56 protein-coding genes and 3 pseudogenes are annotated in these 54,596 nt (G+C 62.7%); 35 read left to right on the plus strand and 24 right to left on the minus strand.

The genetic code is table 11. The annotated features are described in order from the left end of the window. A partial coding sequence (gene ftsH, locus ACK59Z_RS18250) for an ATP-dependent zinc metalloprotease FtsH (protein ID WP_409293534.1) occupies window positions 1-1,391 on the plus strand: 1,391 nt, incomplete at its 5' end. A gap of 27 nt (window positions 1,392-1,418) precedes the next feature. Further along, window positions 1,419-1,844, plus strand: a complete 426-nt coding sequence (locus tag ACK59Z_RS18255; protein WP_004374587.1) for a potassium channel family protein — start codon at window positions 1,419-1,421, stop codon at window positions 1,842-1,844. A gap of 7 nt (window positions 1,845-1,851) precedes the next feature. Here ACK59Z_RS18255 and ACK59Z_RS18260 read toward each other — a convergent pair. Both ACK59Z_RS18260 and ACK59Z_RS18265 read right to left on the minus strand, forming a co-directional pair. Then, window positions 1,852-3,809: pseudogene (locus ACK59Z_RS18260) on the minus strand (hypothetical protein). A 329-nt stretch (window positions 3,810-4,138) separates the two neighbouring features. Then, complete coding sequence (locus ACK59Z_RS18265; protein ID WP_070095422.1) at window positions 4,139-4,699, minus strand: Hsp20/alpha crystallin family protein; 561 nt, start codon at window positions 4,697-4,699, stop codon at window positions 4,139-4,141. Window positions 4,700-4,889: 190 nt separating this feature from the next. Here ACK59Z_RS18265 and ACK59Z_RS18270 point away from each other — a divergent pair, with 190 nt between their 5' ends. After that, window positions 4,890-5,624 (plus strand): hypothetical protein, encoded by a 735-nt coding sequence (locus ACK59Z_RS18270; protein WP_004374578.1) that lies wholly within the window; start codon window positions 4,890-4,892, stop codon window positions 5,622-5,624. On the opposite strand, the gene ACK59Z_RS18275 is transcribed toward ACK59Z_RS18270, so the two are convergent. Continuing rightward, complete coding sequence (locus ACK59Z_RS18275; protein ID WP_004374575.1) at window positions 5,593-6,324, minus strand: transcriptional regulator FNR; 732 nt, start codon at window positions 6,322-6,324, stop codon at window positions 5,593-5,595. The two genes, ACK59Z_RS18270 and ACK59Z_RS18275, sit on opposite strands and share 32 nt — an antisense overlap. 224 nt (window positions 6,325-6,548) lie before the next feature. Here ACK59Z_RS18275 and ACK59Z_RS18280 point away from each other — a divergent pair, with 224 nt between their 5' ends. Then, on the plus strand, window positions 6,549-7,118 hold the full coding sequence (locus tag ACK59Z_RS18280) for a GNAT family N-acetyltransferase (RefSeq protein WP_004374572.1): 570 nt from the start codon (window positions 6,549-6,551) through the stop codon (window positions 7,116-7,118). Between the two features lie 59 nt (window positions 7,119-7,177). Beyond that, entirely contained in the window at window positions 7,178-8,545 is a 1,368-nt protein-coding gene (locus tag ACK59Z_RS18285) for an erythromycin esterase family protein (protein WP_012052287.1), read from the plus strand. Between the two features lie 149 nt (window positions 8,546-8,694). Here ACK59Z_RS18285 and ACK59Z_RS18290 read toward each other — a convergent pair whose 3' ends face one another. From ACK59Z_RS18290 to ACK59Z_RS18305, 4 genes are all read right to left on the minus strand, one after another. After that, the gene (locus ACK59Z_RS18290) at window positions 8,695-9,387 is read right to left on the minus strand and encodes a phosphoribosyltransferase (protein WP_409293535.1); all 693 of its coding nucleotides are present in this window, start codon (window positions 9,385-9,387) and stop codon (window positions 8,695-8,697) included. 64 nt (window positions 9,388-9,451) lie between these two features. Then, complete coding sequence (locus ACK59Z_RS18295) at window positions 9,452-10,096, minus strand: hypothetical protein (RefSeq protein WP_232732546.1); 645 nt, start codon at window positions 10,094-10,096, stop codon at window positions 9,452-9,454. 20 nt (window positions 10,097-10,116) lie between these two features. Further along, window positions 10,117-11,484: an MBL fold metallo-hydrolase RNA specificity domain-containing protein gene (locus tag ACK59Z_RS18300; RefSeq protein ID WP_004374564.1), complete on the minus strand. Its 1,368-nt coding sequence runs from the start codon at window positions 11,482-11,484 to the stop codon at window positions 10,117-10,119. After that, entirely contained in the window at window positions 11,475-12,401 is a 927-nt protein-coding gene (locus tag ACK59Z_RS18305) for a universal stress protein (protein WP_409293536.1), read from the minus strand. The genes ACK59Z_RS18300 and ACK59Z_RS18305 overlap by 10 nt, the downstream gene beginning before the upstream one ends. Window positions 12,402-12,583: 182 nt before the next feature. Between ACK59Z_RS18305 and ACK59Z_RS18310 the strand changes: the two genes are divergently transcribed. Further along, window positions 12,584-13,132: a GNAT family N-acetyltransferase gene (locus tag ACK59Z_RS18310; protein WP_004374560.1), complete on the plus strand. Its 549-nt coding sequence runs from the start codon at window positions 12,584-12,586 to the stop codon at window positions 13,130-13,132. A gap of 29 nt (window positions 13,133-13,161) precedes the next feature. On the opposite strand, the gene ACK59Z_RS18315 is transcribed toward ACK59Z_RS18310, so the two are convergent. Further along, a complete protein-coding gene (locus tag ACK59Z_RS18315) occupies window positions 13,162-14,088 on the minus strand; it encodes a universal stress protein (RefSeq protein ID WP_143494217.1) in 927 nt (308 codons plus the stop codon). Window positions 14,089-14,627: 539 nt separating this feature from the next. Here ACK59Z_RS18315 and fnrC point away from each other — a divergent pair. Then, complete coding sequence (fnrC, locus tag ACK59Z_RS18320; RefSeq protein ID WP_108190818.1) at window positions 14,628-15,449, plus strand: Crp/Fnr family transcriptional regulator FnrC; 822 nt, start codon at window positions 14,628-14,630, stop codon at window positions 15,447-15,449. Then, window positions 15,434-16,672: an MgtC/SapB family protein gene (locus ACK59Z_RS18325; RefSeq protein WP_409293537.1), complete on the plus strand. Its 1,239-nt coding sequence runs from the start codon at window positions 15,434-15,436 to the stop codon at window positions 16,670-16,672. The genes fnrC and ACK59Z_RS18325 overlap by 16 nt, the downstream gene beginning before the upstream one ends. 39 nt (window positions 16,673-16,711) lie before the next feature. On the opposite strand, the gene paaX is transcribed toward ACK59Z_RS18325, so the two are convergent. The 3 genes from paaX to ACK59Z_RS18340 form a co-directional block, all read right to left on the minus strand. Continuing rightward, window positions 16,712-17,635 (minus strand): phenylacetic acid degradation operon negative regulatory protein PaaX, encoded by a 924-nt coding sequence (paaX, locus tag ACK59Z_RS18330; RefSeq protein ID WP_004374548.1) that lies wholly within the window; start codon window positions 17,633-17,635, stop codon window positions 16,712-16,714. Window positions 17,636-17,712: 77 nt separating this feature from the next. Further along, window positions 17,713-18,312, minus strand: coding sequence for a phenylacetic acid degradation protein PaaY (gene paaY, locus ACK59Z_RS18335; protein ID WP_004374546.1), 600 nt, complete (start codon window positions 18,310-18,312; stop codon window positions 17,713-17,715). Then, the gene (locus tag ACK59Z_RS18340; protein ID WP_409293538.1) at window positions 18,285-18,521 is read right to left on the minus strand and encodes a hypothetical protein; all 237 of its coding nucleotides are present in this window, start codon (window positions 18,519-18,521) and stop codon (window positions 18,285-18,287) included. Before ACK59Z_RS18340 ends, paaY begins: the two co-directional genes overlap by 28 nt. Before the next feature lie 137 nt (window positions 18,522-18,658). On the opposite strand from ACK59Z_RS18340, the gene paaF reads away from it, so the two are divergent. From paaF to ACK59Z_RS18420, 16 genes and pseudogenes are all read left to right on the plus strand, one after another. Further along, window positions 18,659-19,432: a 2,3-dehydroadipyl-CoA hydratase PaaF gene (gene paaF, locus ACK59Z_RS18345; RefSeq protein WP_004577376.1), complete on the plus strand. Its 774-nt coding sequence runs from the start codon at window positions 18,659-18,661 to the stop codon at window positions 19,430-19,432. Window positions 19,433-19,466: 34 nt separating this feature from the next. Next, complete coding sequence (gene paaG / locus ACK59Z_RS18350) at window positions 19,467-20,258, plus strand: 2-(1,2-epoxy-1,2-dihydrophenyl)acetyl-CoA isomerase PaaG (RefSeq protein ID WP_102885402.1); 792 nt, start codon at window positions 19,467-19,469, stop codon at window positions 20,256-20,258. Window position 20,259: 1 nt separating this feature from the next. Continuing rightward, on the plus strand, window positions 20,260-21,777 hold the full coding sequence (paaH, locus tag ACK59Z_RS18355; RefSeq protein ID WP_409293539.1) for a 3-hydroxyacyl-CoA dehydrogenase PaaH: 1,518 nt from the start codon (window positions 20,260-20,262) through the stop codon (window positions 21,775-21,777). Next, the gene (gene paaI / locus ACK59Z_RS18360) at window positions 21,770-22,210 is read left to right on the plus strand and encodes a hydroxyphenylacetyl-CoA thioesterase PaaI (protein WP_409293540.1); all 441 of its coding nucleotides are present in this window, start codon (window positions 21,770-21,772) and stop codon (window positions 22,208-22,210) included. Before paaH ends, paaI begins: the two co-directional genes overlap by 8 nt. Next, window positions 22,203-23,423: a 3-oxoadipyl-CoA thiolase gene (pcaF, locus tag ACK59Z_RS18365; RefSeq protein WP_102885399.1), complete on the plus strand. Its 1,221-nt coding sequence runs from the start codon at window positions 22,203-22,205 to the stop codon at window positions 23,421-23,423. Before paaI ends, pcaF begins: the two co-directional genes overlap by 8 nt. A gap of 121 nt (window positions 23,424-23,544) precedes the next feature. Further along, window positions 23,545-24,864 (plus strand): phenylacetate--CoA ligase PaaK, encoded by a 1,320-nt coding sequence (paaK, locus tag ACK59Z_RS18370; RefSeq protein WP_108190882.1) that lies wholly within the window; start codon window positions 23,545-23,547, stop codon window positions 24,862-24,864. A gap of 225 nt (window positions 24,865-25,089) precedes the next feature. Beyond that, the gene (paaA, locus tag ACK59Z_RS18375; RefSeq protein ID WP_004374531.1) at window positions 25,090-26,079 is read left to right on the plus strand and encodes a 1,2-phenylacetyl-CoA epoxidase subunit PaaA; all 990 of its coding nucleotides are present in this window, start codon (window positions 25,090-25,092) and stop codon (window positions 26,077-26,079) included. Between the two features lie 25 nt (window positions 26,080-26,104). Continuing rightward, on the plus strand, window positions 26,105-26,386 hold the full coding sequence (gene paaB, locus ACK59Z_RS18380) for a 1,2-phenylacetyl-CoA epoxidase subunit PaaB (protein ID WP_004374528.1): 282 nt from the start codon (window positions 26,105-26,107) through the stop codon (window positions 26,384-26,386). 8 nt (window positions 26,387-26,394) lie between these two features. Then, window positions 26,395-27,153 (plus strand): 1,2-phenylacetyl-CoA epoxidase subunit PaaC, encoded by a 759-nt coding sequence (gene paaC, locus ACK59Z_RS18385; RefSeq protein ID WP_108190823.1) that lies wholly within the window; start codon window positions 26,395-26,397, stop codon window positions 27,151-27,153. Further along, on the plus strand, window positions 27,140-27,673 hold the full coding sequence (gene paaD, locus ACK59Z_RS18390) for a 1,2-phenylacetyl-CoA epoxidase subunit PaaD (RefSeq protein ID WP_004374513.1): 534 nt from the start codon (window positions 27,140-27,142) through the stop codon (window positions 27,671-27,673). The genes paaC and paaD overlap by 14 nt, the downstream gene beginning before the upstream one ends. 15 nt (window positions 27,674-27,688) lie before the next feature. Next, the gene (gene paaE, locus ACK59Z_RS18395; RefSeq protein ID WP_070095430.1) at window positions 27,689-28,765 is read left to right on the plus strand and encodes a 1,2-phenylacetyl-CoA epoxidase subunit PaaE; all 1,077 of its coding nucleotides are present in this window, start codon (window positions 27,689-27,691) and stop codon (window positions 28,763-28,765) included. 141 nt (window positions 28,766-28,906) lie between these two features. Continuing rightward, window positions 28,907-29,215 (plus strand): DUF485 domain-containing protein, encoded by a 309-nt coding sequence (locus ACK59Z_RS18400; RefSeq protein ID WP_004374508.1) that lies wholly within the window; start codon window positions 28,907-28,909, stop codon window positions 29,213-29,215. After that, window positions 29,206-30,774, plus strand: a pseudogene (locus ACK59Z_RS18405) (cation acetate symporter); the annotation flags it as partial. The gene ACK59Z_RS18400 and the pseudogene ACK59Z_RS18405, both read left to right, overlap by 10 nt. 39 nt (window positions 30,775-30,813) lie before the next feature. Then, window positions 30,814-32,046 (plus strand): OprD family porin, encoded by a 1,233-nt coding sequence (locus tag ACK59Z_RS18410; RefSeq protein ID WP_004577384.1) that lies wholly within the window; start codon window positions 30,814-30,816, stop codon window positions 32,044-32,046. 37 nt (window positions 32,047-32,083) lie between these two features. Continuing rightward, window positions 32,084-34,138, plus strand: coding sequence for a phenylacetic acid degradation bifunctional protein PaaZ (gene paaZ / locus ACK59Z_RS18415; RefSeq protein WP_409293541.1), 2,055 nt, complete (start codon window positions 32,084-32,086; stop codon window positions 34,136-34,138). Window positions 34,139-34,383: 245 nt separating this feature from the next. Continuing rightward, window positions 34,384-34,554, plus strand: coding sequence for a hypothetical protein (locus tag ACK59Z_RS18420; RefSeq protein WP_181318761.1), 171 nt, complete (start codon window positions 34,384-34,386; stop codon window positions 34,552-34,554). A gap of 78 nt (window positions 34,555-34,632) precedes the next feature. Here ACK59Z_RS18420 and ACK59Z_RS18425 read toward each other — a convergent pair whose 3' ends face one another. Beyond that, the gene (locus ACK59Z_RS18425; protein WP_004374494.1) at window positions 34,633-34,902 is read right to left on the minus strand and encodes a DUF6555 family protein; all 270 of its coding nucleotides are present in this window, start codon (window positions 34,900-34,902) and stop codon (window positions 34,633-34,635) included. Window positions 34,903-35,068: 166 nt separating this feature from the next. Beyond that, window positions 35,069-35,278 carry a general stress protein gene (locus tag ACK59Z_RS18430; RefSeq protein ID WP_012052306.1) on the minus strand — a complete coding sequence of 70 codons (210 nt, stop codon included), beginning with the start codon at window positions 35,276-35,278 and terminating at the stop codon, window positions 35,069-35,071. A 236-nt stretch (window positions 35,279-35,514) separates the two neighbouring features. On the opposite strand from ACK59Z_RS18430, the gene ACK59Z_RS18435 reads away from it, so the two are divergent. Then, a complete protein-coding gene (locus ACK59Z_RS18435) occupies window positions 35,515-35,913 on the plus strand; it encodes an NUDIX hydrolase (RefSeq protein ID WP_409293542.1) in 399 nt (132 codons plus the stop codon). A gap of 1 nt (window position 35,914) precedes the next feature. On the opposite strand, the gene ACK59Z_RS18440 is transcribed toward ACK59Z_RS18435, so the two are convergent. Then, window positions 35,915-36,466, minus strand: coding sequence for an ATP-dependent Clp protease proteolytic subunit (locus tag ACK59Z_RS18440; protein WP_014862002.1), 552 nt, complete (start codon window positions 36,464-36,466; stop codon window positions 35,915-35,917). A gap of 124 nt (window positions 36,467-36,590) precedes the next feature. On the opposite strand from ACK59Z_RS18440, the gene ACK59Z_RS18445 reads away from it, so the two are divergent. From ACK59Z_RS18445 to ACK59Z_RS18460, 4 genes are read left to right on the plus strand one after another with little or no spacing between them, the layout of a single operon-like run. Next, entirely contained in the window at window positions 36,591-37,643 is a 1,053-nt protein-coding gene (locus ACK59Z_RS18445; RefSeq protein WP_409293545.1) for a DUF72 domain-containing protein, read from the plus strand. Beyond that, window positions 37,640-38,413 carry an endonuclease/exonuclease/phosphatase family protein gene (locus tag ACK59Z_RS18450; RefSeq protein WP_004374485.1) on the plus strand — a complete coding sequence of 258 codons (774 nt, stop codon included), beginning with the start codon at window positions 37,640-37,642 and terminating at the stop codon, window positions 38,411-38,413. The genes ACK59Z_RS18445 and ACK59Z_RS18450 overlap by 4 nt, the downstream gene beginning before the upstream one ends. Next, the gene (clsB, locus tag ACK59Z_RS18455) at window positions 38,410-39,612 is read left to right on the plus strand and encodes a cardiolipin synthase ClsB (protein ID WP_004374483.1); all 1,203 of its coding nucleotides are present in this window, start codon (window positions 38,410-38,412) and stop codon (window positions 39,610-39,612) included. Before ACK59Z_RS18450 ends, clsB begins: the two co-directional genes overlap by 4 nt. After that, on the plus strand, window positions 39,612-40,565 hold the full coding sequence (locus ACK59Z_RS18460) for a lysylphosphatidylglycerol synthase domain-containing protein (RefSeq protein ID WP_409293543.1): 954 nt from the start codon (window positions 39,612-39,614) through the stop codon (window positions 40,563-40,565). Before clsB ends, ACK59Z_RS18460 begins: the two co-directional genes overlap by 1 nt. 214 nt (window positions 40,566-40,779) lie before the next feature. Here the strand turns inward: ACK59Z_RS18460 and ACK59Z_RS18465 are convergent, their stop codons facing one another. Together ACK59Z_RS18465 and ACK59Z_RS18470 are read right to left on the minus strand one after the other, a co-directional pair. Continuing rightward, window positions 40,780-41,004 (minus strand): metallothionein, encoded by a 225-nt coding sequence (locus ACK59Z_RS18465; RefSeq protein ID WP_004576227.1) that lies wholly within the window; start codon window positions 41,002-41,004, stop codon window positions 40,780-40,782. Further along, window positions 41,001-41,465, minus strand: a complete 465-nt coding sequence (locus ACK59Z_RS18470; protein WP_108190830.1) for a phosphotransferase system, HPr-related protein — start codon at window positions 41,463-41,465, stop codon at window positions 41,001-41,003. Before ACK59Z_RS18470 ends, ACK59Z_RS18465 begins: the two co-directional genes overlap by 4 nt. Before the next feature lie 127 nt (window positions 41,466-41,592). On the opposite strand from ACK59Z_RS18470, the gene ligD reads away from it, so the two are divergent. Genes ligD through ACK59Z_RS18495 form a run of 5 tightly spaced genes read left to right on the plus strand, consistent with a single transcriptional unit; the run spans window position 41,593 to window position 47,197 of the window. Then, window positions 41,593-44,094, plus strand: a complete 2,502-nt coding sequence (gene ligD, locus ACK59Z_RS18475) for a DNA ligase D (protein WP_409293544.1) — start codon at window positions 41,593-41,595, stop codon at window positions 44,092-44,094. 40 nt (window positions 44,095-44,134) lie between these two features. Beyond that, window positions 44,135-45,178: an acyl-CoA dehydrogenase family protein gene (locus tag ACK59Z_RS18480; RefSeq protein WP_108190832.1), complete on the plus strand. Its 1,044-nt coding sequence runs from the start codon at window positions 44,135-44,137 to the stop codon at window positions 45,176-45,178. After that, the gene (locus ACK59Z_RS18485; protein WP_108190833.1) at window positions 45,175-45,930 is read left to right on the plus strand and encodes a PIG-L deacetylase family protein; all 756 of its coding nucleotides are present in this window, start codon (window positions 45,175-45,177) and stop codon (window positions 45,928-45,930) included. The genes ACK59Z_RS18480 and ACK59Z_RS18485 overlap by 4 nt, the downstream gene beginning before the upstream one ends. A gap of 11 nt (window positions 45,931-45,941) precedes the next feature. After that, window positions 45,942-46,541 (plus strand): bifunctional 2-polyprenyl-6-hydroxyphenol methylase/3-demethylubiquinol 3-O-methyltransferase UbiG, encoded by a 600-nt coding sequence (locus ACK59Z_RS18490; RefSeq protein ID WP_108190834.1) that lies wholly within the window; start codon window positions 45,942-45,944, stop codon window positions 46,539-46,541. Beyond that, complete coding sequence (locus tag ACK59Z_RS18495; protein WP_029615402.1) at window positions 46,538-47,197, plus strand: glycosyltransferase family 2 protein; 660 nt, start codon at window positions 46,538-46,540, stop codon at window positions 47,195-47,197. The genes ACK59Z_RS18490 and ACK59Z_RS18495 overlap by 4 nt, the downstream gene beginning before the upstream one ends. Window positions 47,198-47,219: 22 nt before the next feature. On the opposite strand, the gene ACK59Z_RS18500 is transcribed toward ACK59Z_RS18495, so the two are convergent. From ACK59Z_RS18500 to ACK59Z_RS18530, 7 genes and pseudogenes are all read right to left on the minus strand, one after another. Further along, window positions 47,220-48,041 (minus strand): Ku protein, encoded by an 822-nt coding sequence (locus ACK59Z_RS18500; protein ID WP_108190835.1) that lies wholly within the window; start codon window positions 48,039-48,041, stop codon window positions 47,220-47,222. Between the two features lie 85 nt (window positions 48,042-48,126). Further along, window positions 48,127-48,714 (minus strand): nucleosidase, encoded by a 588-nt coding sequence (locus ACK59Z_RS18505; RefSeq protein ID WP_108190836.1) that lies wholly within the window; start codon window positions 48,712-48,714, stop codon window positions 48,127-48,129. A gap of 251 nt (window positions 48,715-48,965) precedes the next feature. Continuing rightward, window positions 48,966-49,163 carry a hypothetical protein gene (locus tag ACK59Z_RS18510; RefSeq protein WP_004576237.1) on the minus strand — a complete coding sequence of 66 codons (198 nt, stop codon included), beginning with the start codon at window positions 49,161-49,163 and terminating at the stop codon, window positions 48,966-48,968. A gap of 58 nt (window positions 49,164-49,221) precedes the next feature. Continuing rightward, a pseudogene (locus ACK59Z_RS18515) lies at window positions 49,222-49,347 on the minus strand (general stress protein); the annotation flags it as partial. 204 nt (window positions 49,348-49,551) lie between these two features. Continuing rightward, window positions 49,552-50,835, minus strand: coding sequence for an NTP/NDP exchange transporter (locus ACK59Z_RS18520; RefSeq protein ID WP_409293546.1), 1,284 nt, complete (start codon window positions 50,833-50,835; stop codon window positions 49,552-49,554). Window positions 50,836-50,839: 4 nt separating this feature from the next. Then, a complete protein-coding gene (locus ACK59Z_RS18525) occupies window positions 50,840-51,751 on the minus strand; it encodes an aldo/keto reductase (protein ID WP_033725442.1) in 912 nt (303 codons plus the stop codon). Between the two features lie 89 nt (window positions 51,752-51,840). Then, entirely contained in the window at window positions 51,841-52,704 is an 864-nt protein-coding gene (locus ACK59Z_RS18530; RefSeq protein WP_108190838.1) for a Dyp-type peroxidase, read from the minus strand. A gap of 184 nt (window positions 52,705-52,888) precedes the next feature. On the opposite strand from ACK59Z_RS18530, the gene ACK59Z_RS18535 reads away from it, so the two are divergent. Continuing rightward, window positions 52,889-53,782 (plus strand): bile acid:sodium symporter family protein, encoded by an 894-nt coding sequence (locus ACK59Z_RS18535; protein WP_012052327.1) that lies wholly within the window; start codon window positions 52,889-52,891, stop codon window positions 53,780-53,782. Between the two features lie 43 nt (window positions 53,783-53,825). On the opposite strand, the gene ACK59Z_RS18540 is transcribed toward ACK59Z_RS18535, so the two are convergent. Next, window positions 53,826-54,293: a sterol desaturase family protein gene (locus ACK59Z_RS18540; RefSeq protein ID WP_004374446.1), complete on the minus strand. Its 468-nt coding sequence runs from the start codon at window positions 54,291-54,293 to the stop codon at window positions 53,826-53,828. Between the last annotated feature and the right edge of the window lie 303 nt (window positions 54,294-54,596).

A 54,596-nucleotide genomic window follows, 5' to 3' on the forward strand; every position in this document is an offset into this window, starting at 1 on the left:
CCCAGGTGACTTTCGCCGACGTGGCCGGTATCGACGACGTCAAGGGCGAGCTGACCGAGATCGTGTCCTTCCTGAAAAACAAGGCGTGGTATGCGCGCCTTGGCGCCCATGTGCCCAAGGGCACGCTGCTGGTAGGCCCACCCGGCACCGGCAAGACCCTGGTCGCCAAGGCCATCGCCGGGGAAGCGGCGGTGCCATTTTTCTCGATCTCCGGCTCGGAGTTCGTGGAGATGTTCGTGGGCGTGGGTGCCGCCCGGGTGCGTGACCTGTTCGACCAGGCCCGCCAAGCGGCGCCTTGCATCATCTTCATCGATGAGCTGGATGCCCTGGGCAAGATGCGCGGCGTCGGCAGCTTTGGCGGCAATGACGAGAAAGAGCAAACCCTCAATCAGTTGCTCGCCGAGCTCGACGGCTTCGACCCACGGGAAGGCGTGGTGCTGTTGGCAGCGACCAATCGCCCGGAAGTGCTGGACCCGGCGCTGCTGCGTGCCGGGCGCTTCGACCGGCAAATTCTCATCGACCGGCCCGACCGCAAGGGCCGCCTGGCGATCCTGAAAGTCCACCTGCACAAGATCATCTACAAGAACGACCTGGACTGCGAGCGGATTGCCGAGATCACCCCGGGCCTGACGGGCGCCGACCTGGCCAACCTGGTCAACGAGGCTGCCATCGTTGCCACCCGGCGGTCCAGCCAGTGGGTCGAGTTGCAGGACTTCACCGCTGCGGTCGAGCGACTGGTGGCGGGCATCGAGCGCAAAGGCAGCGTATTGCGCAGCGACGAGCGCCAGGTGGTGGCGTACCACGAAATGGGCCATGCCCTGGCCGCCAGTAGCCTGCCGGCGATGGACCCGGTGCACAAGGTGTCGATCATTCCCCGCGCCGCGGGTTCACTGGGCTACACCCTGCAACGGCCGACCGATGACCGCTACCTGATCAGCACGCAGATGCTGCGTGACCGCCTTGTCGTGCTGATGGCCGGGCGCGCCGCCGAGCACCTTGTGTTCGGCCAGGTCTCCACGGGGGCCGCCGACGACCTCGGGCGCGCCACCGATATCGCCCGCCAGCTGGTCACCCGCTTCGGCATGAGCCCGGTGCTGGGCCAGGCGGTGCTTGAGCGCCAGCAAGCCGGCTATCTGGGTGACTCGCTGTTGCGTCAGGAGCGCAAGGACTACTCGGAGCAAACTGCGCGCGAGATCGACCTCGCTGTCCGCGGCTTGCTCGAAGAAGCCTATGGCCGCGCCCGGGCTTTGCTGGAGCAGCGCCGCGACGACCTGGATGCAGGCGCGCGTCTGTTGCTGGCCAAGGAGACCATCACCCCCGAAGAATTCCCGGCGTTGCAACCGCAAGCCAATGAGTCCGCCACCTATGTGCTGGTCGATGCCACGAAATGAACCGCCGATCCTGGCCAGGGTACTGCGATGCTCTTTGTCACGCTGATCAATATGCTGGTGGTGATCCTGGTGGTAATCATTCATTACGAATGCCTGCTGCGCCTGAATGACTGGCTACCTCGGCTCAAACTCTGGAGCCGCTTTCGCATCGTCGCAGGCGTGTTCGGCGCGCTGCTGGCCCATGCCCTGGAGGTGTGGTGTTTTGCCTTGGCCTATTACCTGATGGCCCATGCCCCAGGCTGGGGCACGCTCAGCGGCAATTTCGACGGCAGTTTCCTGGACTGCGTGTATTTTTCCTTCACCACCTACACCACCATAGGCTTCGGCGATATCGCCCCCACTGGCCACCTCAAGTACCTCACCGGCCTGCAGGCGCTGACGGGCCTGGTGCTGATCACCTGGACCGCCTCGTTCCTGTTCCTGGAAATGCAGAAGTACTGGAAGACCAAGTAAGGCGGGGTCAGGCACGCGACGCTGATGTCCAGCGCCATTGCGCAACTTCAGGCATGTCTTCGCCATGTTCGATGAGGTAGAGCTTGTGCTTCTCCATCGTGGCCCAATAGCGGGCGCGGGCCTGTTCGAGCTGGGGCTGCAAACGTGGCACGCGCTCGAACACATCGAGCAGCAGCTGGTAGCGGTCCAGATTGTTGATGACTGCCATGTCGAATGGCGTGGTCGTTGCGCCCTCTTCGCGAAAGCCCCGGACATGAAACCGTTGCGGATTGGCGCGTTTGTAGATCAGGCGGTGGATGAGCGCCGGATAGCCGTGGAAGGCAAAGATCACCGGTCGATCTTCGGTAGCGACAGTTGCAGCGCCATGAGGTCAACGACATTCACCACCCTCACACGCACGTCTGGAGCCTGCTCTTGCAGCAGTGTAACCGCCGCCAGTACCTCCAGTGTCGGCACATCGCCCGCGCAGGCAAGCACCACCTCGGGCATCTCGTCGTCATGGCAGGCCCAGCCCCAGCGCCCGATACCTGATTGGCAGTGCACGGCGGCCGCTTCGCCATCGAGCCAGCAGATGTGCTCACTGAGGATCTCCATGACTCGCCCCTGTGCCGAAAGGTGTCTATCATCGCTGGCCCGAGCATCCAGCCACACCTTGTCGGTCACCTCAAATACCGCATCCAGACGGTTGGACGCCGTTTCGTCAGGGCCGAACAGGCGGAAATTCTGCGACGCAAGGCTGTTCTTCATGACATCGCGTACATAACCACCCAGCACTCTGGTCGCCTCGGCCCGCACCTGACCAGGGCCCGGCATCGGCACGCAGTAATCGGCGTAGTGCGGCAAATCCAGGGCCCGCAATAAGAGACCGCCGTTGGCATGGGGGTTCGCGCTCATGCGTCGCCGGCCAGTTGGGGTCAGCGCGGCCAGCTCAGGCAACAACGTACCCTGTGCGTCAAAAAGCTCATGGGGACGGTAACTTTCCAGCCATTGTTGCAGCTGCGTCAGGTGCGGCGGTTTGCCAAGGTCCGCCAACGGCAACTGATGGGACCGCCAGGTGCCCTCTACGCGTTGCCCATCCACGTACCTGGGCCCCGTCCACCCTTTGGGGGTACGAAGAATCAGCACCGGCCACAAGGGCCTGTCGACCACCTGCGGGTCTTCGGCATGCCGCGCGAGGCGCTGGATCTGGCTGATCTTCTCGTAGATGACATCCAGCGTCCTGGCCAACGCGCGATGGACCTCCATCGGCTCGTCACCCTCGACGAAATACGGATCATAGCCATAGCCATACATGAGGCTGGTCAGCTCCTCCTCGCTGATCATCGACAGCACGCTGGGGTTGGCGATCTTGTAACCGTTCAGATGCAAGATGGGCAGCACCGCGCCGTCGCGGGCGGGGTTGAGGAACTTGTTGCAGTGCCAGCTGGCAGCCAGTGGCCCGGTTTCGGCCTCACCATCACCAATGACGCACGCCACGATCAGTTGCGGATTGTCCAGGGCGGCACCATAGGCATGGGCCAGCGAATAGCCCAGTTCGCCCCCTTCGTGAATGGAGCCAGGCACATGGGGGCCGACATGGCTGCCAATGCCATAAGGCCAGGAAAACTGCCGAAAGAGCCGGGCCATTCCAAGTGCGTTGCGCTCGACCGATGGGTTGAGCTCGGTGTAGGTACCGTCGAGGTATGCCTGAGCGACCAGGGCAGGACCGCCGTGGCCAGGCCCCGTGACGAACAGCACATTGAGGCTGTACTGGCGAATCAACCGGTTCAGATGGGTATAGACGAGGTTGAGCCCCGGGGACGTCCCCCAGTGGCCCAGCAGCCGCGGTTTGACATCGGCCAAGGTCAAGGGCCTGGTCAACAAGGCATTGCCCTGCAGATAGATCTGGCCAACGGTGAGGTAGTTCGCCGCCCGCCAATAGGCGTCCAGGCTTTCGAGCTCTTCAGTACCGGGGAAATCACTCATGCCAGCCTCCTTTCGTCATCGCGCACGGGGCGCTCAAAGGTCTTCGCCGCGAAGATCTTCCTCCCGCCGGCTCTGTTGACGGATCAGCAGTGACAGTTCTTACAGGTGGTCCGACAGCAGGCCCATCAGGTCGTCCGCCGTGGCGATTCCGACCAGCAGACCGAGATCATCGACGACCGGAATGCGTCGGATAGTGGCGCGCCGCGGCATAGATGGAGATACCGGGTAGTGCGGTGACCACGTCCCGTTTGCAGTATTTGCCAATGGACATCATGTGCTACCTCCACAGGCGGAGCCTCCTTGCTCCTTGATGCAGTGAGGGTGGGTGATCATTTACCGCTCTTGATCGGAATCACCTTTTCCGGATGGATGGCTTCGGCGCGTTTGGGCAGGTGCACCAGCAGCACGCCCTTGTTGAACTGGGCGTTGATCTTCTCGGCGTCGACTTCACGGGGCAGTTGGAAAACCCGTTCGAAGCTGCCGTAATGGCGCTCGGACAGGTGATATGCCTTGCGTTTTTCGTCCACTTCTTCCTGTTTCTCGCCGCGGATCAACAGGTTGCCATTGACGAGCTTGATCTCGATATCCTTGTCGTCCACGCCAGGCAACTCGGCGCTGATGCGGTACTCCTCGGCAAGCTCGCTGATGTCCATGGCCGGCATGCCGTGGGTGAACAGGTCACGCCGCCAGAAAGGTTCGACATCGAACGGTGTTTGGCTGAACGGCATGCGCATCGGCCGCCGTCCAAAATCCTCGAACAGGCTGTCGATCTGACGGCGTAATTGCTGGAAGGGCCGCCACAACTCCGAAGGTTCGACGCTTGGCGGCGAAGCTTTGGTTGGCTGGGTTGCGACGGGGGTAGCAGGCACTTTCTTGGCATCTTCTGACATGGCGCCCTCCTCGAATGAGTAATGCCTCCCAGGGAGACGCTTCGATCATGCGCCGTGGGGCAGCAGCCCATTTGACCTTTATCAACAACGTGAAGTCCCTGCCGCTCGCTGGTTTGATCCTGATCAAAGTGCCGGATTGCCCACGGTCTAGGCTGATTACAGCAAGTCATCCTTACAGTGCGAGGCAGTCATGGACCGCGAGGGTGCCAGCGTTCGCTTGCTCCAGACATTGCCCGGCCTGGGCATCCAGCAATTCGTGCGCCTGGCCCTTTGCAGCCAGCCATGCGGCGAGGCAATGGCTGGCCAGTACTGCGTGCTCAGTGGTCGTACCGAGTGCTGGCCGTGCAGTTACGTGACCCTACCTGGCGTGGCCGGGCAATTTATCGTCAGCACCCAGAGCGCGCAGCCCGTGGGCCGTGCGGGGGAGCTGCTCGACTATTCCGGGCCGCTTGGCAGCGCTTGGCCGTTGCCCCTGCAAAGCACAAGGTTGCTGGCCATCAGTCGCGCCGACGGCCTGCTGCCGTTGTTGGGTGCGCTGGATGAGATTCGCTGCTGGCTGCCCTGGTTACAATTGCAGCTGTCACATGACGGCATTGCGGCCGAACTGTTGCCAGACGATTGTCGAACCTGGCTGTCGGCACTGTCGCCATTGCCGCGTGACTACAGCAGTGGCTGGTGGCAGACCAGGCATTTGCTGACCACTTTCCGCCCGGACACGGTGTACTGTTGCGCGCCGCCACAGGTGGCGCGCCAAGTGGCACGGTTGTGCTGGCAAACTGGCGTAGCCGCGCAGCGTATCTGGATACGCACAGACCATGTGTCACGCCCGATCTGGGTGGGGCACTCCCCCGAAAGCTGGCCTGTGCAACGCTATGACCGGGTGCTTGCCGCGCTCAAGTGGGCTCCTCCAGGCGGGTCAGGTTGACCAGGCCTTGCATGTCGATGAGCCTGACCTCACGCCCGGCGCACAGCATGAAACCTGCATGGACGAAACGGCTGAACAGTCGGCTGACCGTTTCCTGCGTGAGGTCCAGGTAGTTGGCGATATCACCACGGGACATGGGCAGGTTGAACACATCAGCCTGCAAGCCTCGCGCCTGGTAACGCGCGGACATGCCCAGCAGGAAGATCGCCAACCGCTGTTCGGCACGCCCATGGCAGCAGCGCAGGTGCTCGTCCTTGCCCTGGATCCCCAGGCTGAGCATGTGCAGCAACTGATAGCGCAGCCCTGAAATCTGGCCGGACAGGTCCACCAGTTGGTCCAGCCTGATGGCGCAGACCAGCGAGACTTCCAGGGCAACGGCAAAGCTTCGGTAACAACTGGCACCAATAGCGTCCAGCCCGAGCATTTCCCCCGGCAGGAGAAAGCCGGTCACCCGCTCGGTGCCCTCGGCATCGAGCAGAAAATTCTTGATCGCCCCGGAGCGCAAGGCATACACGTGCTCCATGGGTTCATTGGCCTTGAACAGGTACTCACCCCGCTTCAACGGCCGGTTACGGCGGACAATTCGCTCCAGCTTGGCCACTTCGTCGGCACTGAGGCTGGCTGCCAGGCAAAGCCGGCTCAACGAGCACGCAAGGCACTTGACCTGGAGCTTTGCTCCCATTTCCGCAAGGCCTGACATGATGATGCCTCTGCTTTTTTGCAGGCGTGTATCTATTGAAGTTAGCGGTTCCACTAAACGTTAGCGGTCTGTCCGACCAAGGGTCGGACGCAATCCCCGGCTATACCCGCTTTTTTCTATCGGTTTGACAAGTCATGTGGGAAGCAATTGACAACTGTCAAGTCAGCGATGGGCCCGCTGCCGAAACTGAACTTCCTTGTTCATTCGACACAGAGGACATTGCCATGGCGCCCGCCGAGACTTCCCGTGAGCATAAAACGCCTTCGTTCCCAAAACCTTCGGGTGAATACTGGATCGAAGCCCTTGAAAACGGCGTTCACGTATTGATCAGGCCCTTGCAAGCCCAGGACCGAGAACGCGAAAAAGCCTTCATCGAACGGCTGTCGCCCGAATCGCGGCATTTCCGCTTCCTGTGCCAGCTCAGGGAGCCCGGTGAAGCCATGCTCGACCAGCTGATGAAGGTCGACCAGGATCGCCAGGCGGCTTACGTCGCCCTTGCCCACGTGGATGGCGAATTGCAGGAAGTGGGCATTTCCCGCTACGCCACTGCTAGCGGCAAGGACGAGTGCGAGTGTGCCGTTACCGTCATGGACAGCTGGCAGCACCATGGCTTGGGTCGCCTGCTGCTCAAGCACCTGGTCGACCATGCCCGGGCCAAGGGCTTGCGGCAGATGTATTCGGTTGATGCAGCAGCCAACCAAGCGATGCGCGAGCTGGCCAAAGCGGCGGGGTTCACCACCGTCGCTGACCCGGATGATCCCAGCCAGGTCATCCACCGGCTCTCCCTGATCTGAACCCTGGGCCGTCGCACTGACGGGTCAATGCGCGGCGGCCCGATTACGGGAGGCTCTCCATGAGCGGCCCTTCGAAGACATTGATGGAAAAACTCTACGGCAAGCAGTATCAGGTCGACACTGCCGATATTGCCCCGGTGCTTCATCAGTACGCCGAACCTTTGCCGGACCTGGATACGCCGGCATTCGCAGCGCTGTTCGACCGCTATGCTGACGCGCGCGTCATCCTGCTGGGCGAGGCAAGCCACGGCAGCAGTGAGTTCTATCGCGCCCGCGCGGCGATCACCCGGCGCCTGATCGAACAGCATGGTTTCAACATCGTTGCTGTCGAGGCTGACTGGCCGGATGCCGGGCATGTCGATCAGTACGTCCGAGGCTTGGCGCACTCGGCGTGGAAACGCCATATTTTCAGCCGTTTTCCTACCTGGATGTGGCGTAATAGCGAAGTCAAAGCCTTCGCCCAATGGCTTCACGGGCACAACCGCCTGCTGCCCACCGACCACCGCGTGGAATTCCGCGGCCTGGATGTCTACAGCCTGCGCAATTCCATCCATGAAGTCCTGGCCTATCTGGACCGGGTCGATCCGCATCTGGCCCATGAAGCCCGCCGCCGTTACGGTTGCCTGACGCCTTGGCAGGACGACCCCGCGCTGTACGGGCACTTTGTCGAGCGCGGTGGCGTCATGCCTTGTGAGCAACCGGTGATCCAGCAGTTGAATGTCATGCTCGCCGAGCAACTGTCAGGGCTTGTCCGCAATGATGAAGCCTTCTTCAACGCAACGCAGAACGCCCGTGTAATCATCGCTGCGGAACAGTACTACCGCGCCATTTACCGAGGTTCGACGGCTTCCTGGAATCTGCGCGACCGGCACATGTTCGATACCTTGCGCGCACTGCTGGAACACCGTGGTCCCCACGCCAAGGCCGTGGTCTGGGCACACAATTCACACATCGGCAATGCCGGAGCCACGGAAATGGGTTGGAAAGGCCAGTTCACCATCGGCCAGCTTTGCCGCAGCGCTTTCGGGCACGACGCGGTGCTGATCGGCATGGCCACCGACCGCGGCCAGGTGGCCGCCGCCGATGACTGGGACGGCGACATGCAGATCAAGGAAATCCGTCCTTCGCGCAGCGACAGCTGGGAGCACCAGTTCCGCCTCGCAGGCGTGCCAGCCAGCCTGAGCGACTGGCGCGACCCACAGCGCAAGGCGTTGCGCCATGTGTTGTCCACGGCGCTACTCGAACGCGCCATCGGCGTCATCTATCGCCCCGAGAGCGAACGGCTGAGCCACTACTTCGAGGCGGTGCTGGCCGAGCAGTTCGATGCGCTGCTCTGGTTCGAACAGACCCAGCCAGTGACTGCCCTGCCCTTGCCGAAACAACAGCACCTTGAGCCTGAGGACGAAACCTATCCATTTGGTGTATGAGCCTCGGCGAAGCGCTATCAGGCGGATACGCGCTGCAGGGACTTCACAAACCCGTCACCGGCAAGCGCAGTGGCCCCCGTGCCTGCACCGAACAAGCCGATGCGCAACTTGCCAGCTTCATCGTCTGCGTGCGAACTTCACCCCTGCGCTCAGTCATGGGGGGCACTCCGGCAAAGTGCTTGCTGATCAGCTTGCCTCATGAGCGTCATGACTTCCTCGTCCGACGTCTGCGGGAAATCCTGGTACCAATAGCCAACCGAGACCATCCGCTCAGGCACACGCGGGCACACCAGCTCATCCACTTCACCGTACAGCGCTTCGAGCGTTTCTGGCGGTGCGACCGGGACGGCGACGACGATTCGCGCCGGTGACTGGGCTCGTGCAGCCTGTATCGCCGCCCTCATCGTGGCACCGGTCGCCAGGCCGTCATCAACGAGAATCACCACCTGATCCTTGAGTTGCTGGGCTGGCCGCCCTCCCCGGTAAGCCCGCTCGCGCCGCGCCAGTTCCTCGGTTTCCCTGGCAACCACGGCGTCGAACACCGCGCGATCTACCGGATAGGCCCGCAACATGTCGTCATTGAGGAAGGTTACTCCGCCGCTGGCTATCGCCCCCATGGCGAACTCGGGTTGAAACGGCATACCGAGCTTGCGCACCATCAGCAGGTCCAGGCGAACGTTAAGGGCAGTCGCGACTTCATAGGCCACCGGAACACCACCACGCGGCAGTGCAAGCACGATCACGTCGGGCCTGCCGGCATACCGGGCCAGTGGCTCTACCAGGCAACGTCCAGCCTGGGTACGGTCGACAAACACAGTTGGCAAGGCAAGATCATGGGACATGAACACCTCCCGCGCCGCGATGGGCGCCGGTCATTTCAGCTGCCGATGGGAGCCGTTGATGGCTTCAAGGCGTGGCTGCACGCCCCGCCTCGGGCAGCAGGTCGAACTGCGCGAGGCAACGCTGCTCATCAGCGGGAGTCAGCGCCTTCAGGCCGCTCACTTCCTGCATGGGCGTTTCGAACAGGGCCAGGCGCAGCACCCCATTGCGCTCCAGAAAGGTCTGTGCCAGGCACGTGCACACGGGTTTGCCGACCAGCGCAGCGAGCTTGTCATACTCAGGCACCTCCACCTGGGCCTGCAGGTTGGCCGTGCAATTCTCCACGATCTGCGCCACGGAGCGCCCCGCCAGCCAGACGGTACCAGCACCGAGTAGGACCAGGAGCAGCAACACGCTTATCAACGTGTTCGATTCCCGGGTGATTGAACGCAGCAACGCCAGCCTGGCCTGCCAACCCGTCTGCTGGCCATTGAAAATGGCCTTGCCGACCGTGCGCTTGACGCCCCGCTGCACCGCCCACCCCAGCGCGACACTCAACGCCAGCAGGCCAAGGAGTACCGCCGGATCACGCATGGGCATGCGCCAGCTAGCGCTTAAGGCGCGATAGACGGACGCGGCGACGAGTAAAGCGACGATGGTCACGATCCAACCCAGGCTGCCCCTGGGCCTGTGCAACCAGGCCCGCAGTTTCGCCCTTGCTTGTGTACTCATGATTCACCTCCCGCGCCCGGCTAGCGCACAGGGTCGATGGCAACCGTTTCCTGATACTCAGGCACGCACACCTGCCAGCCGAGTTCGAGGCTGATTCGCCGCCGTAAGGTGTCGGCAGCGTGTGGCTCACCATGAATGACATAGGTCTGACGGGGTGGCCGGGTGAACCCGCGCAACCATTCCATGATTTCATCGGCATCGGCGTGCGCAGAAAGATTCTCCATCGCATGCACCTGTGCACGGATGGGCACATCCTCGCCGTGCAACCTCACACTGTGGGCGCCCGCGACGATATCGGCACCCCGCGTCCCCCCGGCTTGAAAGCCCGAGAACAGGATGCTGTTGCGTGGGTTGGGGGCCAGCGCCTTCAGGTGGTGAAGCACCCGTCCGCCGGTCGCCATGCCACTGGCGGCGATGATCACTGCGGGCTCGCGCAGCTGGTCCAGGTGCCTGGACTCATCGACTGTCCGGACGATGTGCGTGCCTCTGCACATGGCGGCGCACTCGGCTGCGGTCAGCCGATGTTCACTGCGGTACTGCTGGTACAAGGCGGTGGCGTCGGTGGCCATCGGGCTGTTCAGGTAGACAGGGACATCAGGGATCAACCGGTCGCGCTTGAGCGTGTACAGGTAATACATGAGCAGTTGGGCACGGCCGACGGCGAACGAGGGTACCAGGGTAATGCCGTGGCGCAGGAGCGTTTCGTTGATGACCTTGGCCAGGTACTGCTCGGTCGATTCGGCGGGATGCTGGCGGTCCCCATAGGTAGACTCGATCAACAGCACGTCCGCCGTCCTGACCAGCTCAGGCGCACGCATGATCGGATCCTGAGGGCGGCCGAGGTCACCCGAAAACAGCACGGTCTGCCCTTCGGCGCTGATCTGGACCGTGGCTGCCCCCAGAATATGTCCGGCGGTACGCAACAGTAACTCCATGCCCTCGGCGATCATGGTCACCTGATGTAACGCCACGGGCCGAAACAGTGCCAGGGCACGTTTGGCATCCTGCTCGGTATAGAGCGGTTGCGCCGGCGCATGCTTGGAGTAACCGTGGCGATTGGCATGTTCGGCCTGCTCTTCCTGCAGCCGTGCACTGTCGAGCAGGAGGATTTCCGCCAAGGCGCACGTCGCCGGCGTGGCGTAGATCGGCCCGCGGTAGCCTTCCCGAACCAGCACCGGTAGATAACCACTGTGGTCAAGGTGGGCGTGGGTCAGCACCACCGCATCAAGCGCCCGCAGCGCCGGGGGCAGTGGCTGCCAGTTGCGCAGGCGCAGTTGCTTGAAACCCTGGAAGAGTCCGCAGTCGACCAATACCCGCGTGCTGTCACGGGTCAACAGGAATTTGCTGCCGGTCACGGTGCCGGTGCCACCAAGAAATGTCAGTTGCATGGCCAAGGCTCCCAACTTTCGGCTATTTGGGGATGAACGGCGAGCACGCTGCACGGTGGGCGGCTGACGATACGCTCGGTGGTGTCTCCCAACAGTTTGTCCAGGCCTTTGGGCTGCACCACGCCCATCACCACCGCGTCGATGTCCAGGGCTGCGACCTGTTCACGGATCACCTGTACCGGGCCGCCTTCCATGAAATGTCGGCGGTCAGGCGCGACGCCTTCGGCATCGGCCAGCGCTTCGAAAGGTTCCTGCAGTGCCTGGCGCATCTCGTCGATCCACGCCTGCGTGACATTCATGTCCGAGGCAAATACCCCTGCCAGGTTGTAGGCCGATAGCAGATGCAGGTGCGCGTCGCACTGCAACGCCAGCGCCTGGGCAGCACGAACCAGACCACGATTGAAGCACGCCTGAACGGCAGGCGTCTCACTGAACGCCGTATCCACTGCGACCAGCACACGCCGCGGCAATGAGATGGCCCCCGCCGGCACGAAATGGCTGACGCCTTTGAAACCTCGCATCAGCGCACAATCCAGTGGGGTGCCGAACACGCGCACCAGGGCCGACGCGGCTTCGCTGTCCTTGATGACCATATCGGGCTGCAGTTCACTGATGTAATCGATCGCCTGGCTGCGGATATCCTCCGCATTCAGGCTGTCGACCGTCAGCGTTATACCGCTGCCGCGATGCCGCTCGACCAATCCCGTCAACTGAGCGCGATAGTGTTCGTACTGGCGCTTGATATCGGCCTCGTTCAGCCGCTCTTCGCGCAGAAGGTGCTCCTCGCTTGGCTCGAACAAGCCCAGTACATGCACGCTGGCGCCGCTGACATGCGCCAAGGCAAGGGCTCTGCGCAAAGCGGCGGAATGCGGTTCTACCTCGGTCAGCAGCACCAGCAATTGTCGATATTGCCCCATGGTGAACCTCCGCGCTTTCGTGAGTGGGTGTGATGCTGACGATATTCCGCGCACAGGACCGCTGCTGCTTGATGCAGATCAGAAAACCGCTACCCAGGCTGAACTTGATGATTGTCAGAACCGAAACGGCCCGCCACGTTAAAACGGCTGCACCAGGTACTGATCAAGCAACGGGAGGCGTCATGAACGGGCAGCAAACAGCACAGCCACAGACCTGCGAACACTGGGTCGAAAACCTCGAGGACGGTTCGGCGGTGCTGATCCGCCCACTGCGCGAAGAAGACCGCGAACGGGACAAGCGTTTTCTGAGCACAATCGCTTATGAATCACGGCGTTTTCGTTTCATTGCCGGGCTCAGCGGCGGCTTGCCTAGCTTGGACACGCAAGACATGCCCGTGGACTATCACCAACGCATGGCCTATGTCGCCTTGGTTCATGTAGACGGTCAATTGCAACAAATCGGCGTCAGCCGCTATGCAGGCATACCTGGCAGTCAGCGGTGCGAATGTGCAGTGGCGGTCAGCGAAGACTGGCAGCGCAAGGGGTTGGGCAAGCGCCTGATGCAACACCTGATTGAAGCCGCACGGCGCAATGGCTTTCAGTGCATGGTCTCCAGGGATCTGGCCAGCAACTATGCCATGCACCGGCTGGTCAAGGCACTGGGCTTCACCTCAAGATACCCTGGCGGGGATGTGAGCGAGATCCTGCACGAACTTGACCTGCGGCCATGAAAAAACAAGGCCCTTGCGGGCCTTGTGCTTCAGCCTTTGGAGCGTTCTGGAGAAATCACCAGCACACTGCTGGACAACCGATGCAAAACGCGCTCGGCAGTACTGCCGATGAACCAGCCGATGCCATGGTGGTGATAGCTGCCCATGACCAGCACGTCGATATCATTGTTATCCATGAACATGGCCAGCGCCTTTGCCGGGTCGCCGATACGCATATGGCGGTGCTCGACGGCGATCCCGTTGCGTTCGGCAAGCGCCTGGAAGGCAGCGCTCTGAGCGTCATGCAAGGTCTGGGCACGGTTCGAATCGAACAGGAACGAATGCTCCCGGCTGCCGCCTGCGTCCAGGTACATGGAACCCAGGTCGTAGGTGTACAGCAATTCGATCTGGGCATTGCACTGCAAGGTCAGCTTCAGCGCTTCGCTGATGATCTGGTCGTTGAAACCTTCAAACTGATCCTCAGGCCTGGACAGGTCCACCGCCGCCAGAATCCTGCGTGGCAACGCATGGCTCGCCTTGTGTACCAAGTGCAAGGGTATTCGCGTTTCGCGCAGCAGCTGGATATCCAGCGAGGTGAACATTGCGCGCATCCACCAAGGCTCATGCTCGAGCTCTTTGATCAACATGGCAAACGGTTGCTCACGCAAGTGAATCAGGATCTCATTCAAGGGCTGCTGCACCCACACCACCTCGGTTGTGACGGTGACGCCATTGCGCCGCATCGGCAACGCCTGGGTTTCCAGCCATGCACGGTGCTGCTGCACGTAACCCTCGCGCATGACTGCGAGCGCTTGATCATTCACCAAGCCCGCCGTGGCGAGCCCTTCCACGTAGTCGAAAGCGACGATGTGCAGCGCCATCCCTTTGGCCTTGGCCAGCGCAGCGGCCCGGTCGTAGGTCGGGGTTCGGCGCATCAGGGGAGAGGCGATCAGCAGCAGTCTTTGCGGAGTTTCCATGGCACACCTCTGAGGTTGCAATACGTAGGTAAAGCATCTGCCACCTAAGTCGTGCGAACTTGATGTTTATCAACTGGAGGCACCTACCGACCAGTGGCATTGCCCATGGTGCAAGAACTTGACGCGGATCAATACCTCGGGACTTCGCCGGCGCACCCTGTACCCAGATCACAGCCACTTCAGGCCCCGCAGGCGTGCCATGGCGACACCGCCCTGAGTTTCACCTGCACTGCCGGCAGGGACGCCTTCATTCTGCATTGTCTACCGATACATGCTTTGGAGGCCCTGATGAACGTTTACGTGGAGAAGAACACAGAGCAGGGACGCTGTTGGGTACACATGGATGACTGGCGGGTGGGTTTCAGGACGGCTGCCGAAGCCGAGCGGTTTGTCGAACGGCTTACAAGCCGCCTCAATGCCCCCCACTCGCGTGACATGCTTGCTGATTGGTCGCCCCATGCCAGGGTGACCGTGGGGCTCGGTGCGCGTCATGGCGCAGGGGCCCAAAGCGGCCTCCAAAATGCGAAGGAGGCCTGAAAATGCCTGGCCAGCTGAAGGTCACCCTGCTCGACGCACCCAACGCATTGTCCAAGGCAAACCCTATTCACCTGAAACCGCTGGTGAACCACTGCATGGATTGCCGGGTCAGCGGCCTGTGCCTCCCCACGGGTCTGCCGGTTGACGACAACAGCTGCCTGGGCGCGTTGATAGGCCCACGCATGCGCATTCGCAAGGGTGCCGCGCTGTTCAATGCCAACGATCCGCTGACCATGCTCTATGCCGTACGTTGCGGCAGTTTCAAGACCAGCCTGAACACCGCCGAGGGGCAAGGCGTGGTGATCAACTTCTGGATGCCGGGCGATGTACTCGGCCTCGATGCCATTGCCACAGAGCACCATGTCTGTGACGCCATTGCCCTGGAAGACAGCGAAGTCTGCCCCGTCCCCTATCGTCGCTTGCAAACCCTGGCGCGTGAGTTTCCGGAGCTGCAGCAGAGCCTTAATCGCTTGATGAGCCGCGAGATCGTGCGTGAGCACGGGCGCGTGCTGATGCTGTGCAACCTGACAGCAGAACAGCGGCTGGCCAGCTTCCTGGTGGGGCTCTCCAGACGCTTCGTCAGCCGCGGTTACTCTGCGCATGGCTTCATGTTGCGCATGTCTCGTGAAGACATGGCTTCGTACCTGGGGTTACGCCTGGAAACCGTGTGCCGATCCGTCGCCCGTCTGCGCGCGCTGGGTATCGTCGACCTGCATGGCAGGTTGGTAGAAATTCTCGATATGCCTGCACTCATGGCACTGGAACAAGGTGGCGGGGAATGTGAGGTCAAGGTCCCGCTAAAGGCACCATGCTCGACGCCTTGAATGTTGGCCACGGCGCTGTGGCGCTGGGTATCGGCATGCTGGTGGGGCTGGAGCGCGAGCGTAAGAAGGGGCGTAACGAGGACCACGCGGCCGCCGGGCTCAGGACCTTCGCCATCACTGCATTGCTGGGCTACGTCAGCATGTTGCTGGCAGGTGCGGTGCTGGTCGCGGTGGCGAGTCTGGGCCTGGTGCTGATGCTCTGCATGCACTACCGCAGACATGCCGATAAAGACCCTGAAGTGACCAGTGAAATTGCCCTGCTGCTGGTGCTGACACTCGGAGCGCTTAGCCTTCATGAGCCTGAGCTCGCCGCAGCGGTGGGCGTGGTGCTCACCGTGCTGTTGGCGCTGCGACGCGAACTGCATCATTTCGTGCTGCAACAATTGAGCGAGGAAGAGCTGCGCGATGGCCTGATGTTGTCCACGGTGGCCTTGGTGGTACTGCCGCTGACACCGGACCAGTTTCTAGGCCCCTACAACATACTCAACCCGCGCACGATTTGTGACCTGGTGGTCTTGCTGATGGCCGTGGGTGCTTTAGGACACATCGTCATGCGCCTGATGGGACCTCGCTATGGCCTGCCCTTGAGCGCGATCGCATCGGGCTTTGCCTCAAGTTCTGCCACCATTGCCCTGCTTGCACACCGCGTCAGACAGCAAGGCGCTGCCGCCAGGCCATTTGCCGGCGCTGCCGTATTGTCCAATCTCGCCAGCATCACCCAATTTGCACTGGTGCTGAGCATCGTCGACCGTCGCTTGCTCGACCCTTTCTGGTCATCGATCGCGCTGGGGGCACTGGTCACACTCGTGTATGGCGTGCTTCTGCTAGCCCCTTGGCGTGCTGCTCATGGAGGATCCGCCACACATCCGGGCGATGGCGCGTTCAGTCTCTGGACAGCACTGGCGATCACCGCTGCGATAACCGGCATCGCCTTGTTCTCGGCATTTCTGCTTCAGCTTCTGGGCCCCAATGGCGTCAATCTCGCGGCTTTCGTCGGCGGCCTGGCCGATGCTCATGCGGCCACGGCCTCGATCGCCTCGTTGGTCGCTGCCGGACGAATCAGTGCGAATGAAATCGTCATACCGGGCTTGCTCGCATTGACGGGGAACACATTAAGCAAATGTGTTCTGGCCTTGAGCAACGGAGGTTTCAGCTTTTCGCGATACCTCATTCCAGGGCAACTGCTCATCCTGGGGGCAATGTGGTTGGGGTTGCTCCTATAGGGACACAAGAACTGCCTGCTGGTAGTAGGTGACTTACCCTCAAGCCAACCCGCCAAAACGTTTGTAGAAACTCTCGCTCACATCCGGCAATGGGCCATCTGCTGTTTCCAGTGCTGCATTCAACCATTCTTCGGCTTTGGCAAACACCAGTCGGTAGAGGTTACGGCACAACTGCCGCGCAGCCCTTCCCTCCCAGTCCCCTGGCAGCAGCTCGTCGGGCAGTTGCGGGTCGCGCAGCAGCAGGCGGCGGTACTCGTGAATCAGCAGCGTGCGTGCCAGGAAGCAATCTTGAGCATCCAGCAACGGCTGCTCTTTCAAACCTTGCCACAGCGGCCTGAACAGCTGGATAAACTCGCTGTATTGCTGCCCCAGTTCGTCGATACGCCAGCTTTCCCGCACCTGGGCGCGCATCGCCTTGGACGCGAGCACCTCCTGGGTGTGGGTGTCGAAGACGATACTGTCGTCGCCGGCCTCAAGGTCACGCAACGTGGCCACCAGGTCGGCACGGTCTGCCCGTGGGCAACCTAGCAGGTTCGGCGCCATGACACCAAACCCCTGCCACTCCAGCTCTTCACGCACGGCCTTGCGTTTACCCGCCTCCAGTTGCGACAGTAACACCAGCGTCCAGGCCCCGTCCCAGGCTGGCTGGCTTGGGCTATAGACGCGCTTGAAGGCTTTTTCGAAACGCCGACGGCCAGTGCCTGTCAGGCTGTAATAACTGCGTCGACCCACCTTTTCTGCAGTGAGCCAACCTTCTTTGGTCAGGCGAAAGATCGACGTGCGAATCAGCCGTTCATTGATGCCGATCGGTTCCAGCAGGTTGATCAGGCTACCGAGCCAGACTGTACCGCCGTGCGGCTCGATGGCATCGCCGTACAACGTGATGATCAGGGAACTGGCGCGGATCGGCGTCTGTTCCTGAAAGCGGGTGATCAAGTGGTTCAGTGGGGCAAGAGTGCTCATGGGCGAACTGTGCGCGGATAAAGCACCGACTATACCTGTGCGGTGGGCCGCCTGGCCATTGCGTGTCGCTGCCAGGCTCATGCGCTCGCCTGCCCCTTGGGCCTGACCCCGGTGTCTTCCATGCGCGGGCGTCCCGGCTCTGCCTCGGCCAGCGGCGGGCATTCGACCATGCTGTTCATGCAGCGCTGCGCCAGGTGCTGGTACTCCGCCGTCCCGCGCTGTTTCCAGGCCAGCTCCTGATCGGTCAGTGGGCGTTTGACCTGGGCTGGCGACCCCATCACCAGGCTCTGCGCCGCGCATTCGAAGCCTGCCTTGACGAAGGCAGTGGCCGCGACAATGCAACGTGGAGCTACATGGGCGCCATCCATCACCACGGCGTTCATGCCGACCAACGCGTCTTCGCCCACTCGGCAGCCGTGCAGCACGGCGCCATGGCCGATGTGCCCGTTACGCTCTACTACGGTGTCGCCGCCCGGGAAACCGTGCATCACGCAGGTGTCCTGCAAGTTGGCGCCCTCCTCCAGCACGATGCGGCCGAAATCGCCCCTGAGCGATGCCAGTGGGCCGATGTAGCAGCGGGGTCCAACGATGACGTCGCCGATCAGGACTGCACTGGGGTGCACGTAGGCTGTCGGGTGAACCACGGGCGTCAGGCCGTCCAGTCGATAGCAAGGCATGGCATCACTCCTGAAATGATTTGAAATTTCTTTCGATCTTGTATCAGAAGTTGTTTGGTCGTCAATCGTGTATCACTTGTTTTGATTTGATTCTGCCAGGCAAAAACCAGCGTTAAATACCAGAAAATAACGAAATGAAACGATTCTTCTGCAGGCATTGCTCTGCGGCTTTGGCCGCTGGAAAATAAAAAAGAGATACGCGAATGCATTTTGAACCTTGCATTGATGTATCACATAGAGCATATACTGACCTCACCTGGTCGTGATCCCGCATTACGCCCCTGCAAACAATTCCAAAAAATGCCGGCCACGCGATGTGCCGTGCGTGCAGCCAGAGGAACCCGACATGCCGCGATATATCGATGTGCAGGCGCCCGAACACGGCGTTCAGCTCATTACCCTGCAACGGCCCGAGGCCTTGAATGCCCTGTGCACCGAGCTACTGGCAGAACTGGCTGCTGCGCTGCAGGCTGCCGGGGACGACGAGCATGTCCGGGCCACAGTGATTACCGGCAGTGCCAAAGCATTCGCCGCAGGCGCCGACATCCGCGAGATGGCTGATCGCGACCTGGTCGGCATCCTCAATGACCCGCGCGTAGCGCATTGGCAAAGCATCGCCGCATTCGCCAAACCGCTGATTGCCGCAGTCAACGGCTATGCCCTGGGTGGCGGCTGTGAACTGGCAATGTGCGCCGACATCGTCATCGCCGGGACCGACGCCCGTTTCGGCCAGCCGGAAATCAACCTTGGCATCATCCCCGGTGCTGGCGGCACCCAGCGCCTGTTACGTGCCGTCGGTAAGCCGTTGGCCATGCAGATGGTGCTGACGGGGGAAGCCATCACTGCCCACCGCGCCCAGCAGGCCGGCCTGGTCAGCGAAATCACCCAGCCCGAACTCACCGTAGAACGCGCCATGCAGGTTGCCCGCAGCATCGCCGCCAAAGCGCCGCTGGCCGTGCGCCTGGCCAAGGAGGCGTTACTGAAGGCCGGTGATACCGACCTGGCCAGCGGCCTGCGCTTCGAGCGCCATGCCTTCACCCTGCTGGCTGGCACCGCCGATCGCGATGAAGGCATCCGCGCCTTCCAGGAAAAGCGCCAAGCCCGTTTCCAGGGGCGCTGATCATCATTCTCTCGACTGACGGAGCGAGTCTGTCATGACTTTCCAGCACATCCTGTTTTCCATCGAGGACGGCGTTGCCTTCCTTTCATTGAACCGCCCGGAGCAGCTGAACAGCTTCAATACGGCCATGCATCTGGAGGTGCGCGAAGCGCTCAAGCAAGTGCGCCAAAGCAATGACGCGCGGGTGCTGCTGCTGACGGCTGAAGGCCGCGGCTTCTGCGCCGGGCAGGACCTGTCCGACCGCAACGTTGCTCCAGGCGCCGAAATGCCGGACCTGGGCCAATCGATCGACAAGTTCTACAACCCGCTGGTACGCACCCTGCGCGACCTGCCTTTGCCGGTGATCTGTGCGGTCAACGGCGTGGCGGCCGGTGCCGGTGCCAACATTCCCTTGGCCTGCGACCTGGTGCTGGCCGCCCGCTCGGCCAGTTTCATCCAGGCCTTCTGCAAGATCGGCCTGGTGCCGGACTCCGGCGGTACCTGGCTGCTGCCGCGCTTGGTCGGTATGGCCCGGGCCAAGGCGCTGGCCATGCTTGGCGAGCGCCTTGGCGCCGAACAGGCCGAGCAATGGGGGTTGATCCACCGCGTGGTGGATGATGCCGCGCTGCGTGACGAAGCCCTCACCCTCGCCCGCCAGCTCGCCGCCCAGCCCACCTACGGCCTGGCACTGATCAAGCGCAGCCTCAATGCCAGTTTCGACAACGGTTTTGAGGCACAGCTGGAGCTGGAGCGCGACCTGCAGCGCCTGGCCGGGCGCAGCGAGGACTACCGCGAAGGCGTAAGCGCCTTCATGAACAAACGCACGCCAGCCTTCAAGGGGCGCTGAAATGGCCGCACTCGCAAGCAATGTGCAGGTGGCGGTGATCGGTGCCGGCGCCATGGGCGCCGGTATCGCCCAGGTTGCGGCCCAGGCCGGCCACCCCGTCAAGCTCTACGACAACCGCCCGGGTGCTGCCGCTCAGGCGGTGACGGGTATCGATCGCCAACTGGCCCGGCTGGTGGACAAAGGAACGTTGCCGGCCGCTGAACGCGAAGCGATCAATGCCCGCCTGTGCCCGGTCGATACACTCGACGCCTTGGCAGATGCCGGCCTGGTCATTGAAGCCATCGTCGAAAACCTGCAGGTGAAGCAGGCGTTGTTCAGCCAGCTCGAAACCCTGTGCGCAGCCGACTGTATCCTTGCCAGCAACACTTCGTCACTGTCCATCACCAGCCTCGCCGCTGGCCTTGAACGCCCGCAGCACGTGGTCGGTATGCACTTTTTCAACCCGGCACCGCTGATGGCGCTTGTCGAGGTGGTGTCGGGCCTGGCAACCGACCCGGCAGTGGCCGCACGCATCTATGCCACTGCCCAGGCCTGGGGCAAGCAGCCGGTACATGCACGCTCTACACCGGGTTTCATCGTCAACCGTGTAGCGCGGCCGTTCTATGCCGAAAGCCTGCGCCTGATGCAGGAAGGTGCCGCCGATTGCGCCAGCCTGGATGCGCTGATGCGTGACGCTGGCGGCTTTCGCATGGGGGCGTTCGAGCTGACCGACCTGATTGGCCATGACGTCAATTACGCTGTCACGTGTTCAGTATTCGATGCTTTCTATGGCGATTTCCGCTTCCAGCCTTCGCTGGTGCAGAAGGAACTGGTGGACGCCGGTCGCCTGGGGCGCAAGACCGGCCAAGGCTTCTATCGCTATGCCGAAGGCGTCGAGCGCCCGCAGCCGGCGGAACTGCACAGCTCCGCCTGCGCAGAGGCCTGCGCGGTCGAGGGCAACCTGGGGGTGATGCAACCGCTGGTCGAGCGCCTGCGCCAAAGCGGCATTGCCGTGACCCAGCGCGCCGGTAGTGGCTTGATTCAGGTGGGCGATGCCACCCTGGCCCTGTCCGATGGCCGCCTGGCCAGCCAGCGCGCCCGCGAAGACGGCCTGCGCAACCTTGTGCTGCTCGACCTGGCGCTGGACTACAGCAGCGCCACCCGCCTTGCCATCAGTTGGTCCGCCGATACCACTGACAGCGCACGCGACCAGGCCGTAGCCTTGCTGCAGCGTGCCGGCCTGAAAGTGACCGGTGTCGCCGACCTGCCCGGCCTGGTGGTACTGCGCACCGTGGCAATGCTCGCCAACGAGGCCGCCGATGCGGTGCTTCAGGGCGTCGGCAGCGCCGCCGACATCGACCTGGCCATGCGCGCTGGCGTCAATTACCCCTGCGGCCCGCTGGCCTGGGCGGCGAACATCGGTATTGCCCATACCCTGCGCGTGCTCGACAACCTGCAGCGCAGCTACGGCGAGAGCCGCTACCGCCCTTCCCTGTTGTTGCGCCGCTGTGAAGCCAAAGGAGGCACCCTGCATGACTGAAGTGGAACTGGCACAAGCCTGTGCCGACGCCATGTACGCCCGCGACCCGGCCACTCAGGGCCTGGGCATCAGCCTGCTGGATGCCGGCCCAGGCCGGGCCAGCCTGCGCATGCCAGTGCGTGCCGACATGATCCAGGGGCATGGCACCTGCCATGGCGGTTTCCTGTTCGCGTTGGCCGATTCGGCGTTCGCCTTCGCCTGCAATAGCTACGACCAGGCCACGGTGGCGCTGGGCTGCACCATCGACTACCTGGTCCCGGCGCTGCGCGATGACGTGCTCACCGCCCACGCCAGCGAAGTCAGCCGCAAAGGCCGCACCGGCCTGTACGACGTGCGCATCGACAACCAGCGCGGTGAGCTGGTGGCGATATTCCATGGCAAATCCTACAAAGTGCGCGGCACCGTGCTGGCGCAGGAGACGCAAGATGAATGAACCGACCCACGCCGATGCCTTGATCATCGACGCCGTGCGCACCCCCATTGGCCGCTATGCCGGGGCCCTGAGCAGCGTGCGCGCCGACGACCTGGCGGCCATCCCGCTCAAAGCCTTGATCCAGCGCCACCCTGAACTGGACTGGAAAGCCATTGATGACGTTATCTTCGGCTGTGCCAACCAGGCCGGCGAAGACAACCGCAACGTGGCCCACATGGCGAGCCTGCTGGCCGGGCTGCCAGTCGAAGTACCAGGGACCACGATCAACCGCCTGTGCGGTTCCGGTCTGGATGCCATCGGCAATGCGGCACGTGCCCTGCGCTGCGGTGAAGCGGGGCTCATGCTGGCCGGTGGCGTGGAGTCCATGTCGCGTGCGCCGTTTGTAATGGGTAAGTCGGAGCAGGCATTCGGGCGTGCGGCCGAGCTGTTCGACACCACCATCGGCTGGCGTTTCGTCAACCCGCTGATGAAGGCCGCCTACGGCATCGATTCGATGCCGGAAACAGCTGAAAACGTGGCCGAACAGTTCGGCATCTCGCGCGCCGACCAGGATGCTTTTGCCCTGCGCAGCCAGCACAAAGCCGCAGCAGCTCAGGCCCGCGGCCGCCTGGCGCGGGAAATCGTGCCGGTCGAAATCCCGCAACGCAAAGGCCCAGCCAAAGTGGTCGAGCATGACGAGCACCCGCGTGGCGACACGACCCTGGAGCAGCTGGCTCGGCTCGGGACGCCGTTTCGTGAAGGCGGCAGCGTAACGGCGGGTAATGCCTCCGGCGTGAATGACGGCGCTTGCGCCCTGCTGCTGGCCAGCAGCGCCGCGGCCCGCCGCCATGGGCTGAAGGCCCGCGGCCGCATCGTCGGCATGGCGGTGGCCGGGGTTGAGCCCAGGCTGATGGGCATCGGTCCGGTGCCTGCGACCCGCAAGGTGCTGGCGCTCACCGGCCTGGCACTGGCTGACCTGGATGTCATCGAACTCAATGAGGCCTTTGCCGCCCAAGGGCTGGCCGTGTTGCGCGAGCTGGGCCTGGCCGACGACGACCCACGCGTCAACCGCAACGGCGGCGCCATCGCCCTGGGCCATCCACTGGGCATGAGCGGTGCTCGATTGGTGACCACTGCCTTGCACGAGCTCGAAGAAACGGCCGGCCGCTACGCCCTGTGCACCATGTGCATCGGTGTAGGTCAAGGCATCGCCATGATCATCGAGCGCCTCTGAGCGGTTCGGGCCCTGCGCTTGTTACCGAACTGAACGCAGCCGTATATGCTGCCTCCATGACACTCACCGCGTGGCCTGCAACCGCTGGCGCGCGGCGTACAAGAACAATTCGAGTGAAGCCATGAACATGTACCATGATGCCGATCGTGCCCTGCTGGACCCGATGGAAACCGCCAGCGTCGACGCCCTGCGCCAGCACCAGCTGGAGCGTCTGCGCTGGAGCCTGAAGCACGCCTACGACAATGTGCCGCTGTACCGCCAGCGCTTTGCCGAGTGCGGCGCCCACCCCGATGACCTCAAGTGCCTGGAAGACCTGGCGAAGTTCCCCTTCACCGGCAAGAACGACCTGCGCGACAACTACCCCTACGGCATGTTCGCCGTGCCCCAGGAAGAAGTGGTGCGCCTGCATGCCTCCAGTGGCACCACCGGCAAGCCGACGGTGGTCGGCTACACCCAGAACGATATCGACACCTGGGCCAATGTGGTTGCCCGTTCGATTCGTGCGGCCGGCGGGCGCAAAGGTGACAAGGTGCATGTGTCCTACGGCTACGGGCTGTTCACTGGCGGGCTCGGCGCGCATTACGGCGCCGAGCGCCTGGGCTGCACCGTGATCCCCATGTCCGGTGGCCAGACCGAAAAGCAGGTGCAGCTGATTCGCGACTTCCAGCCCGATATCATCATGGTCACCCCGTCCTACATGCTCAACCTGGCTGATGAAATCGAGCGCCAGGGCATCGACCCGCACGACCTCAAGCTGCGCCTGGGCATTTTTGGTGCCGAGCCGTGGACCGACGAGCTGCGCCGTTCAATTGAGCAGCGTCTGGGCATCAATGCCCTCGATATCTATGGCCTGTCGGAGATCATGGGCCCCGGCGTGGCGATGGAGTGCATCGAGACCAAAGACGGCCCGACCATCTGGGAAGACCACTTCTATCCCGAGATCATCGACCCTGCTACCGGCGAGGTACTGCCGGATGGCCAGCTGGGCGAGCTGGTATTTACCTCGCTGAGCAAAGAGGCATTGCCGATGGTGCGCTACCGCACCCGCGACCTCACCCGGCTGCTGCCCGGCACCGCTCGGCCAATGCGGCGGATCGGCAAGATCACCGGCCGCAGTGACGACATGCTGATCATTCGCGGGGTCAATGTGTTCCCGACCCAGATCGAGGAACAGGTCCTAAAAATAAAACAGCTTTCAGAGCTGTATGAGATCCATCTGTATCGCAATGGAAACCTGGACAGTGTCCAAGTGCATGTGGAACTGCGCGCAGAGTGCCAGCACCTTGACGAAGGCCAGCGCAAGCTGGTTGTCGGGGAGTTGACCAAACAGATCAAGACTTACATCGGCATCAGCACCCAGGTGCACCTGCAACCCTGCGGCACGCTCAAGCGCTCCGAGGGCAAGGCGTGCCATGTGTTCGACAAACGGTTGGCCAGCTGACCCAATCGGCTGCCATTTCGGCCCCGGCATTGCCCGGGGCTTTTTTTTGCCTGCGTTCCCTCGGGCACGCGCTGATGCAGGCGCAGCCTTGTGCCGAGAGTGGGCTGCAACAGCCCCCTGCCCGGCAATGCGATACACAAATATTACTTGATACACATAAATGTGTTTGACGTTGTGTTTTGTATCGCTTACAAATGACTCATGCCTTAGCAGGAGTCGCAGCACATGTACGCACAGCTAGTGGAAACCGGAGTCAAGCGCGTCAAGACGCTGGAAGAAATGTCCCCCGAGGAACGCAATTTCCAGGAAAAGATCGACGCCGAAATCAAGATCGAAGCCAAGAACTGGATGCCCGAGGCCTACCGCCAGACCCTCATCCGGCAGATCTCCCAGCACGCCCACTCTGAAATCGTCGGCATGCTGCCCGAAGGCAACTGGGTTACCCGTGCCCCCAGCCTCAAGCGCAAACTGCAGCTGATGGCCAAGATTCAGGACGAAGCCGGTCACGGCCTGTACCTGTACAGCGCCATGGAAACCCTGGGGGCTGACCGCGACGAAGAGATCGACAAACTGCACAGCGGCAAGGCCAAGTACTCGAGCATCTTCAACTACCCCACCCTCAGCTGGGCCGACATGGGCGCTGTGGGCTGGCTGGTGGATGGCGCCGCCATCGTCAACCAGGTGGTGCTGCAGCGCACCTCTTACGGCCCCTACTCCCGCGCGATGATCCGTATCTGCAAGGAAGAGAGCTTCCACCAGCGCCAGGGCTACGAAATGCTCCTGACCATGATGCGCCAGGGCACCCAAGCCCAGCGCGACATGGTTCAGGACGCCATCAACCGCCTGTGGTGGCCGGCGCTGATGATGTTCGGCCCGAGCGATGAACACTCGCCCAACAGCGCCCAGTCGATGGCCTGGAAGATCAAGCGCCAGACCAACGACGAACTGCGCCAGCGCTTCATCGACCAGACCGTGCCGCAGCTGGAACTGCTTGGCTGCACTGCGCCTGACCCTGAGCTGAAGTGGAACGCCGAGCGCGGCCACTACGACTTTGGCGAAATCCAGTGGGACGAGTTCTACGAAGTGATCAAGGGCAATGGCCCATGCAACCTGGAACGTGTCGCCACCCGGCGCAAGGCCATCGAGGATGGCGCCTGGGTACGCGAGGCCGCCGTGGCCTATGCGCGCAAGCAACAGAACAAGAACGCCGCCTGAGCGGCGATTGATGCGGAGATCGAAAATGTCTGTCTGGACCCTCTACGAAGTGTTCGTGCGCAGCAAGCACGGCCTTAACCACAAGCATGTCGGCAGCGTGCACGCCGCCGATGCCGCCATGGCCATCGAGAACGCCCGCGAGCTCTACACCCGCCGTAGCGAAGGTGTGAGCCTGTGGGTGGTGCCTTCGGCGCTGATCACCGCCTCCTCCCCCGACGAGAAAGACCCGCTGTTCGCCCCCTCGGACGACAAGGTCTATCGCCATGCCAGCTTCTACGAGCTGCCCGACGAAGTCGGACACATGTGAGGTGGGCCATGCATAAAGAAGCCCTTATCCCCTATCTGCTGTTGCTCGGCGACAGCGCCCTGGTCCAGGGCCAGCGCCTCTGTGAGTGGTGTGGCCGCGCCCCGGCCATCGAGGAAGAGCTGGCCCTGATGAACGTCGGCCTCGATCTGGTCGGCCAGGCCCGCAACTGGCTGGAGTATGCCGCCGAGCTGCTCGACGATGGCCGGGATGCCGATGCCCTGGCGTTCCGCCGTGACGAGCGCGCCTACCGCAACCTGCTGCTGGTCGAGCAACCCAACGGTGACTTTGCCGTGACCATGACCAAGCAGTTCCTTTACGACGCGTGGCACTTCGCCGTGCTGCAGGAGCTGGTCGAGTCCAGCGACGCGCGAATCGCTGGTATTGCCGCCAAGGCCCTGAAGGAAGTCACCTACCACCTGCGCCGGTCCAGCGAATGGGTACAACGTCTGGGCGGTGGTACCGATGCCAGCCGCCAGCGCATGCTCGCCGCTATCCCGGCACTGTGGCGCTTCACCGTCGAACTCACCGCTGCCAGCGACAACGAAGTCCGTCTGGCCGAATGCGGTATCGGTGCCGATCCCGCTACCGTCGGCGCCACCTGGCTGAAGCAGATCACCGCGACGTTTGCTTCGGTCGAACTGCCGCTGCCCAAGGCCGCCAGCCACTTCTACCTGGATGGCCGCAAAGGCCTGCACACCGAGCATCTGGGCCTGCTGCTGGCCGAAATGCAGTTCCTGCCAAGGGCCTACCCCGATGCAACCTGGTGAACTGATTGCCGGCGACCGCGGCGCGCGGGCACAGCAAGGCGACGACCTGGCTCGCGCCTGGGCGGTATTGGGCCAGGTCATGGACCCCGAAGTGCCGGTGGTCAGCGTGGTCGACCTGGGGATCGTGCGCGATGTCGATTGGCGCGCCGGCCACCTGCACCTGGTGGTCACCCCGACCTACTCTGGCTGCCCGGCCACCGAAGTCATCGAAGGGGATATCCGCCAGGCGCTGGAACAGGCCGGTTTTACCGCGCCAGAGCTGGAGCGCCGGCTGACCCCGGCCTGGAGCACTGACTGGATCAGCGAACTGGGCCGCGAGCGCCTGCGCGCTTATGGCATTGCGCCGCCGCAAGGCAGTGCCAGCAAGCGCAGCCTGCTCGGCGAAGCCCCCCAGGTGTGCTGCCCGCAATGCGGCAGCGCCCATACCGAATTGCTCAGCCAGTTCGGCTCCACGGCCTGCAAGGCGCTGTACCGCTGCCGCGAGTGCCTGGAGCCATTCGACTATTTCAAATGCATTTGAGCCGTGGAGACCACCATGAGCCAGTTTCACAGCCTGACCATCAAGCAAGTGCGCAATGAGACCCGTGATGCGGTATCGATTGCCTTCGATGTGCCCGAGCACCTGCAGGACCAGTTCCGCTTCACTCAGGGCCAGTACCTGGTCATGCGCACCCAGCTGGATAACGAAGAAGTCCGCCGCTCCTACTCCATCTGCAGCGCCGTACAGGACGGCGAACTGCGCGTGGCCGTCAAGCGCGTACCGGGCGGGCGCTTCTCGGCGTTTGCCAATGAGGTGCTCAAGGAAGGCCAGCAGCTGGAAGTGATGCCGCCATCGGGCAGCTTCTTCGTGCCGCTGGACCCGGCTCGCCAGGGCAACTATCTGGGTGTGGCCGCCGGCAGCGGCATCACCCCGATACTGTCGATCATCGCCACTACGCTGGCCAGCGAGCCACACAGCCGTTTCACCTTGCTGTACGGCAACCGCTCCAGTTCGGGGGCGCTGTTCCGCGACAAGCTCGAAGACCTGAAAAACCGTTACCTCGACCGCTTGAACCTGATTTTCGTGTTCAGCCGCGAACAGCAGGATGTTGACCTGTACAACGGCCGCATCGACGCCGACAAATGCGGCCAGCTGTTTTCGCGCTGGCTGGACGTTGCCGGCCTGGACGCGGCGTTCATCTGCGGCCCGCAGGCGATGACCGAGACCGTGCGTGACAGCCTGCAGGCCAACGGCATGGCCAAGGAACGCATTCACTTCGAGCTGTTCGCCGCCGCCGGCAGCGAGGCCCGCCGCGAAGCCCGTGAGGCGGCACGCCAGGTGGATTCGGCGCTTAGCCACATCACCGTGATCAGCGACGGCCGCGCCCTTGCTTTCGACCTGCCGCGCAACACCCAGAACGTGCTCGACGCCGGCAACGCCATTGGTGCCGAGCTGCCCTACTCGTGCAAGGCCGGTGTGTGCTCCACCTGCAAGTGCCGGGTGATCGAGGGCGAAGTGGAGATGGACAGCAACCACGCCCTCGAAGATTACGAAGTGGCGGCCGGGTATGTGCTGTCGTGCCAGACCTACCCGGTGAGCGACAGGGTGGTGCTTGACTTCGACCAGTTGTAGACCGAGTCGACTGCTTCGCGGGTAAACCCGCTCCTACAGGGCCTTGGGGCAGCATCCTTACCTGCGAAGAGGGCCTAAGCAACAACGCAATACCCCGCGTGACCTCAACACAACAATTACAAAACCAAGAGATCGCTTGCCATGACACCCGAACGCATAGAAAGCATCGCCAACCACCCCGACTTCCAGCACCTGGTGCGGCGCAAGCGCCGCCTCAACGGCAGCCTGACCCTGGCCATGCTGGTGGTCTACTACGGCTTCGTCCTGCTGGTTGCGTTTTCGCCCAGCACCCTCGGCCAGTCCCTCAGCGGCGGCGTGACCACTGTCGGCATGCTGGTGGGCGTGTTGATGGTGCTGCTGTCCTTTGCCCTGACCGGCATCTATGTGCACCGCGCCAACAACGTGCTCGACCCGCTCAACGACAAGGTCAAGCAGGAGTGCGCACAATGAACTGGACCGCCATTTCGATGTTCATGGTGTTTGTCTGCTTCACCCTGCTGGTCACCCGCTGGGCTGCCCTGCGCACCCGCTCGGCCAGTGACTTCTACACCGCCGGCGGCGGCTTGACCGGTATGCAGAACGGCCTGGCAATCGCTGGCGACATGATCAGTGCCGCTTCGTTCCTGGGCATTTCCGCGATGATGTTCATGAACGGCTACGACGGCCTGTTGTATGCCCTCGGTGTCCTGGCGGGCTGGCCGATCATCCTGTTCCTGATTGCCGAGCGCCTGCGTAACCTGGGCAAGTACACCTTTGCCGACGTGGTCAGCTACCGGCTGGCGCAAACCCCGGTGCGCTTGACCTCGGCTTTCGGCACCCTGGTGGTGGCGCTGATGTACCTGGTGGCGCAAATGGTCGGCGCCGGCAAGCTGATCGAGCTGCTGTTCGGCATCAGCTACCTGTACGCCGTGATGCTGGTCGGTGTGCTGATGGTTGCCTATGTCACCTTCGGGGGCATGCTCGCCACCACCTGGGTGCAGATCATCAAGGCAGTAATGCTGCTCTCAGGCACCAGTTTCATGGCCTTCATGGTGCTCAAGCACTTCGGCTTCAGCACCGAGGCCATGTTTGCCAGTGCAGTGGCCGTGCATGCCAAGGGCCAGGCGATCATGGCCCCAGGCGGCTTGTTGTCCAACCCGGTGGACGCTATTTCCCTCGGTTTGGGCATGATGTTCGGCACCGCTGGCCTGCCGCATATCCTGATGCGCTTCTTCACTGTCAGTGATGCCAAGGAAGCACGCAAGAGCGTGTTCTACGCCACCGGTTTCATTGGTTACTTCTACCTGCTGCTGATCGTTGTCGGCTTTGGCGCCATCGTCATGGTCGGCACTGAACCGTCCTACCGCGACGCCACTGGCGCCATCATCGGTGGCGGCAACATGGTCGCCGTGCACCTGGCCCAGGCCGTGGGTGGCAACCTGTTCCTGGGCTTCATCTCTGCCGTCGCCTTCGCCACCATTCTGGCTGTGGTCGCCGGCCTGGCGCTGTCCGGGGCATCGGCCGTGTCCCACGACCTGTATGCCTGCGTGATGCGCAAAGGCAAGGCGACCGAGCAAGAGGAAATGCGCGTGTCACGCCTTGCCACGTTGCTCATTGGCCTGCTGGCGGTGATCCTGGGCCTGATGTTCGAGTCGCAGAACATTGCCTTCCTTTCCGGCCTGGTGCTGGCGGTGGCCGCTTCGGTCAACTTCCCGGTGCTGCTCCTTTCCATGTTCTGGAAAGGCCTGACCACCCGTGGCGCGGTGTGCGGCAGCATGGCCGGGCTGGTCTCGGCGGTGCTGTTGGTAGTGCTGGGCCCGGCGGTGTGGGTCAACGTGCTGCACAACGAAACGGCGCTGTTCCCCTACAGCAACCCTGCGCTGTTCTCCATGAGCCTGGCCTTCCTCAGTGCCTGGGTGTTCTCGGTTACCGACACCTCCGAACGTGCCGTTGAAGAGCGTGGTCGCTACCTGGGCCAGTTCATCCGCTCCATGACCGGTATCGGTGCGGCTGGCGCCAGCAAACACTGACTTCAAGGACGAACAGACATGTCGGGTAAAACAACAACAATGAACCGCACACACTTCCTGTCAGCCGCCTGGCTGGCCACCTTCGCCCTGCCGATGCCCGCGCTGGCCGACTTCATCGGCGACAGCCATGCACGCCTGGAGCTGCGCAACCACTACATCAACCGTGATTTTCGCCAGAGCAACGCCCCGCAGGCCAAGGCCGAGGAATGGGGCCAAGGCTTTACCGCCAAGTTGGAGTCGGGCTTTACCGAGGGCCCGGTCGGCTTTGGCGTGGACGCGCTGGGCCAGTTGGGCATCAAGCTAGACTCCAGCCGCGACCGTCGCAACACCGGCCTGCTGCCTTTTGGCCCGAACAGCCACGAACCGGTCGATGACTACAGCGAGCTAGGCCTGACCGGCAAGGTACGCGTGTCCAAGAGCACCTTGCGGCTGGGCACCTTGCAGCCGATCCTGCCGGTGGTGGTGTACAACGACACCCGCCTGCTGGCCTCCACCTTCCAGGGTGGCCTGCTCACCAGTCAGGACCTCGATGGCCTCACCTTCAATGCCGGACGCCTGACCAAGGCCAACCTGCGTGATTCCTCTGGCCGCGACGACATCGGCTATGGCGCTGCCAGCAGTGACCACCTGGACTTTGGTGGTGGCAGCTACGCCATCACCCCGCAAACCACGGTCAGCTATTACTACGCCAAGCTCCAGGACATCTACCGTCAGCAATTCGTCGGTCTGATCGACACCCGCCCACTGGCAGAAGGACTGAGCCTGCGCAGTGACCTGCGCTACTTCGACAGCCGCAATGACGGCGCCGAGCGTGCCGGCAACATCGACAACCGTAACTTCAACGCCATGTTCACCCTGGGCGTGCGGGCACACAAGTTCACCGCCACCTGGCAGCAGATGTCGGGTGACAGCGCCTTCCCGTTCGTCAACGGCGGCGACCCGTTCACCGTCAACCTGGTCACCTATAACACCTTCACCCGGGCCGGGCTGGACGCTTGGCAAGTGCGTTACGACTACGACTTCGTTGCCATGGGCATCCCCGGCCTGAGTTTCATGACCCGCTACACCGACGGTCGCCACGCGGAAACTGCCACCGTAACCAATGGCCGTGAGCGCGAGCGCGACACCGACATCACGTATGTCATCCAGAGTGGCCCGTTCAAGGACGTCAGCCTGCGCTGGCGCAATGTCACCTTCCGCTCCGGCAACGGCCTGACCAACGCCGTGGACGAAAACCGCCTGATCATCGGCTACACCCTGGCGCTGTGGTAACAGCGCCTCTCACATTTTGAACAGCATGGAGAACAGCATGTCTGCCGCCCCTACTCTGCAAAGTTTCATCGCCGGCCGTTGGCTCGGCCAGCACGGCGCCCAGGCCCTGCGCAGCGCCCTCGACGGCCACGTACTGGCCTACAGCCATGAAGAGCGCCCGGACTTCGCCGAAGCTGTGGGCTACGCGCGTGCACGCGGTCTTGCCTCGCTGATGGGCATGGATTTCCAACAACGTGCCCAACGCCTCAAAGCCCTGGCCCTGTACCTGGCCGAGCACAAGGAGCAGCTCTACGCCCTGTCGCACCACAGCGGCGCCACCCGGGCTGACAGCTGGATCGACATCGAAGGCGGCAACGCCACGCTGTTCTCCTATGCCGGCATCGGCAGCCGCGAGCTGCCGTCGGGTAACCTGGTGCACGAAGGGCCAGCCATACCGTTGGGCAAGCAAGGCCATTTCGCCGGTAGTCACATCCTGGTGCCACGGGCAGGCGTTGCGGTGCACATCAACGCGTTCAACTTCCCTATCTGGGGCATGCTGGAAAAGTTTGCCCCGACGTTCCTGGCCGGTATGCCCTGCATCGTCAAGCCAGCGACCTCGACCAGCTATTTGACCGAGGCCGTGGTACGCCTGATGAATGCCTCCGGCCTGCTGCCCGAAGGCAGCCTGCAGCTTGTTATCGGCAGCACCGGCGACCTGCTCGACCGCCTGCAGGGGCAGGACGTGGTGACCTTCACCGGGTCCGCCGATACCGCTGCCAAATTGCGCGTGACGCCCAACCTGATTCGCAACTCGGTGCCGTTCACTGCCGAGGCCGACTCGCTCAACTGCGCCATCCTCGGCCCGGACGTGACACCGGACAGCGAAGAGTTTGACCTGTACATCAAGGAAGTGGTGCGTGAAATGACCACTAAAGCCGGGCAGAAGTGCACCGCCGTCCGCCGTGCGATCGTCCCGGCCAGGCACCTGGATGCCGTCGCCACCCGCCTGCGCGAGCGCTTGAGCAAGGTCGTGGTTGGCGACCCGTCCCTGGAAGGTGTGCGCATGGGGGCCCTGGCCTCCCATGACCAGCAGCGCGATGTCGGCGAGCGGGTGCGCAGCCTGCTGCAGAGTTGTGATCAGCTGTTCGGCGCCAGTGATGGCTTTGCCCCGCGTGGCGAAGGCGTGGCTGAAGGCGCGTTCTTTGCGCCAACCTTGTTGCAGGCCCGCGACCCACATGCCGAGGGCGGCGCCCACGATATCGAAGCGTTCGGCCCGGTCAGTACACTGATGGCCTATGACGACCTCGACGAAGCCTTGGCACTGGCTGCCCGTGGCAAAGGCAGCCTGGTGGCGACCCTGGTCACCGCCGACCGCAGCGTGGCCGCCAAGGCTATCCCGGTGGCTGCTGCCTGGCATGGCCGTCTGCTGGTGCTCGATAGCCAGGCTGCCAAGGAGTCCACTGGGCACGGCTCGCCGCTGCCGCAGCTCAAGCACGGTGGCCCGGGCCGCGCCGGTGGTGGTGAAGAGCTGGGTGGCCTGCGTGCGGTCAAGCATTACCTGCAGCGCGCCGCCGTACAAGGCTCGCCGAGCATGCTCACGGCGGTCACCGGCGAGTACGTGCGCGGCGGCGAAGTCATCGAAACCGAAGTGCACCCGTTCCGTCGCTACTTCGAGCAGCTGCGTATCGGCGAGTCGCTGCTCACCCATCGCCGCACCGTGACAGAAGCTGACCTGGTCAATTTCGGCTGCCTGTCAGGCGACCATTTCTACATGCACTTCGACGAAATCGCCGCCAAGGCGTCGCAGTTCGGTAAACGCATTGCTCACGGTTACTTCGTACTGTCGGCAGCGGCCGGGCTGTTTGTGTCGCCCGGTGCCGGACCGGTGCTGGCCAACTATGGGCTGGACACCCTGCGCTTCATCAACCCGGTGGGCATTGGCGATACCATCCAGGCGCGCCTGACCTGCAAGCGCAAGATCGACCAAGGCAAGACCAGCCCGCTGGGGCAGCCGCAGGGGGTGGTAGCGTGGGATGTGGAGGTGACCAATCAGCTAGGCGAGTTGGTGGCCAGCTATGACATCCTGACCTTGGTGCTGAAAAAACCAGCATGATGGGTTGAAGCTACTGGCCTCTTATCGGGCACGCCGCCTCTGATCGGCACAGCGCCCTTGTAGGAGCGGGTTCACCCGCGAAGAGGTCGGTAGCGGTTCAAGGCACTTGGGATCAGTACACGTACGTGGCTGCAGTGAAGCATGCAGGCATCTAAACCGTTGGTCAGCGACTGCCAATGCTCAGTGAACCTCTGGCGTACACCTGTAGCTCTCAATTCATGAGGACCATCAACGAGGACTGCGCAATGGATTCCCTACTGCGAATGGGTGGCGGCAATGTTGAAGATGACTGGCCGGAGCTGGAGCCGGATCGACGCAATGATCGGGTAGACGACCCAGATACCGACCCCAATGTGACTGATGATGAGGAAAACCGGCCCGGCGTCCCGGCCAGCGACCCTGAGTCTGGTGCCTGACACGGTGAGTATCAGCGTATCCTGCAGGAGCGGGCACGTCCGTTCCTGCAGTTTCTTTTACCGGTTGCAGGCGAGCTATTAAACCATCGCCGCCGGATCGCCCACCGACTGGTTGGGTTTGCTTCCCGAAATCCGCCAGCTCACGGCGGTAATGCCGTAACGCTCGGCCATCGGCCGACTGACCTTCCTGATTTTCTCGCGACCGAACTTGGGAATGATGCCGATGCCCGCATCACAACTTGCCCAATGCCAAGCCTCGGCATTGTCCAGGCGTTCCAGGCGAATGATGAAACTGCGCGGCTGGTCATGCAGTTTGTAATCGATTATGTACAGCTGTGGACTAGGCATCGCAGGGGGCCTCCTCTTCTCCATGGATGACATTTTGATTGATCGGGCGGTGGCCAGAAGATTCAAAATTTTGTCCAATAAAATGTCATGGCGCGATTCCGGGGCGGTTACCCCGAAATCGCTGCTGGGCACCTATGGGGAGCTGCCGTTCAGCGAAAGCCCCCACTCACTGGCTGCGGCCTGCGCCGTGGCTGTTGCGCCCCCCCTTGCGTCCGGCTTCCGATGCCCGTTGGCGGTCGTTGGCAAAGTTGCCGCCAGATGCCTGGCCACCCTTGTGGCCAGCGCGCGATGCCCTCTCCCGGTCATTGGCAAAGTTACCTGGGTTGGTTTCCTTGGTGCCGCCGCGCTGGCGGGTTCGCTCTTGGTCCTGCGCCATGTCGTTTCTCCTTGCGATGGATTGGCTGATCGCATGAATCGATGCCATGCCTAGCTTCCGAGCCCCCCGATCGGTTGCTGTGCTCAATGGTTTTACAATCAGCTGACCGGTGGCACTAAAAACATGCAGGCAGGCTGTTTGCGTGATGGAAGTGACCGTTCGTCAGCTTCAACGCAACGTTTATTGCCTGCCAAGGCCGAAACCTCATGCAATGAAGGAATCGCCCAGGAGCCGGAATGAAGCCAGTCAAGCATCGCGCCACCATCATTTGCCGGCATGGCAAGCAGCGCCATAAGTGGTTGTGGGTGAGAAAGCCCAAGGCGCCCTGGACCCTTCCAGGCGGCAAGATCGAGCCCGGCGAGACGCCGATGCAGGCCGCGCAGCGGGAGTTGCTGGAAGAGACTGGGCTACAGGCTGAATCGCTGGTGTTGTTGATGCGCTACGAAACGCCAGAGCGTGTGCATTACGTGTTCGCAGCTGAATTTGCCGATGCACCGCAGCCCAAGGCCCGGCACGAAATTGCCGACTGCCGCTTTGCCCACCTGGATCAGATGGCTGTGGTGAAGGGCGAGATCAAGGCCCTGATCCGCTCCTTGCTGGCTTGTGACGCGGGCACGGCGGCGTCCGTTCGGTAAGCTAGGCGTGCACACTCCACTGAACGGCGTCTGACGCGATCGGCATCTCGTCGATGGCATGGATCATTCCGTTTTCCAGCGCCTCCCGCGGCGCCAGTATCCTTGGATAGGCCATTAGATAGCGCGGTACATCCAGGACCTCGGCCGCGCCTTTGGTGCGCTCGGCCACGATCTGCGCATACAGGCGCAGGTCGTAATCCAGGCTCATCGCATACTCGGACATCCGCGAATGGTCCACCGAACCATGCAAGGTCCAATGAAACGGGTGGAAAAGAAACTTGCTGAAACTGCAAGCCGTGCGTCGCGCTCCGGCAAGGAAAAGGATATTGCCCATGGATTCCACCGTACCCAGGTTGTGGGTATGCACCTCTACGGGTAACCCCCGCAGAAAGTTGTACAGGGTAAAGCCATAGCTGCATTCGCCGCCCATGGTGGCGATGTTCAGTTGCAGAAGCTCGGCACCCTGTTGCAATGCCCGTGAGCAGGTCGTGATCAGGTTGCCGCAGGTAGACGAATTGATCGGCCCGGTGAAGTGGATGATATGTCTGGCCATGCTTGCCTCCGCGAGTGGCAGGTCATTGCTTGTGCTTTTGCACATCGTCGCCCAGCCCGGCCATCTGGCAGTGGAAGAAAGGCTCGAATGTCATCCGGGCACCCTGCCAGGAAACGGGTATGCGGTGGAGACGCCAGCTGCCGCAAAGTTCAACTCGGCGTCAGCATTTCCGTTGGTCAAGCGTTGTGAACCCTCGCCGGCCTTTGCCGGTCGCACTTTCAGAGCGACCGAACAAGGAACCGGCAGTGAGGACGGCAGCGTGAGCGATATTCGCATCGGTATCTCCGGGTGGCGCTATGGCCCCTGGCGCAAGGACTTCTACCCCAAAGGCCTGAGACAGGACGATGAACTGGCATTCGCTTCACGGGCGGTGAACAGCATCGAGATCAATGGCTCGTTCTACAGCCTGCAGACGCCCGAGCGCTATCTGGGCTGGCGTGAAGCAACGCCGGAAAGCTTCGTGTTCGCGGTCAAGGGGCCGCGCTATATCACCCATGTCCGGCGGCTGAAGGACATCGAAGAGCCAGTGGCCAATTTTTTCGCCTCCGGGCCGCTGCTGTTGGGCGAAAAGCTCGGGCCGTTCCTGTGGCAGTTCCCTCCCAACATGAAGTTCGATGAAGACCGTTTTGCCCGGTTTCTGGCGCTGCTGCCACACACCCGCAAAGCGGCCCTTGAACGCGCCCAAGGCTGCGCCGAGCGCCTGAAGGGTAATGGCAGCCTTGCCATCAAGGGCAATGCTCGATTGCGCCACGCCGTCGAAATTCGCCACGAGAGTTTCCTCTGCGAAGCCTTCATCAAGCTGTTACGCAAGCATCGCGTGGCGCTGGTAGTGGCCGACAGCGCCGGCAAATGGCCCTGTGTCGAAGATGTGACCGCCGACTTCGTCTACATGCGCCTGCACGGGGATGTGGAGCTGTACAGCAGCGGATATACCGCACGCGCGCTGCGGCGCTGGAAGCAGCGTATCCAACAATGGAGTGAAAGTAAGCAGGCGGACGATGCCCGCCTGATCGTGCCGGGGCCGCCGCCTCGGTGTGCGGCACGGGATGTGTACTGCTACTTCGACAATGACCAGAAGGTTCACGCGCCATACGACGCCAGGCGCTTGCTGGAAAAGCTGTCCTTGGACCATGAGCTGATGACCGAGCCAGGCGTGGTGCCGGAGGTGGCCTTGTGAACAAGCCCCTGCCCGCCCCACGCTGCATCATCGACAAGGTGACCGCTGTACGCCGGCTCAATGTGTTGACGCTGAACGTGCACAAAGGCTTCACCTTCTTCAACCGGCGCTTCATCTTGCCCGAGTTGCGCGAGGCCGTACGAGCCACCGGCGCCGACCTGGTGTTTTTGCAAGAGGTGCACGGCAGTCATCAGCAGCATGCCCTGCGCCACCCTGCCTGGCCCGAAACGCCGCAGTACGAGTTTCTGGCCGACAGCATGTGGCCGCAGTTCGCCTATGGCCGCAATGCGGTGTATCCCCATGGCGACCACGGCAACGCGCTGTTGTCGAAATTCCCCATCAGCCGCTTCAACAACCTGGATGTGTCGGTGCAGGGCAATGAACAGCGTGGCCTGCTGCATTGTCAGCTGGAGGTGCCGGGCCATGACGAGGTGCATGCGGTATGCGTACACCTGGGCCTGCGCGAAGCACACCGGCAGCGCCAGGTGAAGCTGATGCTGGACCTGCTGGCCAGCCTGCCGCCCAACGCGCCGGTCATCATCGCCGGCGACTTCAACGACTGGCGGCTGAAGGCGGACGCGGTGCTCAGCGAACACCTGACAGAAGCCTTCGGCACCCCGGCGCGCAGTTTTCCCGCGCGCCTGCCGTTGTTGCGCCTGGACCGCATCTACTTGCGAAACGCGATGCCGGGCGCTGCCCAGGTGCTGTCCAAATACCCGTGGTCGCATTTGTCCGACCACGTACCACTGGCTGCGGAGATCAACCTGTGAACCGACCCTGGGTAGATGGCAACAGTGTGCAGTTGCTGATCAATGGCGAGCAGTACTACCCCCGCGTGTTCGAGGCCATGGCCCAGGCGCGGGAAGAAATATTGCTGGAAACCTTCATCATCTTCGACGACAAAGTGGGCAAGCAATTGCAGCAGGTGTTGATCGAGGCTGCCCGGCGCGGAGTACGCGTGGAAGTGGCCGCGGATGGCTACGGCACAGCCGAGCTGCCGGCTGAGTTCATTTCAGCGATGACCGACGCGGGTGTAAGCTTTCACGCGTTCGATCCACAGCCCCTGTTGTTGGGCATGCGCACCAACCTGTTTCGCCGTTTGCACCGCAAGATCGTGGTGGTCGATGGTGAGCGGGCCTTCATCGGCGGTATCAACTACAGCGCCGACCATTTAGGCGACTTTGGTGCCATGGCCAAGCAGGACTATGCCGTGGAGGTCACTGGGCCGGTCGTGGCGCAGGTACATGCAGCCAGTAAGCGCCTGATGTCTCCCGTGCTGCAGCCCCCCAGTGCAGTACGCCCGGTTACCGAGCCCGCCGGAAGCAGCAGTGCGGTGTTGATCGAGCGTGACAACGGCATGCGCAGCACCGATATCGAGGCACACTACCTTCAGGCGTTTCGTAAAGCCCGGCAACGCATTGTGGTCGCCAATGCGTATTTCTTTCCAGGCTACCGACTGATGCGTGAGCTGCGCAACGCGGCCCGGCGTGGCGTGGAGGTTCGGTTGATCTTGCAGGGCCAGCCCGACATGCGCTGGGTCCGTGCATTGTCGCGCCTGCTGTACAACTACCTGCTGCGCGACGGCGTGAAGATTCATGAGTATTGCCAGCGGCCGTTGCACGGCAAGGTGGCACTGGTGGACGACCAATGGGCCACCGTTGGCTCCAGCAACCTCGACCCCCTGAGCCTGTCGTTCAACCTGGAGGCCAACCTGTTCATTCGTGATCGGGCCTTCAACCAGCAACTGCACCAGCATTTGCACGCACTGGCCAGCGAGCAATGCAAACCGGTCACCCTGGAGCGCATGATTCGCGGCTACTGGTGGCGAGCACCGTTGATCTTCGTGTGCTTCCACGTGATCCGCCACTTCCCCCGCATTGCGGGTTGGTTCCCTGCACACCGGCAGCGTTTGCGCTCGGTGCAGCCGGAAGCCGAACCCCAGGGCAACTTGCACGAGGGCAACTCCTGATGGCGCGCAAAAGCTGGCAGACCTGGGGCAAACGCCTGTTCACGCTCGCGTTTCTGATCCTGATCCCTGTGCTGTTGTACCTGCTGGTGCGCAACCTGGACTGGAACGAAGTGCGCCAGTCTTTGCTGGCCTACAAGCCTGGCACCCTTGCCATCGGCTTGGCGATCGCGTTGAGCAGCTACCTCGCGTTCGCCAGTTACGACCTGCTGGCCCGGGCTTACACCGGCCATACGCTACCTGTCCGGCAAGTCCTGCCAGTCGCGTTCGTGTGCTACGCCTTCAACCTCAACTTCACGACCTGGGTAGGCGGGGTTGCCTTGCGCTACCGACTCTATGGCCGACTGGGCCTGGATACCGCGACCATTACGCGAATCCTCACCTTGGGGCTGTTGACCAACTGGATGGGCTATATGCTGCTGGCCGGCACCGTATTTGCCCTGGGCCTGGTCGAGATGCCCGGCAACTGGGCGGTGGGCACTACAGGCCTGCGCCTGATCGGCCTACTGTTGCTGACGATTGCGGGCGGCTACCTGCTGGCCTGTGGTTTCGCCAAGAAGCGCACCTGGTGCTGGCGCGACCACGAAGTGACGCTGCCCTCGCTGGGTCTGGCGCTGTGCCAGGTGGCGCTGGGTGCTAGCAACTGGGCACTGATGGCCCTGCTGATCTTCTGGTTGCTGCCGGGCGAAGCGTTCTACCCATCGATTCTCGGCATCCTGCTGATCAGTTGCGTGGCCGGTGTGGTGGCGCATATTCCTGCGGGGCTGGGCGTGCTGGAAGCGGTGTTTCTGGCCCTGCTGCATGGGCAGATGGCCCAGGGCACGCTGGTGGCTGCCCTGCTCGGCTACCGCACGTTGTACTACCTGATTCCGCTGCTGTTGGCAGTGGTGACCTACCTGATCCTGGAAAAGCGCGCCAAAGCCATGCGCCGGCGCGACAAGCCTGCTCAGACCTGAAAGGGGCCGTGTGCGCTGGAGCTGGCTGCGTGGCACCGGCTTTGCCGGTGTTCGCGGGTGAACCCGCTCCTACGGGGGGGCGCGCCAAGAACCCAACCCGGCGCAAGCCATGCGCCGTAAATGTAGGAGCGGGTTTACCCGCGAAGCAGGCAACGCAACACCCGAGGCCCAAAGGACTGGGCGATCGGGTGAAAGGGCTGCCCGCCTACTGGCTTCAGGGTGAAATCGGATCACTCGCTGGAAAGGTTTCATCCAGCGCATTGTCCACCGCGCTCTCGCCCGGCTTCTCACCACAATGGCAGTCCTGCATCCGGCATGGCTCACCCTTGCGGTGGCCGCTGGCGCAGGCCTCGCAGCAATAGGCCTTGCCGTCGCGCTGCAAGGCATTGGCATCCACCGTGCATGAGCAGTGCGTACACGCGCAGCGTTGGTCGTTCATGGCTTGCTCTCCTCGTCGTCAATCACATCATCGGTCCAGGGCACACCATCCAGCGGCGCGGATCTGGCCAGTTCGGCCTCGTCCAGGCCAATGCCGCCACCGATCTCATCGGCATCCACCTGGCGCAGGCGCTGGTCTGCCGGGCCGCCACTGCCGCCCGGCTCGTGGGGGTCGCGGGCACCGGTTTCGTCCAGCAGGGTGTCCGGGCTCAAATCGTCATAGGTGACATTGTCCTCATGCAGGCTGTCACTCAGCGCCTCGCCGCCGGTCATGCCACTGTGTGCCACGCGCTGGGGTGGGAACTCACGGGCGACCTCGGCGGCGGGTCGTTCGTCGCCCACACGCCCTTCGCGTTCGTCCAGGCGTTCATCGAAATCCAGTTCATGCACGCTGCCCATGCGGTCCTCAGTGTCATCGATTTCGGTGGGGGTGTATGGCTTAGGTGCATCGGGTCGGGTCATGTGCGTTCTCCATCAGGTGGCTTCATTCGGTCGACTACGCCAGCTCACGGAAGATTCAGAGTTTTTTGAACTACCGCCTCGGCCGGCACCTCCCACCTTAGAGACTGTGATCTGCCCGGAGCCCGCCATGGCCAAGCCCCTGCAGGAATATGCGCGCAAGCGCGACTTCAACGCCACGCCCGAGCCCAGCGGCAAACGCAAACGTGGCAAGCGGGCCCATGCGCTGCAGTTCTGCATCCAGAAGCACGACGCCAGTCACCTGCATTACGACTTCCGCCTCGAGCTCGACGGTACCCTGAAAAGCTGGGCGATCCCCAAAGGCCCATCGCTGGACCCCAAAGTGCGCCGCCTGGCAGTGCATGTGGAGGACCATCCGTTGGACTACGCCGATTTCGAAGGGCGTATCCCTGAAGGCCACTATGGTGCAGGCGATGTGATCGTCTGGGACCGCGGTGTCTGGGAGCCTGAAGGCGATGCGCATGAAGCCTACGCCAAAGGCAAGCTGCGTTTCCGCCTGCAAGGCGAGAAGCTAGGCGGCGTGTGGAACCTGTTCCGCACCCACCTGGCCGGCAAGAAAGAGCAATGGATGCTGGTCAAGTCGCACGACGCCCAGGCGCGCAGCGAAACCGAGTACAGCATTGTCGAGGCCCTGCCCGACAGCGTGCTCAGCGAGCGCACGCTGGTGCCACGCAAACCCGCTGCACCCAAAGCCGCAACACCGCGCAGCAGCCGTAAACGCCCCGGCAACGTTCAAACGGCACCCTTGCCAGCACAGCTACAGCCACAGCTGGCAACGTTGGTGGACTCTCCCCCCAGCGGCGACTGGCGCTACGAAGTCAAGTTCGATGGCTACCGTATCCTGGCCCGCATCGAGGGCCAGGACATCCGCCTGTTCACCCGCAACGGCCATGACTGGAGCAGCAAGATGCCCCGGCAGTTGGATGCCCTGCGCGCACTGGGCATCGATTCGGCCTGGCTCGATGGCGAAATGGTGGTGGCTGATGAGAATGGCATGGCTGACTTCCAGGCGTTGCAGAATGCCTTCGATACCGAGCACGACGAACGCATCACCTATTACCTCTTCGACCTGCCATTTCTGGGCGGTCAGGACCTGCGACAGCTACCGCTGCAGCACCGCCGCGAGACATTGCGCCAACTGCTTGAGCACAACCATTCGGACGTCATCAAGTATTCCGCCGACTTCGACCAACCTGTCGACTCACTGCTCGACAGTGCCTGCCGGCTGAAGCTGGAAGGCCTGATCGGCAAGCGTGCTGACAGTGTTTACAGCGGCCGCCGTAGCCCAGACTGGATCAAGCTCAAGTGCAAGCAACGCCAGGAATTCGTGATCGTCGGCTACACCGACCCCAAAGGCAGCCGCAGCGGCTTCGGTGCCCTGCTGCTGGCCCTGCACGACAATGACAGTGGCGAGCTGCGCTATGCCGGGAAGGTTGGTACCGGCTTCAATACCACGACACTGGCCAGCATCCACGCGCGGCTCAAGCCCCTGGAAATCGCCAGCCCTGCCCTGCCCTCGCCGCCTGCCGGAGCCGAAGCGCGTGGTGTGCACTGGCTGCGGCCGCAGTTGTTGGCGGAAGTCGCCTTTGCCCAGATGACCCGTGACGGCATCGTGCGCCATTCGGTGTTCCACGGCCTGCGCGATGACAAGGCGGCAACCGCCATTGACCTGGAGCGCGCCATGCCCGCAAAAACTGTATCCAACCGCAACAAGCAGGCCAAGGCGTCTGAGAACCTGGGTGAACTGCGGCTGACCCACCCCGACCGGGTCATTGATCCCACCACGGGTGTGACCAAGCGCGAAGTCGCCGAGTATTACGCCGGCATCAGCCAGTGGATCCTGCCCCAGCTCAAGCACCGCCCGGTGGCATTGGTGCGCGCCCCGGACGGCCTGGGTGGCGAGCTGTTCTTCCAGAAAAACGCGGGCCAGCTGCACATACCCAACGTGCTCAGTTATGAAAAGGCCGAGGCAGGCCAGGCGGCGATGGTCATCAATCGCGCGGATACACTGCTGGGCGCGGTGCAGATGAACATGCTGGAACTGCACACCTGGAACGCCACGGACAAGGATTTCGACAAGCCGGACCGTTTTGTCCTCGACCTGGACCCTGATCCTGCGCTGCCATGGAAGGCGATGGTGGAGGCGACCCAACTGGCCCTCACCCTGCTGGATGAACTGGGCCTGAAGGTGTTCCTGAAAACCAGTGGTGGCAAGGGTATTCACGTGGTTGTGCCCTTGACCCGGCGTGCCGGCTGGGACGAAGTCAAGGACTTCAGCCACGCCATCGTCAATTACCTGGCCAAGCTGTTTCCGGAGCGCCTGAGCGCGGTGTCGGGGCCAAAAAATCGCGTGGGACGCATCTTCATCGACTACCTGCGCAATGGCAAGGGCGCTACCACGGCGTGCGCCTATTCACTGCGAGCCCGTGACGGGCTGCCAGTATCGGTACCTATCTGGCGTGAGGAACTGGCGCAAATCAAGGCCGCCAACCAATGGAACATCACCAACCTGCGCGAGCGTCTGACGGAGGTCGACGACCCTTGGGCCGACATGGGCAAGGTACGCCAGTCGATCACCGCGCGCATGCGCAAGCAGCTAGGGCTCGAATGATGACGCCCCTGCGATTGGACACGACCCGGGAGCCCCGCCCATGAGCATCGTTCAGGACTTCAACCTGACCACCCTTGACCGCCTTTTACGCACCTTTGGCGAACGCCAGCTACCGCTCAACCTCGATACCCAATTGCCGCAACTGATCCAGGCGCTGCAAGCTGATCACCTCGACCTGCTGCCGCTGCCGGGGCAAGGCAACACCTTGCGTCGCTGGCAGACCTTGGCACGGGTGGCCGGCTGTGACCTGGCACTGGCCAAGCTCTATGAGGGCCATACCGATGCCTTGGCGATCCTGGCGGAATGCGGCGCAGCGCACCACGCCAACGACGGCATCTGGGGCGTATGGGCGGCAGAGCCGCCCGATGCGCGGGTCCACATCACTGCGCGTGAAGGCGACCAGGTGCGCCTGAGTGGCACCAAGGCCTGGTGTTCCGGTGCCTTGCAGATCGATCGCGCGCTGATTACCGCCTGGGATGAGGCCGAGCAGCCGCAATTGGTGGCAATCGAGCTGTCACAGCCGAGCCAGGGCCTGAACATCGAGCACTGGCAGGCCGTTGGCATGGCCACTACCGCCAGTGTCGAGGTGGCGTTCAACGATACCCCAGGCACGCTCATTGGCGCGCCGGGCCAATACCTCTCGCGCCCTGGCTTCTGGCAAGGCGGTGCAGGTATCGCTGCCTGCTGGTACGGCGCGGCCGAGGCGCTGGCGGATTACCTGCGTGAACATTGCCGCAAACCCCGCCCAGACCCGCATGCCGATGCGCATCTGGGCGCTGTGGATGCTGCGTTGCATGGCGCCCGTGCGTCATTGCGTGAATGTGCTGCCTGGATCGATCAGCAGCCCGGTGTGGATGCCAGTTTCGAAGTTCGCCGCACCCGCGCCCAGGTAGAACAGGCCGTAGAGCAGGTCATCAGCCACGTCGGGCGTGCCTTGGGGGCCACGCCGTTCTGTCGCAGCAGTCATTTTGCCCGGCTGAGCGCCGACCTGCCGGTGTTCCTGCGTCAGAGCCATGCCGAGCGCGATCTGGCGATGCTGGGCCAGCAGTTGGCCCACTTGCCAGCGGGGGTATGGCAGCTATGAACCAGAACCTGATCCAGTCCGCCGGTGGCACGCCCTGGACAGCCTGGCAGCATAGCGCGCACCTGGCGCGTGCAACCTGGCTCGACGCACGCCAACTGTGCCCGCCGGGGCGCCGGCTGGTATTGATTGCGCCGCACCCGGATGACGAAATTCTCATGGCTGGCGGCCTGCTGGCAGGCTTCAAGGGGCGTGAGGATGAGCTGGTGCTGATCTCCGCCACCGACGGCGAAGGCAGCCACCCCGGCTCTAGCCACTGGACCGAACATCGCTTGCGCCGCCAGCGCCCCCAGGAAAGCCGACAGGCCCTGCAACAGCTCGACCTGGACCTTGAACGCCTGGACTGGCGCAGGCTCCATCTGAAGGACGGCCAGTTGCCGCGCGAAGAAGCGTTTCTGGCCAGTCACCTCACCCAGTTACTTCGCCCCAATGACCTGCTGATGGCCACCTGGCGCAGTGATGGCCATTGCGATCACGAGGCCGTCGGCCGCGCCGCTGCGCAGGCGGCGGCAACCCGTGGGGTGCACTTGGCTGAGGTACCGGTCTGGGCCTGGCACTGGGCCGAGCCTGACGACCCGCGCCTGCCATGGCCCCGTGCGCACCGCGTGCAGCTCGATGAAAGCCGTCTGGCACGCAAGCGCAAGGCCTTGGCCGCCCATGTCAGCCAGCTGCAGCCGGACGGCGAGCAGCCGCCGGTGCTACCGCCGCACCTGCTGGATTGCCTTCTGCAACCTTTCGAACTGGTGTTCCTTTGAATGGAGCTGTCATGAGCCTCGATCCACAGTATTTTGCCGAGCTATACGCCACCAATGAAGACCCTTGGGCCTTTCGCACCCGCTGGTACGAGAAGCGCAAACGCGAGCTGGTGATGGCCAGCCTGCCACGCCAGTGCTATCAGCGCGTGTTCGAGCCAGCCTGCGCAAATGGCGAGCTCAGTGCGCTACTGGCCGAACGCTGCGCCGACCTGCTGTGCCAGGACCTGGACCCCACGGCCGTAGGCCTGGCCCGGGAACGCCTGGCGCACCTGCACAATGCTTCGGTCGAACTGGCCCGGTTACCGGGGGACTGGCCAGGCGGGCGCTTTGACCTGATCGTGCTCAGCGAGGTGGGCTATTACCTCGATCCCACTGACTGGCTGCAGGTCATCGAACAATCGTTGGCCAGCCTCAGCTACGACGGTGCGCTGCTGGCCTGCCACTGGAAGCACCCTATCGCGGGTTGCCCGCAGGACGGTCGCGAAGTGCACCGCCTATTGACCCGGCATCTGCCGTTGCATCACCAGTTTCGGCATGAGGAGGCGGACTTTTTGCTGGAATACTGGTCATGCCAGCCAAGCGTCGTCGATCTCGATGAGACTTGCCCATGATCGCCGTTGTCATCCCGGCGCATAACGAAGCCCGCCGCCTTGGGCGATGCCTGCGGGCGGTGCTGGTGGCTGCTCGGCAGGCGCAGCAAGCGGGACTGCACGTGGAAGTGCTGGTGGTACTGGACCGTTGCAGCGACGGCAGCGCCGCCGTGGCGCGGCGTTTCGGAGTACACATGCTGGAGGTGGAAGCCGGTAATGTCGGCATGGCACGTCGTGTGGGGGCCGCGCACATGGTCGAGCGTGGCGCCACATGGCTGGCGTGCACCGATGCGGACAGCCGGGTCCCGGCGCACTGGCTGCTGTCGCAGCTGGCCTGTAGCGCCGAGGTGGTTTGCGGCACCGTGCATATCGAGTACTGGCAACCCTGGCAGACCGCCGCGCTGCGCAAGCTGTACCAGAGCCGCTACCAGGCGTGTGAAGGGCATCGGCATGTGCATGGCGCGAATCTGGGGGTCTGCGCCGATGCTTACGAGCGTGTGGGTGGCTTCCAGCCCCTGGCGGCGCATGAAGATGTGCAACTGGTCAGCGACCTGCAGGCCAGCGGCGCCCAGATCGTCTGGACCGCCAGGCATAGCGTGGCCACCAGCAGCCGGCGCGACAGCCGCGCCCGCGAGGGGTTTGGTGATTACCTGGCCGGGTTGCAGGCGCAGTCCTGAAATCAATGGATTTCGGCGGTGTTCATGAAGCCTTGCGCGTTTTCTTCACCGGTTTCTTGCCACCCAGGCTGCGCTTGAGCAGTTCGGTCAGGTCGAGGATGTCCGCACCTTTCTCGGCCGCCCCTGCGTCGCCCTTCTCCACCGCCTCGATCTTGCCCTTGCTGGCCTTCTCTTCCACCAGGTCCATGATCGTCTGGCGGAAGGCGTCGTGATAATCCTCAGGCTTCCAGGGCCCGCTCATGTCCTCCACCAGGCGTTTGGCCATCTCCAGTTCACGCTTCTCCACCTTGCTGTCGGTCACGCTGGCATCGAGCTCCAGCGTTTCCAGCCCGCGCACCTCTTCAGGCCAGCGCAAGGTGATCATCACCAGCGCCTGGTCCAGCGGCCGCAGCAGCGCCAAGTGCTGCCGGGTATGCAATACCACGGTGGCCAGTGCCACCTTGCCGGTCTTTTCCAGCGTCTCGCGCAGCAAGGCGTACACCTTGCCGCCACGGCGGTCCGGGGTCAGGTAGTACGGCGTATCGAAATGCTGCAGCGGAATATCGCCCGCTTCCACAAAGGAAAAGATATCGATCGTCTGGGTCGCTTCGGGCCGGGCCTTGCGGATCTCCTCCTCACTGATCACCACATAGCGGCCCTTCTCGAACTCTACGCCCTTGACGATATTGTCCTTGTCGATTTCCTTGCCGGTCACCTTGTTCACCCGCTTGTAGCCGACCGGCTCCATGCTGCGTTTGTCCAGCCAGTCGAAGTCCACACGCTCGGTGCGCACGGCGGTATTGAGTGCCACAGGGATGTGCACAAGGCCAAAACTGATGGCGCCTTTCCAGATTGCCCGAGCCATGAGGGTGCTCCCAGGGTTGCCTGCTGATACCAGAAGTGACTGCGCCGAGCGACAAAGGTTTAGCTGGCCTGCCCTGCGGCGACCGTCACGCCTGGCTGAACAGCACCCGCTTGAACGCTTCGGCCGCCAGGTGCACTTGCACCGCCCAATCCCCCGCGGCTTCGCTGCCGGCATCATCGGAAATGTATTTCAGGCACACGAACGGAATACCTTCGTCACGCGCGATCAATGCCAGCACGTAGGCTTCCATGTCGACCACGTCGTAAGGCGCGTCGCCATGGTTGATCTCGAAGCTGTCACCGCTGCCACAGGTTTCCACAGCCAGGCCGGGTATTGCCGCCCCGTGTTCGAGTACCACCGGGGTGTCGGACAAGGGTGTTTCATAACGGGCAAAGCCCAGCGCGGTCACATCCATGTCGCGTTGTACGAAGCGGTTACAGCACACGACTTCGCCCTTGCCATGACGCTGGCTGCCAGCCGAGCCCAGGTTGACGATAAGCTTGGGCCTGCGCGTGGCGATCGCCTTGGTCAGGGCGATTGCGGCATTGACCTTGCCAATGCCGGTGAACACGGTGTTCACCTCGGTAAAGACATCGCCAGCCTCGGCCTCAAGCGCAAAGACGAACAGCGTGTCATTCAGGGAAATGTCGGGGAATTGCTTGATCAGCATCATGGAGCAGGTGTTTCCGAGTGGCTGCAAAGGGCGCGGCCATTGTCGGTCAACACAGCCTAAATGCAAGTCCTGCCTACACCGTCACCTTTGGTAAGCGGGTGCTGCCCCTCGATCGTCGTTCACCAACGGCTATTTGCCGGCGGCGGCCCACTGCGGATCCGGCCCTGAGCCTGCAATGCTGCAACGAATGCGGGCTACGCAGCGCTTGCAGCATTGCGGTTCATCACCGTCATGCCGTGCTCCTTGTCTACTTACTGGCTCGGCTTCTGCCCCGGCATCGGCTCGGGGTCGGGCGCAGGCTGCGGTGCCGGCTGGGAATCAGGTTGCTGCATCTGCAGTGAAGGTTTACTGGGGTCGGAATCTTTGCCGGGGTGGTCATTGTCGCGGTCGAAACAGCCGCCGACCAAGCTCAGCGCCGCCATCAGGATGATCAGTGGAGTCAGTCGCATGGAGTACCCCCTTGGATAATTGCAGTGCCAGGTCGCCCCGGCACTGCGCGTCGGTCAGTTACGAACGGCCGCCCTTGTGGCCCGACTCGCGGTCGTGGGGCATGTTGCCGCCCGAGGACTGGCCGCCTTTGCGACCGGCTTCGGAAGCTTTTTCACGGTCATTGGCGAAATTGCCCGGGTTCTTGTTACCGCCTTGGCTGCCTTGTTGATTGCCGGTGCGGCTGTTGTCTTTAGTGGCCATGGTGTTCAAACCTCATATGACTTCGGAATGCACGGCAAGATGCCGTACACAGATTCGGAGTTCGGCGATATCGGCAGATTCGCTTTATTACGAGAGGTTCGGACCGGTGGCGTTAAATAAGCGGCATCGCCGTATTTGGTGCGCGTGTCAGTGGTGCGGCGGGCTATCCATGCGCGCCTGGCGCCGGCCCAGCCAGCCACCCGTCGCGGCCCAGCCCACGGCAAGCAGCGCGCCGATCAGCATCGCCAATTGCGGGTGCTCGCCCATGACGTCCAACCCACGCTTGACCCAGCCGCTCAGCGCATCGCCGCCACGGTAGACCACCGTGTCGATGAAGTTCTTGGCTTTGTACTTGTCCTCGGCGGGCAGCACGGTGAACAGCATCTCCCGCCCTGGCCGCACCAGTGCGTATTCACCTGCCCGGCGCACCACCATCACCACCACGAACAGGGCAAACACCGGGGCCAGCGCCAGCCACAAGAAGCCGGCAGCCATTATCAGCGGCACTGTAACCAGCAACACACCGACACCCAGCCGACGGGCCAGACGCCCGGTAAGAAAGACCTGGGTGAGGATGGCCAGGGCCTGCACAACCGTGTCGATCAGGCCGAACACCTGTGTCTGCCGGGTGCGGTCAGTGAAGGTTTCGCTGATAATACGCGCCTGCTCGAAGTACAGGAATGTGCTGACGCTGGCCAGCAATACCACGAACAAAGCGATGCCTAGCAGATAGGGCGAGCGCAGGACGGCGGTGGCGCCGGTAAACGGGTTGCCACCCAGTGGCCGCGCGTCCTGGTGTTTGGTTTGCATCGCAATAGGTTGGCGTGCTCGCCAGCGTTGCAGGAACAGTGTTGCGCCGATACTGCCCAGCAGAAATACCGCCGCCAGCACCAGCAACCCGGCATGGCCGAGCGGCGCCACCAGCAACGTGCCAAGCACGGGGCCACTGAGCCCGCCCAGGCTGGCCCCGGCTGCCAGCAGACCGAACAGCCGCTTGCCTTGGGCGGTGGAAAACAGATCGGCGAGCACGCTCCAGGCCAGCGAGATCGTCAGCAAATTGAACACCGACAGCCAGATATAGAACGCCCGGGCGGTCCAGAGATCGTCAGGGTTACCGGCCAACAGTGCCGCGAACAGCAACAGGTTGCTGGCGAAAAAACCATAAGTCCAAGGCAGGATATGCCTGCGCTGCACCCTGGATGCCAGCCAGCCAAACAGCGGCAGGCACGCCAACGTGGCAATGAAGGTGCCGGTGAACAGCCACTGCAGGTTTTCCACGCCACCGGCAACGCCCATGGTTTCGCGCACCGGGCGCAGCATGAAGTAACCGGTGAACAGGAGGTAGAACAGCAGCAAGCCGGCGATGACCGCCGGCCCCTCACCAGGCTGAATGTTCAGCCCTTGGTCCAGGCGCCGCCGCCAGGCTTGCATGGTGTCAGGCAAACTGTGTGATCAGCGCCTGTTGCTGCGCTTGGGTGAGCATTGGCTCATGCCCGGCCTTGAGCTGATCGAGCTGGCGGTCAGGTCGACTGGTAGCGGGTATGACCGTGGTCACTGCCGGGTGGCTGATGGCGAACTTGAGAAACAGCTGTGCCCAGCTGCCGATGCCTGCTTCGGCAGCCCAGCCCGGCAAGGCCTGGCCTTTGACCCGGGCGAACAGCCGGCCATCGTCGAAGGCCCGATTGATCAACACCGCAACGCCCTTGTCCTGGCACAGGGGCAGCAGTTCCCGGGCAGCGTCCGGCGCGTTGACCGAGTAGTTGATCTGGATGAAGTCCAGCGGCTCGCTGCGCACGATACGGGCGACGTCGTCGTGGCCACTGTTCAGGTAATGGGTGATGCCGACATAACGCGTCCCGCCCTGCTGCTTCAGCTCGCGGGCATAAGGCAGCTGGGTCTGCCAGTCGCGCAGGTTGTGAATCTGCAGCAAGTCGACCTTGTCGGTGCGCAGGCTCTTGAGGCTGCCGGCCCACTGCGCTTGTGCTTCAGCCCGGCTATTGGCGGCGATCTTGGTGGCAAGGAAGCACTGGCGGTGCCAGCCGCCCTCTTCCAGCAACTGGCCGAGAATGCTGTCGGCGCCCCCGTAGTTGGGCGAGGTGTCGATCACCCGGCCGCCGCCTTCGAAAAATGCCTTCAGCACCGTTTTGAGCTGAAGGTACTGGGGCGAACCGCTTTCTACCTCGAAACTGCCCGACGTCCCGGCACCGATCACCGGCAACGCTTCACCGGTGGACGGGACTTTGCGCGCAAGCAAACCCGCCGGCGCGGCAGCGTGCAGCCAAGGGCTGGCGGCGGCCAGCAACCCCAATGTTGCACCTGCGCGTAGGACTTCACGACGTGCGTACATGGAAAATCTCCCGTCATGAATCGGAAACTTTCAAGCCTAGCCGCTCTGTCCCTCGCCTGCGGGTGTTTCTGTATCTGGATGTTTAGAGATCAGGCTCGCAGCAAGGGGCTCAGATCAACACCCGTCTCGCTCATTGGCGGGCACCAGTAGTAGCCCCCCGTCAGCGGGCGGCTAAAGCGGTACAGCCCGTCGATGATGCCGTCTTCCAGGCCACTCATGCGCCGCAGCTGCACCTCGAATGCCTCGAAACTCTTGCCCAGGGCGACGAAAGCCAGGCCGGCGCCGCGTTGGTCGGCCCAGGCTACCGAGCGACGGACCATGAACGCCTCGGGTTCAAAGCTTTCCTGGGCGGTGCGCTTGACGTGCGCGGACTCGGGGGCGTCGTCGAGTTCTTCGTTATCGCTCAAGCGACGGCCGATGATGTTGTCCTGGTCAGCCTGAGGCAGCGACTTGAAGTATTCCAGGTCGTGCTTCCACAGCTGGAACGCGGCAAAGCTGGAGCCATCTGCGGCAATGGCCGCTTGCACCGCTTCTTCGTCTACCGGGTTTTCGGTGCCGTCTTCATAACCGGTAAGGTCATGGCCGCCCCGGTGCAGGAAGCCATCAACGCTGTCGGCCAGGCCCAGGGCGGGTGCCAGCGCCTGCTCCAGGGCCTGGGCGCGCAGCAGCAGGTCGCCACGTTCGTCGCCACGCAGCCACAGCCACAGGGCGTGTTGGGTGCTGGGGTTCTCCACTGCAGCATCCAGCAGCGGGAACGGGCGCAGGCCTGGTATTTCACGGCCCAGGGCCTTGGCCAGCGGGGCGCCTACGCCCAGCAGCAACTGTTTGCCATCGACCTGCGGCAGCAAGGCATCCAGCGCGGCAGGCAACGCCTCGGGCGACTGCAGGGTGAAGAACAGGTGACGGGCGTGGGCCGGCACCGGGGTGGCAAGCAGACCTTGCTGGAACGGCATATCAGGCTAATCCTAAGGTAAAAACGGAATGCTACTTCGCCTGCATGCCTGCTGCAATGCGGCATGCAGCCTCGCCAGCCGCTGCACGTGGTAACAAACGGTTACCAAGAGCTGGCCCTTTGCAATTAGCTATCAATCAAGGCCGACCTACACTGCTTCAGATCCTTCGCCCGAGAGACCACTCATGACCGCCTCGCCCCTGCTCACTGCGTTTCTGCCGCTTGCCCTGGGCATCATCATGCTTGGCCTTGGGTTGTCGCTGACCCTGGCTGACTTCGCTCGCGTGGTGAAGTACCCAAAGCCCGTGGTGGTGGGCCTGGTGTGCCAGATCCTGCTGTTGCCGCTGGTGTGCTTCCTGATCGCCAACGGCTTTGGTCTGGAATCTGCCCTGGCAGTGGGGTTGATGCTGCTGGCTGCTTCGCCGGGCGGTACCACGGCCAACCTGTTCAGCCATCTGGCCCACGGCGACGTGGCGTTGAACATCACCCTGACGGCGGTCAACTCACTGATCGCGATCCTGACCATGCCGTTGCTGGTGAACCTGTCGCTGAGTTGGTTCATGGCCTCGGACCAGGCTATTCCACTGCAGTTCGCCAAGGTCATGCAGGTGTTCGCCATCGTCTTGCTGCCGGTGGCGCTGGGCATGCTGATTCGCCATTTTGCCCCGGCGTTCGCTGCGCGCATGGAAAAACCGATGAAATTGGTGGCTGCGCTGTTCCTGGCCTTCACCATCGTCCTGGCACTGGCCAAGGACTGGCAGACAGTGGTCGAGTACGCACCGGTGGTGGGCCTGGCGGCGCTCCTGTTCAACCTGCTGAGCCTGACGGTGGGCTATTGGGTGCCGCGGCTGTTGAACATTCCCAAGCGCCAGGCGATTGCCATTGGTATGGAAATTGGCATCCATAACGGGACCTTGGCGATTGCCCTGGCGTTGAGTCCTTCGCTGCTGAACAACGCGACCATGGCGGTGCCGGCTGCGTTGTACAGCTTGATCATGTTCTTTACCGCGGCCGGGTTTGGCTGGTGGGTGAGCCGCGGGCATGTGGCGGCAGAGCCCAAGGGTGAAACCGTGAACTGACGTCACCCAATGCCCGGCAGGTGCCGGGCGTGCCAGGGATGCGTCACGATTGGCTGCGCCTGCTGCGCAGCTGCTGCTTCAACACCTTCAGCGGCGGCGCATAGAAGAACCCGAACGACACGCTCCCCGTGCGCCCCTTCACCGCATGGTGCAGGCGGTGCGCGCGGTGCAAGCGTTTCAGGTAGCGGTTGACCGGCCGCGGCTTGCGCGGCCAGTGCCGGTGAAAGAAGCCGTCGTGGGCCAGTACATACAGTGCCCCATACCCTGCCACGCCACCGCCCACCCACTGCAAAGGCGCATAACCACTTTTGCCCAGCGCCACCAGCGCCGTGGCGATCAGCCCCAGGGCCACCAGGTACAGGTCGTTGGTTTCGAGCATGCCCAGGTGTGGCTCATGGTGCGATCGGTGCAGCCACCAGCCCCAGCCATGCATGATGTACTTGTGAGCCAGCGTACCAACGCCCTCCATGGCCACCAGGGTGCCGAACAATATGGCGAGATTGAACAGCATGGAACGGTCCGGGTGATGGCAAAGGAAGGCGCAAGGTTACCGGCTGCCCAGGGTTTTTTCCATGTGGGCGTGACCGGCAGCAGGCCGTTCTCGGATGAAGCCATTGTCATGTTTTTGCCCTTGACCTGCTCTGCCCTGCGGCGTATGGTCCGCGACGCAATTTTGCCTTCCTCAACAGGAGACCTGCCTTGGACAGTAGCCCCAGTCGCTTGCGACAGGCCCGCGTGGCGCGCTAGCCCGGCAGTGTTTTGCACTGTCTGGCCGCTCTGGCAAGACGGTGGTTTCCTGTAACCCCCGCTTCTC

The organism is Pseudomonas sp. KCJK9058 (assembly GCF_046230975.1).
GTDB classification, from domain to species: domain Bacteria; phylum Pseudomonadota; class Gammaproteobacteria; order Pseudomonadales; family Pseudomonadaceae; genus Aquipseudomonas; species Aquipseudomonas alloputida.

Excerpts from the sequence above, each read along its gene's own strand:
- paaA (WP_004374531.1), top strand. The coding sequence starts at position 25,090 with ATGTACGCACAGCTAGTGGAAACCGGAGTCAAGCGCGTCAAGACGCTG.
- ACK59Z_RS18420 (WP_181318761.1), top strand. The coding sequence starts at position 34,384 with ATGGATTCCCTACTGCGAATGGGTGGCGGCAATGTTGAAGATGACTGG.
- ACK59Z_RS18470 (WP_108190830.1), bottom strand. The coding sequence starts at position 41,465 with ATGACCCGACCCGATGCACCTAAGCCATACACCCCCACCGAAATCGAT.
- ACK59Z_RS18280 (WP_004374572.1), top strand. The coding sequence starts at position 6,549 with ATGGCGCCCGCCGAGACTTCCCGTGAGCATAAAACGCCTTCGTTCCCA.
- paaZ (WP_409293541.1), top strand. The coding sequence starts at position 32,084 with ATGTCTGCCGCCCCTACTCTGCAAAGTTTCATCGCCGGCCGTTGGCTC.
- paaY (WP_004374546.1), bottom strand. The coding sequence starts at position 18,312 with ATGCCTTGCTATCGACTGGACGGCCTGACGCCCGTGGTTCACCCGACA.
- ACK59Z_RS18430 (WP_012052306.1), bottom strand. The coding sequence starts at position 35,278 with ATGGCGCAGGACCAAGAGCGAACCCGCCAGCGCGGCGGCACCAAGGAA.
- ACK59Z_RS18295 (WP_232732546.1), bottom strand. The coding sequence starts at position 10,096 with ATGAGTACACAAGCAAGGGCGAAACTGCGGGCCTGGTTGCACAGGCCC.
- ACK59Z_RS18315 (WP_143494217.1), bottom strand. The coding sequence starts at position 14,088 with ATGGAAACTCCGCAAAGACTGCTGCTGATCGCCTCTCCCCTGATGCGC.
- paaH (WP_409293539.1), top strand. The coding sequence starts at position 20,260 with ATGGCCGCACTCGCAAGCAATGTGCAGGTGGCGGTGATCGGTGCCGGC.
- paaB (WP_004374528.1), top strand. The coding sequence starts at position 26,105 with ATGTCTGTCTGGACCCTCTACGAAGTGTTCGTGCGCAGCAAGCACGGC.
- paaK (WP_108190882.1), top strand. The coding sequence starts at position 23,545 with ATGAACATGTACCATGATGCCGATCGTGCCCTGCTGGACCCGATGGAA.
- ACK59Z_RS18540 (WP_004374446.1), bottom strand. The coding sequence starts at position 54,293 with ATGCTGTTCAATCTCGCCATATTGTTCGGCACCCTGGTGGCCATGGAG.
- ACK59Z_RS18435 (WP_409293542.1), top strand. The coding sequence starts at position 35,515 with ATGAAGCCAGTCAAGCATCGCGCCACCATCATTTGCCGGCATGGCAAG.
- ACK59Z_RS18285 (WP_012052287.1), top strand. The coding sequence starts at position 7,178 with ATGAGCGGCCCTTCGAAGACATTGATGGAAAAACTCTACGGCAAGCAG.
- ACK59Z_RS18505 (WP_108190836.1), bottom strand. The coding sequence starts at position 48,714 with ATGATGCTGATCAAGCAATTCCCCGACATTTCCCTGAATGACACGCTG.
- ACK59Z_RS18305 (WP_409293536.1), bottom strand. The coding sequence starts at position 12,401 with ATGGGGCAATATCGACAATTGCTGGTGCTGCTGACCGAGGTAGAACCG.
- paaG (WP_102885402.1), top strand. The coding sequence starts at position 19,467 with ATGACTTTCCAGCACATCCTGTTTTCCATCGAGGACGGCGTTGCCTTC.
- ACK59Z_RS18500 (WP_108190835.1), bottom strand. The coding sequence starts at position 48,041 with ATGGCTCGGGCAATCTGGAAAGGCGCCATCAGTTTTGGCCTTGTGCAC.
- ACK59Z_RS18425 (WP_004374494.1), bottom strand. The coding sequence starts at position 34,902 with ATGCCTAGTCCACAGCTGTACATAATCGATTACAAACTGCATGACCAG.
- ACK59Z_RS18485 (WP_108190833.1), top strand. The coding sequence starts at position 45,175 with ATGAACCAGAACCTGATCCAGTCCGCCGGTGGCACGCCCTGGACAGCC.
- ACK59Z_RS18270 (WP_004374578.1), top strand. The coding sequence starts at position 4,890 with ATGGACCGCGAGGGTGCCAGCGTTCGCTTGCTCCAGACATTGCCCGGC.
- paaD (WP_004374513.1), top strand. The coding sequence starts at position 27,140 with ATGCAACCTGGTGAACTGATTGCCGGCGACCGCGGCGCGCGGGCACAG.
- fnrC (WP_108190818.1), top strand. The coding sequence starts at position 14,628 with ATGCCTGGCCAGCTGAAGGTCACCCTGCTCGACGCACCCAACGCATTG.
- paaC (WP_108190823.1), top strand. The coding sequence starts at position 26,395 with ATGCATAAAGAAGCCCTTATCCCCTATCTGCTGTTGCTCGGCGACAGC.
- ACK59Z_RS18400 (WP_004374508.1), top strand. The coding sequence starts at position 28,907 with ATGACACCCGAACGCATAGAAAGCATCGCCAACCACCCCGACTTCCAG.
- ACK59Z_RS18520 (WP_409293546.1), bottom strand. The coding sequence starts at position 50,835 with ATGCAAGCCTGGCGGCGGCGCCTGGACCAAGGGCTGAACATTCAGCCT.
- ACK59Z_RS18465 (WP_004576227.1), bottom strand. The coding sequence starts at position 41,004 with ATGAACGACCAACGCTGCGCGTGTACGCACTGCTCATGCACGGTGGAT.
- ACK59Z_RS18535 (WP_012052327.1), top strand. The coding sequence starts at position 52,889 with ATGACCGCCTCGCCCCTGCTCACTGCGTTTCTGCCGCTTGCCCTGGGC.
- paaF (WP_004577376.1), top strand. The coding sequence starts at position 18,659 with ATGCCGCGATATATCGATGTGCAGGCGCCCGAACACGGCGTTCAGCTC.
- ACK59Z_RS18255 (WP_004374587.1), top strand. The coding sequence starts at position 1,419 with ATGCTCTTTGTCACGCTGATCAATATGCTGGTGGTGATCCTGGTGGTA.
- ACK59Z_RS18310 (WP_004374560.1), top strand. The coding sequence starts at position 12,584 with ATGAACGGGCAGCAAACAGCACAGCCACAGACCTGCGAACACTGGGTC.
- ACK59Z_RS18300 (WP_004374564.1), bottom strand. The coding sequence starts at position 11,484 with ATGCAACTGACATTTCTTGGTGGCACCGGCACCGTGACCGGCAGCAAA.
- ACK59Z_RS18525 (WP_033725442.1), bottom strand. The coding sequence starts at position 51,751 with ATGTACGCACGTCGTGAAGTCCTACGCGCAGGTGCAACATTGGGGTTG.
- ACK59Z_RS18495 (WP_029615402.1), top strand. The coding sequence starts at position 46,538 with ATGATCGCCGTTGTCATCCCGGCGCATAACGAAGCCCGCCGCCTTGGG.
- ACK59Z_RS18480 (WP_108190832.1), top strand. The coding sequence starts at position 44,135 with ATGAGCATCGTTCAGGACTTCAACCTGACCACCCTTGACCGCCTTTTA.
- pcaF (WP_102885399.1), top strand. The coding sequence starts at position 22,203 with ATGAATGAACCGACCCACGCCGATGCCTTGATCATCGACGCCGTGCGC.
- ACK59Z_RS18410 (WP_004577384.1), top strand. The coding sequence starts at position 30,814 with ATGAACCGCACACACTTCCTGTCAGCCGCCTGGCTGGCCACCTTCGCC.
- ACK59Z_RS18490 (WP_108190834.1), top strand. The coding sequence starts at position 45,942 with ATGAGCCTCGATCCACAGTATTTTGCCGAGCTATACGCCACCAATGAA.
- ACK59Z_RS18530 (WP_108190838.1), bottom strand. The coding sequence starts at position 52,704 with ATGCCGTTCCAGCAAGGTCTGCTTGCCACCCCGGTGCCGGCCCACGCC.
- ACK59Z_RS18275 (WP_004374575.1), bottom strand. The coding sequence starts at position 6,324 with ATGTCAGGCCTTGCGGAAATGGGAGCAAAGCTCCAGGTCAAGTGCCTT.
- ACK59Z_RS18290 (WP_409293535.1), bottom strand. The coding sequence starts at position 9,387 with ATGTCCCATGATCTTGCCTTGCCAACTGTGTTTGTCGACCGTACCCAG.
- ACK59Z_RS18460 (WP_409293543.1), top strand. The coding sequence starts at position 39,612 with ATGGCGCGCAAAAGCTGGCAGACCTGGGGCAAACGCCTGTTCACGCTC.
- ligD (WP_409293544.1), top strand. The coding sequence starts at position 41,593 with ATGGCCAAGCCCCTGCAGGAATATGCGCGCAAGCGCGACTTCAACGCC.
- paaX (WP_004374548.1), bottom strand. The coding sequence starts at position 17,635 with ATGAGCACTCTTGCCCCACTGAACCACTTGATCACCCGCTTTCAGGAA.
- ACK59Z_RS18510 (WP_004576237.1), bottom strand. The coding sequence starts at position 49,163 with ATGCGACTGACTCCACTGATCATCCTGATGGCGGCGCTGAGCTTGGTC.
- ACK59Z_RS18325 (WP_409293537.1), top strand. The coding sequence starts at position 15,434 with ATGCTCGACGCCTTGAATGTTGGCCACGGCGCTGTGGCGCTGGGTATC.
- paaI (WP_409293540.1), top strand. The coding sequence starts at position 21,770 with ATGACTGAAGTGGAACTGGCACAAGCCTGTGCCGACGCCATGTACGCC.
- paaE (WP_070095430.1), top strand. The coding sequence starts at position 27,689 with ATGAGCCAGTTTCACAGCCTGACCATCAAGCAAGTGCGCAATGAGACC.
- ACK59Z_RS18265 (WP_070095422.1), bottom strand. The coding sequence starts at position 4,699 with ATGTCAGAAGATGCCAAGAAAGTGCCTGCTACCCCCGTCGCAACCCAG.
- ACK59Z_RS18340 (WP_409293538.1), bottom strand. The coding sequence starts at position 18,521 with ATGCATTCGCGTATCTCTTTTTTATTTTCCAGCGGCCAAAGCCGCAGA.
- ACK59Z_RS18440 (WP_014862002.1), bottom strand. The coding sequence starts at position 36,466 with ATGGCCAGACATATCATCCACTTCACCGGGCCGATCAATTCGTCTACC.